The sequence below is a fragment of the Sphingomonas sp. SphC10 genome, from assembly GCF_057004845.1.
In genome coordinates, this window is the sequence record NZ_CM168044.1 from 3,748,790 (window position 1) to 3,790,247 (window position 41,458).

The 41,458-nt window shown below is 66.8% G+C and carries 39 protein-coding genes and 1 tRNA gene (1 of these 40 only partly in view); 15 read left to right on the top strand and 25 right to left on the bottom strand.

Features of this window, described 5'->3' with window-relative positions:
* The 4 genes from ACWKSV_RS17430 to ACWKSV_RS17445 all read right to left on the bottom strand — a co-directional run.
* Positions 1-970, bottom strand: the start of a protein-coding gene (locus ACWKSV_RS17430; RefSeq protein ID WP_172839627.1) for a BapA/Bap/LapF family large adhesin. The gene continues 10,496 nt to the left of window position 1, outside the view; 970 of the gene's 11,466 nt are visible here — the first part of the coding sequence; it begins with the start codon at positions 968-970; its stop codon lies off the left edge, out of view.
* Positions 971-1,153: 183 nt separating this feature from the next.
* Positions 1,154-2,131 carry a family 43 glycosylhydrolase gene (locus ACWKSV_RS17435; protein ID WP_076715221.1) on the bottom strand — a complete coding sequence of 326 codons (978 nt, stop codon included), beginning with the start codon at positions 2,129-2,131 and terminating at the stop codon, positions 1,154-1,156.
* A gap of 49 nt (positions 2,132-2,180) precedes the next feature.
* Positions 2,181-3,563 carry a glycoside hydrolase family 27 protein gene (locus ACWKSV_RS17440; RefSeq protein WP_443026377.1) on the bottom strand — a complete coding sequence of 461 codons (1,383 nt, stop codon included), beginning with the start codon at positions 3,561-3,563 and terminating at the stop codon, positions 2,181-2,183.
* 95 nt (positions 3,564-3,658) lie between these two features.
* Positions 3,659-5,944: a TonB-dependent receptor gene (locus ACWKSV_RS17445; protein WP_237243538.1), complete on the bottom strand. Its 2,286-nt coding sequence runs from the start codon at positions 5,942-5,944 to the stop codon at positions 3,659-3,661.
* 192 nt (positions 5,945-6,136) lie between these two features.
* Between ACWKSV_RS17445 and ACWKSV_RS17450 the strand changes: the two genes are divergently transcribed.
* On the top strand, positions 6,137-7,624 hold the full coding sequence (locus ACWKSV_RS17450; RefSeq protein ID WP_076715223.1) for a sensor histidine kinase: 1,488 nt from the start codon (positions 6,137-6,139) through the stop codon (positions 7,622-7,624).
* Between the two features lies 1 nt (position 7,625).
* Here the strand turns inward: ACWKSV_RS17450 and ACWKSV_RS17455 are convergent, their stop codons facing one another.
* Genes ACWKSV_RS17455 through ACWKSV_RS17465 form a run of 3 tightly spaced genes read right to left on the bottom strand, consistent with a single transcriptional unit; the run spans position 7,626 to position 10,498 of the window.
* Positions 7,626-8,414: a kinase gene (locus ACWKSV_RS17455; protein ID WP_076715224.1), complete on the bottom strand. Its 789-nt coding sequence runs from the start codon at positions 8,412-8,414 to the stop codon at positions 7,626-7,628.
* The gene (locus tag ACWKSV_RS17460) at positions 8,404-9,375 is read right to left on the bottom strand and encodes a 2-hydroxyacid dehydrogenase (protein ID WP_076715226.1); all 972 of its coding nucleotides are present in this window, start codon (positions 9,373-9,375) and stop codon (positions 8,404-8,406) included. Before ACWKSV_RS17460 ends, ACWKSV_RS17455 begins: the two co-directional genes overlap by 11 nt.
* 43 nt (positions 9,376-9,418) lie before the next feature.
* On the bottom strand, positions 9,419-10,498 hold the full coding sequence (locus ACWKSV_RS17465) for a PLP-dependent cysteine synthase family protein (protein ID WP_076715227.1): 1,080 nt from the start codon (positions 10,496-10,498) through the stop codon (positions 9,419-9,421).
* 115 nt (positions 10,499-10,613) lie between these two features.
* On the opposite strand from ACWKSV_RS17465, the gene ACWKSV_RS17470 reads away from it, so the two are divergent.
* Both ACWKSV_RS17470 and ACWKSV_RS17475 read left to right on the top strand, forming a co-directional pair.
* A complete protein-coding gene (locus ACWKSV_RS17470) occupies positions 10,614-11,627 on the top strand; it encodes an SMP-30/gluconolactonase/LRE family protein (protein WP_076717961.1) in 1,014 nt (337 codons plus the stop codon).
* A 181-nt stretch (positions 11,628-11,808) separates the two neighbouring features.
* A complete protein-coding gene (locus ACWKSV_RS17475) occupies positions 11,809-12,654 on the top strand; it encodes a fumarylacetoacetate hydrolase family protein (RefSeq protein ID WP_076715229.1) in 846 nt (281 codons plus the stop codon).
* Positions 12,655-12,859: 205 nt separating this feature from the next.
* Here the strand turns inward: ACWKSV_RS17475 and ACWKSV_RS17480 are convergent, their stop codons facing one another.
* Genes ACWKSV_RS17480 through ACWKSV_RS17490 form a run of 3 tightly spaced genes read right to left on the bottom strand, consistent with a single transcriptional unit; the run spans position 12,860 to position 14,570 of the window.
* On the bottom strand, positions 12,860-13,126 hold the full coding sequence (locus ACWKSV_RS17480) for a hypothetical protein (protein WP_076715231.1): 267 nt from the start codon (positions 13,124-13,126) through the stop codon (positions 12,860-12,862).
* Positions 13,127-13,163: 37 nt separating this feature from the next.
* Positions 13,164-13,952 (bottom strand): SDR family oxidoreductase, encoded by a 789-nt coding sequence (locus ACWKSV_RS17485; RefSeq protein ID WP_076715232.1) that lies wholly within the window; start codon positions 13,950-13,952, stop codon positions 13,164-13,166.
* Positions 13,953-14,012: 60 nt separating this feature from the next.
* The gene (locus ACWKSV_RS17490) at positions 14,013-14,570 is read right to left on the bottom strand and encodes a TetR/AcrR family transcriptional regulator (RefSeq protein WP_056429982.1); all 558 of its coding nucleotides are present in this window, start codon (positions 14,568-14,570) and stop codon (positions 14,013-14,015) included.
* 98 nt (positions 14,571-14,668) lie between these two features.
* Between ACWKSV_RS17490 and ACWKSV_RS17495 the strand changes: the two genes are divergently transcribed.
* The 4 genes from ACWKSV_RS17495 to ACWKSV_RS17510 all read left to right on the top strand — a co-directional run bounded on the left by ACWKSV_RS17495 (position 14,669) and on the right by ACWKSV_RS17510 (position 19,325).
* On the top strand, positions 14,669-15,355 hold the full coding sequence (locus ACWKSV_RS17495) for a DUF1349 domain-containing protein (RefSeq protein WP_076715234.1): 687 nt from the start codon (positions 14,669-14,671) through the stop codon (positions 15,353-15,355).
* Between the two features lie 2 nt (positions 15,356-15,357).
* Positions 15,358-15,909 carry a sugar O-acetyltransferase gene (locus tag ACWKSV_RS17500; protein WP_076715235.1) on the top strand — a complete coding sequence of 184 codons (552 nt, stop codon included), beginning with the start codon at positions 15,358-15,360 and terminating at the stop codon, positions 15,907-15,909.
* Positions 15,906-17,024, top strand: coding sequence for an acyltransferase family protein (locus tag ACWKSV_RS17505; RefSeq protein WP_076715237.1), 1,119 nt, complete (start codon positions 15,906-15,908; stop codon positions 17,022-17,024). The genes ACWKSV_RS17500 and ACWKSV_RS17505 overlap by 4 nt, the downstream gene beginning before the upstream one ends.
* 219 nt (positions 17,025-17,243) lie before the next feature.
* Positions 17,244-19,325 (top strand): TonB-dependent receptor domain-containing protein, encoded by a 2,082-nt coding sequence (locus ACWKSV_RS17510; RefSeq protein ID WP_237243539.1) that lies wholly within the window; start codon positions 17,244-17,246, stop codon positions 19,323-19,325.
* A 171-nt stretch (positions 19,326-19,496) separates the two neighbouring features.
* On the opposite strand, the gene ACWKSV_RS17515 is transcribed toward ACWKSV_RS17510, so the two are convergent.
* Positions 19,497-19,571 (bottom strand) — tRNA-Glu (locus ACWKSV_RS17515).
* A 123-nt stretch (positions 19,572-19,694) separates the two neighbouring features.
* On the bottom strand, positions 19,695-21,068 hold the full coding sequence (locus ACWKSV_RS17520) for a class II 3-deoxy-7-phosphoheptulonate synthase (RefSeq protein ID WP_056429965.1): 1,374 nt from the start codon (positions 21,066-21,068) through the stop codon (positions 19,695-19,697).
* A gap of 195 nt (positions 21,069-21,263) precedes the next feature.
* On the opposite strand from ACWKSV_RS17520, the gene ACWKSV_RS17525 reads away from it, so the two are divergent.
* The 3 genes from ACWKSV_RS17525 to ACWKSV_RS17535 all read left to right on the top strand — a co-directional run bounded on the left by ACWKSV_RS17525 (position 21,264) and on the right by ACWKSV_RS17535 (position 24,754).
* On the top strand, positions 21,264-22,295 hold the full coding sequence (locus ACWKSV_RS17525; protein WP_083706564.1) for a M48 family metallopeptidase: 1,032 nt from the start codon (positions 21,264-21,266) through the stop codon (positions 22,293-22,295).
* Between the two features lie 66 nt (positions 22,296-22,361).
* Positions 22,362-24,218: a methyl-accepting chemotaxis protein gene (locus ACWKSV_RS17530; RefSeq protein WP_083706565.1), complete on the top strand. Its 1,857-nt coding sequence runs from the start codon at positions 22,362-22,364 to the stop codon at positions 24,216-24,218.
* A 221-nt stretch (positions 24,219-24,439) separates the two neighbouring features.
* A complete protein-coding gene (locus tag ACWKSV_RS17535) occupies positions 24,440-24,754 on the top strand; it encodes a hypothetical protein (RefSeq protein WP_056429960.1) in 315 nt (104 codons plus the stop codon).
* Positions 24,755-24,801: 47 nt separating this feature from the next.
* Here ACWKSV_RS17535 and cysS read toward each other — a convergent pair whose 3' ends face one another.
* Positions 24,802-26,274, bottom strand: a complete 1,473-nt coding sequence (gene cysS / locus ACWKSV_RS17540) for a cysteine--tRNA ligase (RefSeq protein WP_338468999.1) — start codon at positions 26,272-26,274, stop codon at positions 24,802-24,804.
* A gap of 370 nt (positions 26,275-26,644) precedes the next feature.
* On the opposite strand from cysS, the gene rpsU reads away from it, so the two are divergent.
* Together rpsU and ACWKSV_RS17550 are read left to right on the top strand one after the other, a co-directional pair.
* Positions 26,645-26,851 carry a 30S ribosomal protein S21 gene (gene rpsU / locus ACWKSV_RS17545; protein WP_007404630.1) on the top strand — a complete coding sequence of 69 codons (207 nt, stop codon included), beginning with the start codon at positions 26,645-26,647 and terminating at the stop codon, positions 26,849-26,851.
* Positions 26,852-26,995: 144 nt separating this feature from the next.
* Entirely contained in the window at positions 26,996-27,571 is a 576-nt protein-coding gene (locus tag ACWKSV_RS17550) for an FKBP-type peptidyl-prolyl cis-trans isomerase (protein ID WP_056429956.1), read from the top strand.
* A gap of 742 nt (positions 27,572-28,313) precedes the next feature.
* Here ACWKSV_RS17550 and ACWKSV_RS17555 read toward each other — a convergent pair.
* The 4 genes from ACWKSV_RS17555 to wecB form a co-directional block, all read right to left on the bottom strand.
* Positions 28,314-28,586, bottom strand: a complete 273-nt coding sequence (locus tag ACWKSV_RS17555; protein ID WP_237243540.1) for a hypothetical protein — start codon at positions 28,584-28,586, stop codon at positions 28,314-28,316.
* 161 nt (positions 28,587-28,747) lie between these two features.
* Positions 28,748-29,452 carry a metallophosphoesterase family protein gene (locus ACWKSV_RS17560; RefSeq protein ID WP_237243541.1) on the bottom strand — a complete coding sequence of 235 codons (705 nt, stop codon included), beginning with the start codon at positions 29,450-29,452 and terminating at the stop codon, positions 28,748-28,750.
* A 126-nt stretch (positions 29,453-29,578) separates the two neighbouring features.
* Positions 29,579-30,841, bottom strand: a complete 1,263-nt coding sequence (gene wecC, locus ACWKSV_RS17565) for a UDP-N-acetyl-D-mannosamine dehydrogenase (RefSeq protein ID WP_076715243.1) — start codon at positions 30,839-30,841, stop codon at positions 29,579-29,581.
* Positions 30,825-31,955 carry a non-hydrolyzing UDP-N-acetylglucosamine 2-epimerase gene (wecB, locus tag ACWKSV_RS17570; RefSeq protein ID WP_076715244.1) on the bottom strand — a complete coding sequence of 377 codons (1,131 nt, stop codon included), beginning with the start codon at positions 31,953-31,955 and terminating at the stop codon, positions 30,825-30,827. Before wecB ends, wecC begins: the two co-directional genes overlap by 17 nt.
* 113 nt (positions 31,956-32,068) lie before the next feature.
* Here wecB and galU point away from each other — a divergent pair, with 113 nt between their 5' ends.
* Positions 32,069-32,929: a UTP--glucose-1-phosphate uridylyltransferase GalU gene (gene galU, locus ACWKSV_RS17575; RefSeq protein ID WP_058745066.1), complete on the top strand. Its 861-nt coding sequence runs from the start codon at positions 32,069-32,071 to the stop codon at positions 32,927-32,929.
* Between the two features lie 201 nt (positions 32,930-33,130).
* Here the strand turns inward: galU and ACWKSV_RS17580 are convergent, their stop codons facing one another.
* The 8 genes from ACWKSV_RS17580 to ACWKSV_RS17615 are packed head-to-tail and all read right to left on the bottom strand — an operon-like array spanning position 33,131 to position 39,735.
* Complete coding sequence (locus ACWKSV_RS17580; protein WP_076715246.1) at positions 33,131-33,487, bottom strand: hypothetical protein; 357 nt, start codon at positions 33,485-33,487, stop codon at positions 33,131-33,133.
* Positions 33,484-34,251: a HesA/MoeB/ThiF family protein gene (locus ACWKSV_RS17585; protein WP_076715247.1), complete on the bottom strand. Its 768-nt coding sequence runs from the start codon at positions 34,249-34,251 to the stop codon at positions 33,484-33,486. Before ACWKSV_RS17585 ends, ACWKSV_RS17580 begins: the two co-directional genes overlap by 4 nt.
* A complete protein-coding gene (locus ACWKSV_RS17590; protein WP_156884182.1) occupies positions 34,248-34,685 on the bottom strand; it encodes a hypothetical protein in 438 nt (145 codons plus the stop codon). Before ACWKSV_RS17590 ends, ACWKSV_RS17585 begins: the two co-directional genes overlap by 4 nt.
* 2 nt (positions 34,686-34,687) lie before the next feature.
* Positions 34,688-35,137, bottom strand: coding sequence for a dUTP diphosphatase (dut, locus tag ACWKSV_RS17595; RefSeq protein WP_056429933.1), 450 nt, complete (start codon positions 35,135-35,137; stop codon positions 34,688-34,690).
* On the bottom strand, positions 35,134-36,321 hold the full coding sequence (coaBC, locus tag ACWKSV_RS17600) for a bifunctional phosphopantothenoylcysteine decarboxylase/phosphopantothenate--cysteine ligase CoaBC (protein ID WP_076715250.1): 1,188 nt from the start codon (positions 36,319-36,321) through the stop codon (positions 35,134-35,136). The genes dut and coaBC overlap by 4 nt, the downstream gene beginning before the upstream one ends.
* Positions 36,318-37,424 (bottom strand): hypothetical protein, encoded by a 1,107-nt coding sequence (locus tag ACWKSV_RS17605; RefSeq protein ID WP_076715252.1) that lies wholly within the window; start codon positions 37,422-37,424, stop codon positions 36,318-36,320. Before ACWKSV_RS17605 ends, coaBC begins: the two co-directional genes overlap by 4 nt.
* A 15-nt stretch (positions 37,425-37,439) precedes the next feature.
* Positions 37,440-38,975 carry a 2-polyprenylphenol 6-hydroxylase gene (gene ubiB, locus ACWKSV_RS17610; protein WP_076715254.1) on the bottom strand — a complete coding sequence of 512 codons (1,536 nt, stop codon included), beginning with the start codon at positions 38,973-38,975 and terminating at the stop codon, positions 37,440-37,442.
* A 28-nt stretch (positions 38,976-39,003) separates the two neighbouring features.
* Positions 39,004-39,735 carry a class I SAM-dependent methyltransferase gene (locus tag ACWKSV_RS17615; RefSeq protein WP_076715255.1) on the bottom strand — a complete coding sequence of 244 codons (732 nt, stop codon included), beginning with the start codon at positions 39,733-39,735 and terminating at the stop codon, positions 39,004-39,006.
* 79 nt (positions 39,736-39,814) lie between these two features.
* On the opposite strand from ACWKSV_RS17615, the gene mutM reads away from it, so the two are divergent.
* Entirely contained in the window at positions 39,815-40,630 is an 816-nt protein-coding gene (gene mutM, locus ACWKSV_RS17620) for a bifunctional DNA-formamidopyrimidine glycosylase/DNA-(apurinic or apyrimidinic site) lyase (protein WP_076715257.1), read from the top strand.
* An 87-nt stretch (positions 40,631-40,717) separates the two neighbouring features.
* Positions 40,718-40,981: a 30S ribosomal protein S20 gene (gene rpsT, locus ACWKSV_RS17625; RefSeq protein WP_483666825.1), complete on the top strand. Its 264-nt coding sequence runs from the start codon at positions 40,718-40,720 to the stop codon at positions 40,979-40,981.
* The last annotated feature ends 477 nt before the right edge of the window (positions 40,982-41,458 follow it).

Genomic DNA, 41,458 nt, shown 5'->3' on the forward strand with positions numbered 1-41,458 from the left:
TGGTGTCGGGCGCCGTCAGGGTGGTGGCGGGGGAAACGTTGCCCGCCGGATCGGCCTGGCTGACGGTCAGCGTGCCGCCATTCGCCTGGGGCGTGGTCAGGGTCAGCGTATAGGCACCCTGCGCACCGACGACGGCGGTGCCCAGCACCTGTCCGGCGGCGTTGCGCACCGTCACGGTCGCGCCGGGCTCACCGGTGCCGCTGACCGTGCGGCCGTCGCCCGTGATCGTCGCGGTCGGGGTGGCGGGTGGCGTGATATCGGGCGCCGCCGTCGTGGCGGGGGGCGAGACATTGCCCGCCGCATCGCTCTGCACGACGGTGACGGGCTGGCCGTTGGTCTGGGGCGGGTTGACCGGGATGGTGAAGGTGCCGTCGGCGCCGACCGTGCCGGTGCCGATCACATTGCCCGCGCCGTCGGTCACGCGGACGGTCGCGCCCGCCTCGCCGGTGCCGCGGATGCTCGAGCCGTTGGCCGTGAAGCTGGCGGTGGGAGTCGCGGGCGGCTGGGTGTCGACGGTGGGGCCGCCGGGCTGGCTGCCGCCATTGCCGCCGCCGCCAGACACCGCCGCGACCAGACCGCCGACCCCGGCCACGCCCAAGATGGCGGGCAGGACGAAGGACGAGCCGCCGCCCTCGCCGGTCGCCGCCGCGCCCATCAGGTCGTCGAGATCGGTGATCGCCCGGAACCGCCCCGTACCGCTGGCGGAAGGATTGGCGAGCCACTGGCTGCCCTGATCGTCGCGCAGCACCAGGTCACTGATCTTGCCCTGCTGCTGGTCATAGAAATGGTCGATGCGAATGGTCTGGCCATCGGTCAGGCGGATGATCAGGTCGTTACCCTCACGCTCCATCGTCGCGACCTGCGACCGGTCGATATTGAGCCGAACGACGCTGGGCGCGCTCAATTCGATGACGTTGGCGCTGGTCGTGGTGGTGGTGCCGGTCGCCTTTGCGATGATCTCGGTCTGCATGGCCTGTTCCTCCCATTGCATGTCGTCATGCCCCGGCACGCGGTGCCGGGCAGGGGGGCGCGGTCATGGCTGTCCTTGCGCAGACACGCGGCCTCCCCTTGCGCAAATCCTAACCGCGAAGAGGAGGCAGTGATGCGAGCGGACCGTTTTCGGAATTAATTCAGATGGTTAACGGTTGTTAACTTATTTTGTGCGGAAAGGGCGTGCAGGCAGGACCGGCGCGTCGTCATCGGTCATCCGCACGGGCCGGATGCGGCCATCGGGGGCATAGGTGATGCGGTCGATCGCCACGACCCGCTCACCCTGGAACGGACCGGGGCTAGGTGTGCGGTCCCAGCGGTGATAGACGATCAACGAGCGGCCGTCGGGCAGCGTGACGAAGCTGTGATGCCCCGGCCCCTGATGCCGCGCATCGCCGGTCAGGATTGCACCACGATAGCGCCATGGCCCAGTGGGCGAGGGGGCGGTGGCGTAGTGGACCGAATAATCGGGACCATTGAACCGGCCATGGCTGTAGGACAGGTAATAGATACCGCCGCGCTCGTGCATGAAGGCGCCTTCGGTGAAGTTCGGCGGGGTCGCGACCTTCACCTCCCGCGCGATGGTGACCATGTCGGGTTGCAGTTCCCAGACGTGCAAGGTCCCGCCCGCGCTGCCGCCTGCATAGAGATAGGTCTTGCCCGACCTGCGATCGGTGAAGACCATCGGGTCGATCGCCTCGAACCTTTTGTCGCCGGTGATCAGCGGGCGGCCGCTGTCGCGATAGGGGCCTTCGGGCCGGTCGGCGACCGCGACGCCGATGCGGCTGGGCGTCGGGTTCTGCGGCCCGACCGAGTAATAGAGGTAATAGCGTCCATTCCGGGTCGCGACGCCGGGGGCCCAGAGGAAATGCTCGGGCGCGCCGTCATCCGTGATCCAACCGATCTGGTCGCGCCGGATCAACTCGCCACGTGGCCGCCATGTCTTCAGGTTCCGGCTGGAAAAGGCGCCGAAACGGTCGGCCGCCCAGCTTCCGCCCGGCCCTCCGGTCGGGAAGATCCAGAGTTCGTCGCCGATCATCATCGCATGGGGATCGGCTCCCTCGAACTGCGGATTGCGGGCGATCCCCGCCGCCGCGACGGTCAGTGCGAGCCCGGCGGCGAAGGCGCTCAGTGTCTTCATGGTCGTGGTCCTCCATGTTCGGGGCAGCCCATGCGGTAGCTTAATGGGCTCAGCGTGCCCGCAGGCGGTACAACCCGGCACCATGCGGCGGCAGCGTCTGCGCGAAGCGGTCTTTCGCCCGGTCGAGCGACGCACCGCTCCACAGATCGGTCACGCCGACTTCCCCCGACAGCCCCAGAGAGTGGAGCGCCAGCCCCACTTCCTTGGGCTTATCGCCGGTGTTGAACAGCGCCAGATAACGGTCCTGGGCTGCGCCCTCGGGTTTGGCGGACCAGATGCGCGCGCCGTCCTGAACGAAATGCGGCTGGTTGTCGGTCGAGGCCTGGTTGACCGCGATGACCGCGCGGTTGGTCAGCAGCGCCAGCGTGGGGGCGTCCAGATAGCGCAGGTCGCCGCCCATGATCAGCGGCGAGCGCGCGATCGACCACAAGGACATCAAGGTGCGCTGTTCGTCGGGCGTGAACTTGGTGTCGCGCTTGCCCAGTGCCAGCCGTCCAAGCGGCAGCATGTCGGCATCGGGCCATGACCCCGGCCCGCGATAGGGCGTCCAGTTCTCCAGCCGGGTGAACTGCGCCTCCAGCATCGACCATTCGTCCCAGAAATCGTCCGAGATGCGCCACATCTGCGCAAAACGCCGGACATGCGGGCCACGGATCACCGGCGTTTCGCCAGGCGACAGGCTGAGGATGATCGGGCGGCCGCTGTTCCGGATCGCCTCGTGCGCGGCCTCGATCTCGGGCGCGTGCGCGTCATAGGGGCGGCTCATATCGTCCATCTTGACGAAATCGACGCCCCAGGCGGCATACAGCGCGAACACGCTGTCATAATAGGCCTGCGCGCCGGGCCTGGTCATGTCGACGCCGTACATGTCCGGGTTCCAGGTGCAGATGCTGGACGTGTCGGCGATGTCGGCGGCGCGGTAGCGGGTGCCCAGGATCGGCAGGTTCTTCTTCACTGCCAGCCGGGGGATGCCGCGCATCAGGTGGATGCCGAACTTCATGCCCATCGCATGGACGTCCGCCGCCAGCCTGGTGAAGCCCGATCCGTCCGCGCTGGACGGAAAGCGGTTTGGCGCGGGGATCAGCCGGCCATGGCCGTCCATCGCAGGCACCGGCGCGGCGTTATAGGTGTAGCTGGACGCCTCGGGCTCATACCATTGGATGTCGACGGTGAAGACGTCATAGCCGAAGGGCAGCAGCTTGGCCCGCATGATCGCGGCGGTTTCGCGCGCCTGCGCCTCGGTGATGGTGGTCGCAAAGCTGTTCCAGCTGTTCCAGCCCATGGGCGGGCGCGGCGCCAGCGTGCCGGAGCGTTCCGCCGCCGTCGCGCCCTGCACGCCACCCAGGGCCAATCCGCCGGTGATCGCCGCGCCGCCGGCCCCCATGCCGACCAACGCCTGTCGACGGCTGATCCCGCCCCCGGTCTTGCTCATCCATCCACTCCCGTTTTCTTGTCGAACAGGTCTACGGGGTGTCACGCGGATGGCAAGGCGGCGGGAGCTTTATATGTCTGACAATCGAATGCGGCTCAGAAGCGCCCCTCGAAGCTCAGGCCCAGGATGCGCGGCGGCGACATGGTGCCGCGGACCCGCCCGTCGAAATCGGTGAAGAAGGAGGTCGGCTGCTGCCGGTCGAAGATATTGCTGGCGAGCAGATAGGCCCCGAAATGCCGCCCCTGCCAGCCCAGCTTGGCATTGACCAGCGTGATCGGGCGGATGTCGCGCACGGTCTGGTCGATGGTGCTCTGGAACACCGCATCGCGATAGGTGGCGTTGAGATTGGCGAACAGTCCGCCCGCGCTGCGCCAGGTGCCGCCCCATGACGCGGTCCAGCGCGGCGCGTTGGCGAACTCGTTGCCCGTGGCCGACCATTTCGCGGTGCCGATCGGCACGGTGAAGTCGAGGAACTCGGTCCGGCTGTGCCCAATGCCTGCGTAAAGATCGAGGTGACGCGTCGGCCGCCCGCGCAGCTCCGCCTCGAAGCCATAAAGGCGCGACTTGCCCGCATTGACGACCTGGCTGTCGAACACCGCGCCGGGGGTCAGCTGCACCGATACCTGCTGGTCGCGCCAGTCGATATAATAGGCATTGGCGTTGAAACTCAATCGGCGGTCGAACCAGTCGGAGCGCAACGCGATCTCGTAATTCCAGGTATATTCGGGCGCATAGGTGAAGCTCTGGCCGCGCTGCTGATTGATCCCGGCGCCCCCGGCGCGATAGCCGCGCTGCGCCGTCGCGCTCAGCGAGGCATCGGAGGTCACGTCCCAGGTCAGGCCCAGCTTCGGCAGCCAGGCGTCGTAGGTGATGGCGCGTGTCGGATCGACGCTGGTCGCCCCCGCCGCCGTCGCCATCAGCAGCGCATTCAGCCGGGTGACGATGGGGGCGAGGGCGGGGACGGGCAACCGGGCCGGATCGGGCAGCGTGCCGTTCAGCGCGACCGACTGGCTCGCCCCGCGCATTTGCCGTTCGTTGTCGTAGCGCAGCCCTGCGCGCAGTTTCAGGCGGGTGGTCAGCGGGAAGGTCAGGTCGGTGAAGCCCGCCAGATTGCGCGTCAGGCGCGGCTGGGTCAGCAGGTTCCTGATCGGAACCACGCCGCCATAAAGGCCCAGTACCATGTCCACCATCGGCTGCGACAGGCCCAGTGCCAGCAACTGGCGATCGACGCCCAGCCGCCTCAGGTTCATATTCTGCGTCGCCTCGAACCGATAGTCGCGATTGTCCTCGCGCAGGTAATAGGCGCCGATCAGGCCCTGCACCCAGGGCAGGTCGATACCCAGCCGCACTTCCTGCTGCACCGTCCTGGCGGGGTCGCTGGTGCGGCTCAACTGGCCGGGGGTGGGGTTGCGATCCGGGTCGGCGATGTAGAGTGCGCGGACATCGGAATAGTTGGTGATCGAACTCAGGTCGAAGCCGCCGCCCAGCGTATAATGCGCCTCCAGCGTGGCGATGTCGCTCAGCGCACGGGTGTTGGTCGCCACATCCTCGGTGACGATGCGATCCCGGCGCGCATAGGGCGGATCGAATTCGGAGGAATAGGCGCCGCGCACATGGCGGTCGTGCATATAGCTCGCGATGATCCGCAGCCCCGGCACCGCGTCGGGGGTGAAGAGCAGCTTGCCGCGCAGCGTCTCCGACTGGCGGGGATCGGCGTCGCGGTGCAGCGTGGTGTTGTAGAGCAGGCCGTCCGACCGCGCGATTTCACCGGCCACGCGAAACGCGAGCTGGTCGCCCAGGATCGGCCCGCCCAGCGCGGCGGCGGCGCGGCGCTGTCCGTCGGGGCCGGTGAGTATCACTCGGGCCTTGCCGTTCCATTCGTAGCCGGGGTCGGTCGTGCGGATGACCACCGCCCCGGCCAGCGCGTTGCGGCCCTGTACCGTGGATTGCGGACCGCGAAACACCTCGACCTGCGCAATGTCGTACAGGTCGAGCGGCCCGGTGTTCAGCGCCGCGCGCGGCAGGACCGCCCCGTCGAGATAGACGCTGGCCAGCGCCCCGTCGCCCGCGCCCGACACGTTGAAGGCATCGATGCCGCGAATGGTGAAGCTGGTCCGGTCGGCATTGATCGCGACATTGGGCGTGCGTTGCAGCACGTCGTACATGTCGATCAGATTTTGGTCGGCGATGGTCTGTCCGGTCGTCACCGCGACGCTGGCGGGCGTGTCGCGCAACGTCCGGTCGGCTTTCTCGCCCATGACCACGATGTCGTTGCCCGCCTCCGTCGACGCCGTGTCACGGCCCTGCGACGCCATGCTTTGCGCCAGACAGGGTGCCGCCACCGAAGACAGCATCATGGCCAGCGCCGCCCGAACCAACATGTCATACCCCCCAAATTCGTTGCGGGGGCGGACTAATATCTGTGATTATGCGAGTCAATTGCAATATAAGCAGTGTCGGCTCAGGAGCGGTGCCGGCGTCACGTCGCGCAGTGGCAAATTGACGCCATGATCGTTACGTTAGGCGCGGCGGCGGAGCGGCTGCCATCCCGGATCGGGAAGGATGAGCGAGCGATGCACGGACGACATGTCGAGTTCCAGCCCAGCCACGAATTGCTGCAGGCGACGATGGACGCGTCGACCGACATGATCCAGGTGTTCGAGGCGATCCGCGACGAGGCGGGCGGCATCGTCGATTTCCGCTGGGTGCTGAACAACCACACGTCCGAACGCAAATATGGGGAAGTGCGCGGCGAAAGCCTGTTGCAGCGCAATCCCGGCGTCATCGAAGAGGGTATTTTCGACACCTTTTGCCGGGTGACCGAAACCGGTCTGCCCGAACAGGCCGAGCGTCATTATGTCCATGAGCAGTTCGACGGCTGGTTCTTCCAGACGGTCGTGAAGCTGGGCGACGGTGTCGCCACCACCACGCGTGACATCACCGAATGGAAGGATTCGCAGGCCGAGGTCGTTCGACTTCGCGAAGAGGTGGTGAAGGTCAAGCTGGCCGAGACCGAGGGACAGCTTGCGGCGATCTTCGCCACCGCGCCGATCGGTCTGTCGGTCCTGTCGCTCGACGGGCGCTTCCTGCGCGTCAATGACGAGCTGTGCCGCATTCTGGGCCGTTCGCGCGAGGCGGTGCTGCACTTGCGCGTGCCCGATGTGACGCATCCCGACGACCTGCCGCCCAGCCTCGTGGCGATCGAGGAAGCGGTGTCCACCGGCCGTCCGGCGACCCTGGACAAGCGCTATTCGCGCCCAGACGGCTCGCTGGTCTGGGCGAGCAGTACGCTGTCGGTCCTGCCCAAGGGGGACGGCCAGCCCGACCGGCTGCTGGTCGTGACGGCCGACCTGTCCGAGCGGCGCAAGGCGGACGAGGCGCTGCGCCGAAGCGAGGCGTTGCAGCGCGTGCTGATCGCCGAGTTGCAGCATCGCACCAGCAATTTGCTGGGCGTGGTCCGTTCGATCGCGGAGAATACGGCGCGTGGCTCGACCAGCCTGCCCGATTTCCGGGCGCGGTTCGATGACCGGCTCGACGCGCTGTCGCGGGTGCAGGGGCTGTTGTCCCGACTGAACGAGCAGGACCGAGTGACGTTCGACGGACTGCTCCATGCCGAACTGATCGCGATGGACGGGAGGGCCGATGCGGTGACGCTGAGAGGCCCGACGGGTGTGCGGCTGCGCTCCTCGACCGTCAATACGCTGGCCATGGCGATCCACGAGCTGGCGACCAATGCGATGAAATATGGCGCGCTGGGGCAGGGCGGGGGACGGCTGGCGATCAGCTGGGCGCTCCAGGCGGAAGGGCCGAACGGCAAGCCCTGGCTGCACATCGACTGGCGCGAAAGCGGCGTGCGGATGCCCGAAGGGGCATGGCCCACGGGCACGGGACAGGGGCGCGAACTGATCGAGCGCGCGCTTCCCTATCAGCTGGGCGCGCGGACGACGTACCGCTTGGGCGAGGACGGCGTGCATTGCACCATCGCCATCCCTGTATCGACCACGGTCGGCGCGGACGAGCGCGGTTCGGCGAACGGCGACGAGGTTGCGACGGCGGCCTAGGTCACGCCGCCAGGGTGCGATCCTCGGCCAGCGTCAGGCACAGATCGGCACGACCGGGCATTTCGGCCCATATGTGGCGGGTCAGCCGCTCATAATGGCTGACGAAGCGGGCAAGCTGCGCATCGTCCATCACACCCGCGCCGGAGCCGCGCGTGCGGCGCAGCGCCTCTTCCTGCTGGGTGCGCCAGCGCAGGACGGTGGACCAGTCGGGCGGAATCATCAGCATCAGCGCATTGATGGGGGCGAACAGGCGCGGATAGTCGGTCGCCAGCGCGGTGTTCCCATGTCGCCGCCAGATCCCGTCGGCATCCTCCGATGCTTCCAGTGCGTTGAGCGGTGCGATCAGTGCGGCCTCCTCCTGCGCCCGCGCGCCGACGCACCAGCCCTCGAAGATCAGCAACTCGCATCCCTCCGGCGCGCGGGGCCAGGTCGATTGCGGCGCGCGGTCGTCGATCGCCTTGTCGAAACGCGGCAGGGGAACGGCCTCGCCCCGCGCGACCGCCGCGATCGTCTCGACCCCCAGCGCCACGTCATGCGTGCCCGGCACGCCGCGTGTCGCGAACAGCGGATGCACCGCGCGCGCCAGCTTCTGCCGTTCGGCACGGGTGAGGTAGAGATCGTCGAGTGACAGGATCGCGCTGCGCTCGACCTGCTTCGCCAGCCGCGCGGCGATGGTCGACTTGCCGCTTCCCTGCGCCCCGCACAGCCCCAGGATCAGCGGCGGATCGCCGGACCGCTGCCCCGCAAGCCGATCCGCGACCAGCGTCGCGATGGCCGTTTCAGGCGACACGATCGGCCGGTTCCTCGCCACGAGCAAAGGCGGCGAGATTGGCCGCCGAGCGCATGCCCATCGCGGTTCGCGCCTCGATGGTGGCGCTGCCCAGATGCGGCAGCAGGACGGCACGCGGATGCGCGAGCAGGCCGGGATGCACCTTCGGTTCGTGTTCGTAGACGTCCAGCCCGACGCCGCCGATCCGCCCCTGATCCAGCGCCTCGACCAGCGCGCCTTCGTCGATCACCGGCCCGCGCGCGGTGTTCACGACGATCGCATGTGGCTTCATCCGGGCCAACAGGGCGGCATCGATCATGTGCCGGGTCGCGTCGCCGCCGGGAACGTGCAGCGACAGAATATCGCATTCCGCTGCCAGGGCTTCGAGCGATTCCGCCCGCGTGGCGTCGAGCATGCGTTCCACCTCGGGCGCGGCGGCGGAGCGGCTGGCATAGCGCACCCGCATCCCCAGCCCGCGCGCCTTGACCGCCGTCGCCTGCGCGATGCGGCCGAAGCCGACCAGCCCCAGCGTCTTGCCCGACAGTCCCTGTCCGATCAGGTGCGAAGGGCGCCAGCCGGTCCATGCGCCGCTGCGCAACTCGCGTTCGCCTTCGCCCGCCCGGCGTGCGGTCATCAGCATCAGGAGGATTGCGATCTCCGCCGTCGCCTCGGTCAACACATCGGGCGTGTTGGTCACGACCAGCCCGGCGGCGCGCGCGGCGGCCAGATCGATATGATCGACCCCGGCTCCGTAATTGGCGAGGATGCGGACCCGGCGGCCCGGCGTCGCGATCAGATCGGCATCGATCCGGTCGGAGATCGTCGGCATCCAGGCGTCATATTCGGTCATCGCCCTGGCCAGCGCGTCGCGGTCCCGCGGCCGGTCGTCGGCGCTGAGCGTCGTGTCCCAGCTTTCGGACAGATGCCGTTCGACATCGTCCGGCAGGCGGCGGGTCACGAGCAATTTGAGCCTGTCCGTCATGATGATCGCTCCTCCTCCGCCTCGTTCGCCCGCGCCTGCCCGATCAGTTGCCGGCGAGCAGCGCCGCCATTTGCGCGGCATGGGGCCGCCAATCGATGCCGCGCGCGTCCAGCCACGCATCGTCATAATAGGTGCAGCCGTATCGCTCGCCCCCGTCGCAGAGCAAAGTGACGATCGAGCCGCGCTCCCCCGCCGCCGCCATTTCGGCGATCAGCGTGGCGCAGGCGATCAGGTTGGTGCCGGTCGACCCGCCGACCCGCCGTCCCAACCGGCGGGAAAGCGCCCGCATCGCGCCGATGCTGGCGGCATCCTCGACCGCGATCATCCGGTCGATCACCGAGGGGATGAAACTGGGCTCGACACGCGGCCGCCCGATCCCCTCGATGCAACTGCCGCACCCCTCGGGCAGCGACAGCGCCCGGCGGTCCGCAAAGTGCCGGTGGAAGACCGAATGGACCGGGTCCGCGACGCAGAGCCGGGTGCCGTGCCGCTGATAGGCGATGTACCGCCCGATCGTCGCGGAGGTGCCGCCCGTTCCCGCGCCGCAGACGATCCATTCGGGGACGGGATATTCCTCCGCCGACATCTGCGCAAAGATGCTCTCGGCGATGTTATTGTTGCCGCGCCAGTCGGTCGCCCGCTCGGCATAAGTGAACTGGTCGAGATAATGACCGCCCGTTTCCGCAGCCAGGGCGTTGGAGACGTCGTACACGGTGCGCGGATCGTCGACCGTGTGAATCTCGCCGCCGTGAAAGCGGATCGCATCCAGCTTGGGCGCAGCGGTCGAGGCGGGGACCACCGCGATGAAGCGAAGGCCCAGCATCTTGGCGAAATAGGCTTCGCTCACCGCCGTCGAGCCGGAGGACGATTCGATCACGCAGGTATCCGGCCCGATCCAGCCATTGCACAGCGCATAGAGGAAGAGCGAGCGCGCCAGCCGATGCTTCAGGCTGCCGGTCGGATGGCTGCTCTCGTCCTTCAGATAGAGCGTGATCCCCGGATAGCGCGGCAGGTCGACCCGGATCAGGTGCGTGTCGGCCGAACGGTTATAGTCCGCCTCGATCCGTCTTATCGCTTCCATACGCCACGCGCACAGATCGGCCTTGCTCCGCTCGACGGTCATGCTTGCCCCATTCGTCCCCATCGCGCGGCTCTTAGTCGCGAATGGCCGCTTTGGGAAAGATGGCATGCCCGCGCCGCCGCTTGCGGGCGCGGATGGCTTGGCCCATGCTGGCCCCATGATCGCCTCTCGCCGCTCCGTCCTTGCCGCCGGTCTCGCTCTGGTCGCGGCCCCCACCCTTGCCGACGCGGCGGAGACGACGCCGCGCCTGCGCCGCTTGTCGCCGGGGCTCGACCGGATGATCGCGCCGGGCACCGAACCGGAAGTGATCGCCACTGGCATACGCTGGGCGGAGGGGCCGGTCTGGGTGCCGGGCGGCGGCTATCTGCTGTTCGCCGATCCGCCCGCCAATATCGTTCGCCGCTGGCAGCGGGGGCGGGGCGTGTCGGTGGTGCTGAACCCCTCCGGCGCGGCGGGAACCGATCCGGCGCTGGTCCGCGAACCCGGCGCCAACGGGCTGGCGCTGGACGCCAAGGGCGCGCTGCTGATCGCCAATAGCGGCGGGCGGACCATCGACCGGGTGGACCTGAAGACCGGTCGCCGCACCGTGCTGGCCGATCGTTATGCGGGCAAGCGGTTCAGCAGCCCCAACGACCTGCACGTCGCGAAGGACGGTGCGATCTGGTTCACTGATCCGCCTTACGGTTTCAAGGATGGGGATACATCGCCGCTGAAGGAACAGGCGGTCAATGGCGTCTATCGGCGGCGGCCCGATGGCAGTGTCGACCTGATCGACGGCACGCTGACCCGCCCCAACGGCATCGCGCTGTCACCCGACGAACGACGGCTTTATGTGTCGGTGTCGGACGAGGCGGCACCCGCGATCATGGTCTATGACGTCGATGCGCGGGGGCAGGTCGGCAATCGCCGGACGCTGCTCGATGCGCGTGCGATGCTGGCGGCCGGAGGGGCTGGCCTGCCCGACGGGATGAAGGTCGCGCGCGACGGCACGCTGGTCTGTTCCGTCCCCGGCGGCATGATGCTGATGACCCCCGAGGCCGAGCCGCTGGGCCTGATCGAGCAAGGAGCGCCCATCGCCAATTGCGCGTTCGGCGAGGCGGGCCGCGCGTTGTTCATGGCCGCGAACGACCGGATCCTGCGCATCGCGCTCCGTCCCGGCTGGCAAGGCTGATCGGCGGATCGGTTATGGGGCGGGATGTCGGGGGCGCGACTCTGATAGCGCTAAAAAGGACGAGCCGGTAGGGAAGGGGGCATGGCGCAGTCCGCCTGGCCCGTTCGCGCCCGACCGGGTGCTGCGCAAGATTCATGGCCGTCACGGTGCGTGGCGGCGTCACGCATAAGGAGACGGATCGATGAAGTTGTTGCGTTATGGCGAAATGAACCGCGAGCGGGCCGGGCTGCTGGACGATCAGGGCCGCATCCGTGCGCTGCCCGAAGCGCTGGGTGATCTGGCGGGCGACCGGCTGACGCCGCAGGGTCTGGCGGAGATCGCCGCGCTCGACCCCGCCACGCTGCCCGTTGTCGAGGGCAATCCGCGCCTGGGCTCGTGCGTCGCACGTCCCGGCAAGTTCATTTGCATCGGCCTGAACTATCGCGCGCACGCTGCCGAAAGCAATCTTCCCATCCCGGCCGAGCCCGTCGTGTTCGGCAAGTGGAGCAGCGCCGTCGTCGGCCCGAACGACGATGTCGAAATCCCGCGCGGATCGGAAAAGGCCGACTGGGAAGTCGAACTGGGCGTCGTGATCGGCACGCGCGGCCGCTACCTGACGGAAGCCGAGGCGCTGTCGCATGTCGCGGGCTATTGCGTCGTGCATGACGTGTCGGAGCGTGCGTTCCAGATGGAACGCGGCGGCACCTGGGACAAGGGCAAGGGCTGCGACACGTTCGGTCCGACCGGCCCGTGGCTGGTCACGGCGGACGAAGTGGGCGATCCGCAGAATCTGCGCCTGTGGCTGGAGGTCGACGGCAAGCGTTATCAGGACAGCAGCACCGCCGACATGATCTTCACCGTGGCCGAACTGGTATCCTATGTCAGCCAGTTCTGCACGCTGGAGCCGGGCGACATCATCTCGACCGGCACGCCCGAGGGCGTCGGTCTGGGCCAGAAGCCGCCGGTCTATCTGCGCGCGGGCCAGACGGTGAAGCTGGGTGTCGATAAACTGGGCGAACAGACGCAGCGCATGGTCGCGGCGGGCTAAGTCTTCCCTCTCCCCTCATGGAGGGGAGAGGGTTGCGCAGACTTGGCCTTTGCGAAAGCAAAGGCTTAGTCGGAGCTGGGTGAGGGGTGGGCGCTCGCCTGGGCGAGCGCGCGAGCCGGAGGCTCGCTCAACCCCTTACCCAAGCTGCGCTAGCCAGCACGCTGGCAAGCTCCGCTAACCCTCTCCCCTATCCAGGGGAGAGGGATTATTCCTCGGCGTCGATCTCGCTATCGACGCTGTCCATGAAGTCGCGTGCGGCTTCGCGGTCTTCCTCGTCGTCAAAGGCTTCGTCGATGTCGGGCGCGACGCCGATCATATAGGCCAGGCACCACAGCGCGAAGCGGCGGCCGCTGTCGCGCTCCAGCCCGAACTGCACGCGTAGCCGGTCGATCCCCGCGCCGAGCTGTTCGGGGGCGAGGTCGGCAATCTCTTCGGTGCCGAAGAAGCGGACGAGCAACTGGTCGAAATCCATGGCCGTCCATAGCCGACCAGCCGCCCGTTCCCAAGCCTCAGTTGCCCGACTGGATCCGATCGCCCGCCGCCCGCTGCTCGGCGGCGCGCTTCGTCAGGGTCTTCAGCGTCTCGTCGAACTTGCCCTCGCGTTCGGCCATGCGGAACGGGCGCACCTCGTCGACCAGGATTTCCGAGGGCGTCGGGGTCTGCGCGAACTGCGCCGCGACCGCATCGGCGAAATCCTGGAGTGGCACATAGCCCGGACGATGCGCCTGGCCCGGAGTCAGGTCGGTCTGCACCCCCGGCGGGGCCAGCTCGATCACCTCGACCTTGCCCTCCAGCTGGGTGCGCAGCGAGACGGTATAGGAATGGATCGCCGCCTTGGTCGGCGAATAGGTCGGTGCGGCGACCAGCGGCACGAAGGCCAGGCCCGAGGTCACGTTGACGATCGCGGCATCAGGCTGCTGGATCAGATGGTCGATCAGCGCATTGGTCAGTCGGATCGGACCCAGGATGTTGGTGGTCAGCGTCGCCTCGGCATCAGCCAGGTCGCGGTGGCCGGTCAGATCCTCGAACTTCATGATGCCTGCGTTGTTGAACAGCACGTTCAGCGTGGGGAAGTCGGCAACGATCTGCCTGGCGAAGGCGTCGACCGCCGCCGCATCCTCGACATCCAGCGTGACGACATGGATGCGATCGCGCCCTTCCGCCGCCTTTTCCAGCGCCTCGCGGCGTCGCCCGGCGATGATGACGGTGTCGCCCCGGTCATGGAAACGATGGGCCAGCGCCTCGCCGATACCGCTGCCGCCGCCCGTCATCAGGATCGTATTGCCGCTGGTCTTCATCGATGCGTCTCCGGGTCGGGTGGAATGATCCTTCGCACAATGATCGCGACCGGCTTTCGTTCACGCCGCGTCGCCGGTGATCCGATGCACGATGTCGCTGATCGCATTTCGGTCCAGGGGGGCGGGGTCGATCGAGTTGTGGATGCCGATCCCCTCGACCAGCGCATCGAGCGCACGGGCGGTCAGCGGATCGAAGAACCGCTCCAGCGCGGCGCGGCTGTTGTTCATCCACCCCTGCATGACGGTCGAAACCGAAGGATGGCGCGCGGCAAAGGCATAGAGTTCGTAACTGAGCAGCAGCGTGCGCGGTTCGGCCCAGACCGACCCTGCGATGATGTCGATGATCGCCTCGCGCGCATCGTCGCGGCTCTGGGCCTGGGCCATGCGGGTGGCGAAGGCGTGCGACGATTCCTCCGCCAGTTGCGTGAAGGCGTCGGTCAGCAACGCCTCCAGCGAGGTGAAATAATAGGTGACCGAGCCGAGCGGCACCCCCGCCGCCGCCGCGATCCGGCGATGGGTGGTGGCGGGCACGCCATGTTCCGCGATCACCTCCAGCGCGGCGGCGATGATGCGTTGCCGACGCTCCGGGTCATTTCGTCGCGCGGATCGGTCGGCCATGCAAAAACTCCGTTGCATCGAATATGTACAAATGTACACATGCTGTCGAGAAAGTCAGCAAACGGCTCTGCCGTAGCGCGAAACGGGAAAGAAGAACCATGGACGAACCGCAATTGTCCCGCCGCACGATCCTGGGCAGCGCGGTCGTGTTGACCGTGCCACAGATGGCAACGGCGGCGGGGACTCCGGTCGGGACGGCCGTGCTGGGGCGAAAGGACGGCGTCTGGCTGAATGCGCCCAAGGTCTGGCGGGCGGAGGCAAATGGCGATCTGGTGATGACCACCGATCGCGGAACCGATTTCTGGCGCGAGACCCATTATGGCTTCACCCGCGACAGCGGCCATTTCCTGGGCTTCCCGACCGGTGACGCCTTCACCGCGCAGCTGCGTATACGGGGGCGCTACGACAAGCTGTACGACCAGGCGGGGATCATGGTCCGCGTCGACGAGCGGCGCTGGGTCAAGGCAGGAATCGAGCTGTCCGACGGCCGCGCGATGCTGAGCAGTGTGCTGACCGACGGCCGTTCGGACTGGGCGACCGGCCCCTATGAGGGCAATGCGGCCGATTTCTGGATGCGCGTGACGGTCGCCAAAGGCGTGCTGCGCCTGCAGGTGTCGGCGGACGGCAAGCACTGGCCGCTGGTTCGGCTGGCGCCGTTTCCGGTCGCGCCAGGCTATCGGGTCGGGCCGATGGCCTGCACGCCCGAGCGGGAAGGGCTGGAGGTGCGCTTCTCCGACCTGCGCATCACCGCGCCGCTCGGCAAAGACCTGCACGATCTGAGTTGAGCATGACCAGTCAGAAACAAAGGATGCTGGCGGGCGAATTGTACATCGCCGACGATCCCGAGCTGGCCGCCGATGCCGCGCGCGCGGCGGCGTGGATGGTCCGCTACAACGGTTCGCTTGGCCAGGATGCCGCCGATCGGCATGCGCTGCTGGCCGAAGGGCTGGGGCGGGTGGGGGCGGGGGCGGTGGTCCGGCCGCCCTTTCACTGCGATTATGGCTATAACATCATGCTGGGCGAGCGGGTCTTCCTGAACTTTGCCTGCGTGATCCTGGACGTGGCGCGGGTCGAGATCGGCGCGGGGACGCAGATCGGGCCGGGCGTCCAAATCCTGACCGCCGACCACCCGCGCGATCCGGCGCTTCGGGCGCAGGGGTGGGAGTGCGGACGGCCGATCCGCATCGGTGCCAATGTCTGGGTCGGCGGTGGCGCGCTGATCCTGCCGGGGGTGACGATCGGCGACGATGCCATCATCGGCGCGGGCAGCGTGGTGACGCGCGACGTGGCGCCGGGGCAGACGGTGGCCGGCAATCCGGCGCGCGGCCTCGCCCGATGACGACGCCCGACACCACCCGGCGGGGCAAACCGCATTTCGAGGTGCTGGACGGCCTGAGGGGCACGGCGGCGCTGCTGGTGGTGGCGTTCCATATCCAGGGCATCACCGTGTTGTTCGAGGCGGACCGGCTGTTGCTGCCCCATGCCTATCTGGCGGTGGATTTCTTCTTCGCGCTGTCGGGCTTCGTCGTCGGCTATGCCTATGACGATCGCTGGTCGCGGATGCGTGTCAGGGGCTTTCTGGCGCGGCGTCTCGTCCGGCTGCATCCGCTGGTCGTGCTGGGCGCGATATTGGGATTGGCGAGTTACCTGCTCGATCCCTTTGCCGGGGATCGGCAGGATGCGACGCCATGGCTGGTGGGACTGGCCTTTGTCGCGGCGCTGCTCGCCTTGCCATCCGCGCCGCTGCCCAATCGGCTGGGGGACAGCCATCCGCTGAATGCGCCCGCCTGGACGCTCTTGCAGGAATATATCGCCAATCTGGCCTATGCCCTGGTCCTGCGCCGCCTGGGTCTGGGAGCGCTGGTCGCGTTGGCAGGCCTGGCGGCGATTGCGTCGGCCGCGACCGCACTGACGCTGGGGTCTTATGATACCGGCTGGGGGCTGCACAATTTCTGGGGCGCGCCGGTGCGTCTGGCCTATCCGTTCCTGGCCGGGTTGATCCTCTACCGTCTGGGCGACCATTTGCCACGCCTGCGGCTGGGGTTCCTGCCGCTCAGCCTGATCCTGTTGCTGCTATTCGCCGCGCCAGTCCTGCCCGAAGTCGGCGGGGTGAAGTGGAACGGTGTGTATCAGGCAGTCTGCGTGCTGATGCTGTTTCCGCTGATCCTGATCGCCGGGCGGCATTCGGCGGGCAGCGCCACCACGCTGCGCTTGTGCAAGGCGGCGGGGCGATTGTCCTATCCGCTGTACATCACCCATTATCCGTTCGTGTATGTCTATATGAACTGGGTGGCGAACGGCCCGGAAACAGGCAGCAAGACGGCGCTGGTCGCGGTTTCGCTCTATCTGTTCACGCTGGCCTTCGCGGCGGCGGCGTGGCGCTTCTGGGACGTGCCGATCCGCGCACGCTGGGTCGCATGGCGTAATCCGCCTTTCGGCACGCAGGGTTGCTGAAGGCGGATCGGCGCAACTCCGCTTGGGGCGGTGGGCCACGTCCTACCGTGTCGCCGCCGTCATTACGTTTCCACACCATTACATTTCTTGTCTGCCTCCCCGTCCGGGTTGACCATGGACACCCCAATATCGCAGTCGGCCCGCGAATGCTAATCACTCGCAAGAGTAACAGGGGGCGTAATGGTGGTACGAATGGGGGCAGCGGTCTCGGGATTGGCCATGGCATGGGCCGTGGCGATCGCTCCGGCGGGCGCACAGACGCAGGCGGGGACCAGCGACACGGGCGATACGGCGGCAGGCCATGAGGTGGTCGTGACCGCAGCCGGTTACGAGCAGCGCATCGTCGAGGCCCCGGCGAGCATCACCGTGCTCGACCGCGCGAACCTGGAGGAAAAGCGGTTCGGCAGTCTGGCGGAGGCGTTGCAGGACGTGCAGGGCATCGATGTCGGCGGCGAAGCGGGCAAGACCGGCGGGTTGAACATCTCCATCCGTGGCATGCCCAGCGACTATACCCTGATCCTGCTCGACGGGCGTCGCCAGAATGCGCCGGGCGGGGTCACGCCCAACGGCTTCGGCGAAACCGCCACCAGCTTCCTGCCGCCCTTCTCGGCGATCGACCGGATCGAGGTCGTACGCGGGCCGATGTCGACGCTTTACGGGTCGGATGCGATGGGCGGGGTCATCAACATCATCACCCGCAAGGTCGGCAGCCACTGGGTCGGCACCGCCACCGCCGAAAGCACGGTGCAGGGGGATGATCGGTTCGGCAACATCCAGTCGGTGAACGGCTTTGCGCAGGGGCCGGTGATCCGCAACCTGCTAGGCCTGACGCTGCGGGGCAGCGTGTTCCACCGCGAAGGTTCGGACATCCCGATCCCCGGCGATCCGGCGCTGACGCTCGGCCGGAACCCGGTGCGCTCCGACATCTATAATTATGGCGGCCGCCTGTCGCTGACGCCGCATACCGATCACGATCTGTGGATCGAATATGATCGGAATACGCAAAGCTATGACAATAGCGAAGGGCGGCTCGGCACGCTGGGGTCGGGCGGCTATGCGCCGGAGCAGCGTTTCAACCGCTCCAACTATGTCGTCGCGCATAGCTGGCGGACCGGGCTGGGCACGCTCGACACGACGCTGACCCGCAACGAGACCGAGACGATCGGTCGCCTGATTCCCCGAGGCACGCCGGGCAAGGTACCGGGCAGCCCGCGCGAGTTGCAGGCGCGCAACGACATCGTCGACTCCCGGTTCGCAGGCAAGCAGGGGCCGGTCGCCTTCACCCTGGGTGGCCAATATTGGCGTGCGCGCATGGTCGAGGGGGTCGCACCCGAGCCCTTCGCCTTCACCCAATGGGCCGGGTTCGCCGAGGCGACCGTGACCCTGACCGAGGGTTTCAACCTGACCGGCGGCGTGCGCTATGACGATCACTCGACCTTCGGCAACAAATGGTCGCCGCGCGCCTATGCGGTGTGGAACATCAACGACGCGCTGACCGTGAAGGGCGGCGTGAGTCGTGGTTTCAAGACGCCGCGCGTCGAACAGATCGCCGAGGGGATTATCGGTTTCGGCAATCAGGGGCGCACGCCGCTGCTCGGCACGCCGAACCTCATTCCCGAAACCAGCACCAGCTATGAAGCCGGTGTCTATTATGACGACAAGGGCCTGTTCAGCGGCAACGTCACGCTGTTCAACAACGACTTCACCGACAAGATCGCCGCCGGGCCGGGCATTCCCAACTGTCGGTTTGCCGGCAATCCGAACCGGCCGAACTGCCTCGACGTCGGACCGTTCCCGGCGGTCGACCTGTTCAGCCAGTCGGTGAACATCGACAAGGCGCGGGCACGCGGCATCGAGGCGGCGGGCAAGATCGCGTTCAGCCGCGCCGTCTCGCTGACCGCCAACTACACCTATACCGAAACCGAGCAGCTGAGCGGCGCGGACCAGGGGCGACCGCTGATCGGTATTCCCAAGCACATGCTGAACGGCAATCTGCGGTGGAAGGTGACGGACAAGGCGAACCTGTGGACCCGCGCCGAAATCCGGTCGAGCCGGTATCGCGGCAATAACGACCAGCAGCGCGCGCTCGGCGATTTCCGCGGTTACGAGCTGTTCCACATCGGCGGCGCGTATCAGGTGACGGACGCATTCCGCCTGTCGGCGGCGATCTACAACATCTTCGACACCGATTATGCCGTGTACGAATCCTATCGCAGCGGCGCGAACACCATCTTCACGCCCGCCTATGCGATCAACCAGGAAGGCCGCCGCTTGTGGCTGTCCGCCAATGTCGATTTCTGACGGGCGGCAATCGACGTTCGTTGCGGCCCATTCTTTCCTCTCCCCTGGACAGGGGGGAGGAGAATAAGGGCATATCCGAAGGTCGGTACGACCCAAGTCGTAGACCGATCAGCTTACCGAAATTTCGTGATTTCCACCGCGTTCATCGAACTTCGCGACATATCGCCGAAGTGGTGACCCCTACGAGAATCGAACTCGTGTTTTCGCCGTGAGAGGGCGACGTCCTAACCGCTAGACGAAGGGGCCGTGCAGTGGAGGGGCGCTATTAGCGGGGGTGGGGTGAGGCGTCAAGCGCTTCCCTGCCGAAACCTTGATAAAAGTGAAAGGGGCGGAGCGACATGGTGTCGTCCCGCCCCTTTCCGGTATCGATCAGGCGGCGTCCTTGCGGCGCTCGGCCATTTCCTCGTTCAGCATTTCGGCGAGCAGGAAGGCCAGCTCCAGGCTCTGGCCCGCATTGAGGCGCGGGTCGCAATGCGTGTGGTAGCGGTCGGCCAGCGACTGCTCGGTCACGTCGATCGCACCGCCGGTGCACTCGGTGACGTTCTGGCCGGTCATCTCGGCATGGATGCCGCCCGCATGGGTGCCCTCGGCGCGGTGGACGGCGAAGAAGCCGCGCACTTCGGCCAGGATGCGGTCGAAGGGGCGGGTCTTGTAGCCGGTCGCCGCCTTGATCGTGTTGCCGTGCATCGGGTCGCAGGACCAGACTACCGGATGCCCCTCGCGTGTGACGGCGCGGACGAGCTTGGGCAGATGCGCCTCGATCTTGTCATGGCCGTAGCGGGTGATCAGCGTCATGCGGCCGGGCACGCGGCCCGGGTTCAGCGTGTCGAGCATGCGGAGCAGCGCCTCGGGCTCGAGGCTGGGGCCGCACTTCACGCCGATCGGGTTGCCGATGCCGCGCAGGAATTCGACATGCGACGAACCCTCGAACCGGGTGCGGTCGCCGATCCACAGGAAATGGGCCGAGGTGTCGTACCAGTCGCCGGTCAGCGAGTCCTGACGCGTCAGTGCCTGCTCATAGGGCAGCAACAGCGCTTCATGGCTGGTGTAGAAGCTGGTCTGCGCCAACTGGGGTACCGACGCCGGGTCGATGCCGCACGCCGCCATGAAGTCCAGCGCCTCGCCGATCCGGTCGGCCATCTCGCTATACTTCTGCGCCCAGGGGCTGCGGCCCATGAAGTCGTGCGTCCAGCGATGCACCTGGTGCAGATTGGCATAACCGCCCTGCGCAAAGGCGCGCAGCAGGTTCAGCGTCGCCGCCGACTGCGCATAGGAGCGCAGCATACGCTGGGGATCGGGCACGCGGGCTTCGGGGGTGAAGGCGATGTCGTTGACATTGTCGCCGCGATAGCTGGGCAGTTCCACGCCACCCACGACCTCGGTATCGGCCGAGCGCGGCTTGGCGAACTGGCCCGCCATGCGACCCAGCTTCACCACCGGTAGCTTCGAGGCGAAGGTCAGGACGACCGCCATCTGCAGGATGACGCGGAACGTGTCGCGGATGTTGTTCGCGCTATGCTCGGCAAAGCTCTCGGCGCAGTCGCCGCCCTGGAGCAGGAAACCCCGGCCCTCGGCCACCTCGGCCAGTTCGGCGGTCAGGCTGCGCGCCTCGCCCGCAAAGACCAGCGGCGGATAGGTCGCCAGCGTCTTGGTCGCGGCATCCAGCGCATTCTGGTCGGGATAGCGGGGAAGCTGGCGCGCTTCGGCGTTGGTCCAGCTGTCGGGGGCCCAGTTCGCGGCCATGATCGTCCTGCTCTTTCGTCTTCTTTGGTTTCGAGCATCGCCCATGCGCCGATTTAACCCCATACGCAATGAAGTTGGCGTTTGAGGCCCCCAAGTCGCGTGCTTTGTTGCGCCTGATACGAGTTTGCGCCGAACGGTGGCCGATTGCGGCGACCGGCTTTGCGGATTCGGGGCAGAGGCGGTAGCGGAGACGCGATGTCGCGTGCCTCTATCCTGTCGTCGGCGGTCGTCGCCCTGTCCGCCTTCCTGCTGTCGGTGCCGGACCAGGCGCCAGCGGCCCCCTTGGTGTCGGTCGAGAAGACCGACGACACCGCCTTGTTCGGGGCGATGCGGGACGCCGATCTGCGGCTGGCGACGATCGCGTGGAAGCTGGCGACGGCCAACGCCGCGATCTGTCCCGACCGGGCGCCGACCCCCGGCATCGTGATCCATGCGATCGACCAGTATGACCCGGGGGTGCGCAAGGACCTGCCCGCGATCTTCGGCTTCGAGGGGCCAGTCGCGGTCGAGGCGGTGGTGCCGGGCAGCGCGGCGGCCAATGCCGGGGTGCAGGCGAACGACACGATCGAGGCGGTCGACGGCAAGCCCTTCACGGTCAATCCGGCCGGTGCGTCGCAGGCGAACACCGCGACCCGCGATGCCGCGCAGCGCCAGATCGCCGCGGAGCCCGCCGACCGGCCGCTGCGCCTGACCCTGCTGCGCCATGGTCGGAAGCGGGACGTGACGGTCGCGGCCCAGCCCGGTTGCCGATCGCGTTTCGAGATGCTGATGGGGCCGGGGCTGACCGCATCGGCGGACGGCGATATCGTCCAGATCGGATCGCGCTTCTTCGAGCGGTTCGACGACCGGATGATCGCGGTCGTCGTCGCGCATGAATTCTCGCACAACATCCTGCACCATCGCGACCGGCTGGACGCAGCGGGCGTGAAGCGCGGCATCCTGTCGGAATTCGGGCGTAACGGGCGGCTGTTTCGTCAGACCGAAACGGAGGCGGACCTGCTGGGCGTCAACCTGATGCGCAACGCGGGTTACGATCCGCAGGATGCCGTGCGCTTCTGGCGCGAGCATGGCGGCGAGGTCGATGGCGGCATCTTCCGCAGCCGCACGCATCCGTCCTCCTCGGCGCGGGCCGATGCCGTCGCGGCCGAGATCGCGGCCATCCCGGCGGGTGCGCCGACACCCTATCGCCCGCCGCTGCTCGATCGAACAGGGACGGCATTACAATAGGTTGGAAGTGTAGGCATTTAACCAACCGTTTGCAGTTGGCGCCTATGCCCGATCGAAATCGCCGGCATGACAGCCCGCGACGTGTCGGGAATCGCCATGCTTTCATCCTTGCCCATACCGAAGAAGATCGGCCTGTCCTTCGCGCTCGTCATCATGACGGTGTTCGTCATGATCGGCGTGCTGTGGTGGGCGTTCGCCCGCATTCAGGCGACGACCACGGAAAGCAGCCATGCCCAGGACATCTATGGCTATACGCTGGAGATGGAGGGCGGGGTCCAGCGCGAAAACAGCCAGATGCGCGGCTTCCTGATCACCTCCGACGAAGCCTATCTGAAGCAGTATTTCGAGTCGCGCGCGACCGAGATACAGTCCGCGTCCAAGCTCGACGCGCTGCTGGACAATGATCCGAAGGCCCGCGCGGAGGTCGCCCGGTCGCACGAGCATATGCAGGAATGGCGCCGCACGATCGGTGATCCGCTGATCGAGCGCAGTCGCACCGACCGCGAGGGCGCACAGCAATGGCTTCGCGACAATAGCGAGCGGGTTCGGGTCACCTCGGTCCTTCAGGCGCTGCGCGATGTCCGGGCGCAGACCGTCGCGGAATTGAAGAGCGTGCGGGCCGCACGGAAGACGGCGCTGCTGACCGGGCAATGGAGCCTGGCCATCGGGGCGGTGGTGATGATCGGTGTCGCGGCGGCAATGGCGATGCTGTTGTCGCGTGCGCTGGGGCGGCCGATCGTCCGGCTGACCGGGATCATGGAAGCCTTGTCGCGCGGTCGCAACGATATCGCCGTCCCCGATGCCGACCGGGGCGACGAATTGGGCAGCATGTCGCGCGCCGTCGTCGTCTTCCGCGACGCGGCCGTCGCCAAGGCGCGAGCGGATGCCGAGCAGAATGAGGTGGTCGACCGGATCGGCTGCGCGCTGGGCCAGTTGGCCGATTCGGACCTGACGGCCCGGCTTTCGGGTTTCCCGCCTTCCTATGCGGCGATCGAGCGCGACTTCAACACGGCCGTCTCGCGTCTGTCGGGCTCGCTGGGCGCGGTACGGGTCAATGCCGCCGGGATCAGCAGCGGCGCGGTGGAGATGAACGAAGCCGCCGACGACCTGGCTCGCCGTGCCGAGCAGCAGGCGGCGAGCATCGAGGAAACCTCGGCCGCGATGAACGAGATCGCCCAGTCGGTGACGGCGGCAGCGACCAAGGCCCAGTCTGCCGAGGGCATCGTCCGCAAGGCGAGCAGCGACGTCGCCAATAGCGAGGCGATCGTCCGCCGCACCGTCTCCGCGATCGGCGATATCGAACGTTCGTCCAACGAGATTGCCGAGATCATCGCGGTAATCGACGGCCTGTCCTTCCAGACCAACCTGCTGGCGCTGAACGCGGGCGTCGAGGCGGCGCGGGCGGGCGATGCGGGCAAGGGCTTTGCCGTCGTCGCCTCCGAAGTGCGTGCGCTCGCGGAACGCTCGGCCGAAGCGGCGCGCGACATCAGCGCCCGCATCACGACCACGGTCGAGCGGGTGCGCAGCGGCGTGGAACTGGCCAACAAGACCGACGAGTCGCTGCGCCTGATCGCTACGGGCATGCATGACATCAGCGGGCTGGTCGAATCGATCGCGGGCGGGGCGTCCGAACAGGCGACGAGCATCCAGCAGGTCAATCTGGCGATCAATGACATGGACGGCGTGACCCAGGCCAATGCCGCGATGGTCGAGGAAGTGACCGCCGCCGTCCGCGCGCTGTCCGCCGAAGCCCGTGCGCTGGAGGAGCAGGTCAACCGCTTCCGCGTCGACGAGACGGTGATGGCACCGGCCGCGTCGGTCGCTCCCATGCGCCGCGCGCCCGCCCCGGTGCGGCGTGTACCGAGCCCGGTCCAGGGCAATCTTGCCGTGAAGCAGGATGACGACGATTGGAGCAGCTTCTGATCGCCCACTGACATCGCCGCATGGCTAGAGAACCGATTGGCATTCGACCGTGCCCTTCTTCCCTCGCCCCTCATAGAGGGGAGAGGGAAGAAAGCGGGGCAGCCTGATAGGTCCACGATCCCACTCGACAGGTCGCGGGCTTTCTTACATTTCAACGCGGAGCAGGGGCCCCATGCGGCGCGGGGATTGTAAGTCGCGTCCTGCCGGGGCAAGCGGCGGCCATGGATATTCCCCAACGCTATGCCGATTTCATCCAGTGGATCGGTGACGGCACCGGCATGGCCGACAGCCTGTTGCACGTTCATGCAGGCATGGCAGTACTGTTCTTGGCGCGCATCCTGACCCGAAAGTCGCTGGCCACGCCGATCCCGCTCGCCTGCGTCGCGCTGGCCGAGGCGGCGAACGAGATCCTCGACCGGCTGCATTACGGATCGTGGCGCTGGACCGACACGCTGGGCGACATCGCCAACACGATGTTCTGGCCGACCGTGCTGTTCATCGGCCTGAGGATGCGATCCCCGCGCGGACGGCGTTGAGCGATATTTTTACAATTCCTCCCCTGAAAGGGGAGGAATAGGTCTTATCAACCTTCCGGTAGCACCGGCTTCCAGTCCCAGCCCAGCGGGTCGCCGTCCATCACCTCGACCCCGGCGGCGAGCAGCGTGTCGCGAATCGCGTCGCTCCTGGCGAAATCCTTGTCCGCCCGCGCCGCGCGACGCTCGACCAGTTGCGCCTCGATCTCCGACTCGTCCAGGGTCGCGGTCCTGGGCCGGGTGCGCAGGTCGGCGCGGGTCAGCGTCGTCAGTTGCAGCCCCAATGTCGCATCGAAATCGGCCAGCGCGGCGAGTCGCACGCCCGGCGACAGCTTCTTGTCGCCCAGCATCTCGTCCAGCACCGGCAGCGCGCGGGGCGTCGCCAGATCGTCGGACAGCACACTGTCCAGCCGCTCGCGATAGGAGGCCGCATCGCCCTTCTCGGGCGCGTCGGCGCGGGCGCGAAGCCCCTCGACCGTCTGGACGAGGCGCTTGAGCCGCACCTGCGCGGCCGCCAGGCCATCCCAGCCGAACTCCATCTCCGACCGGTAATGCGCCTGGAGGCACATCAGGCGATAGGCGAGCGGGTGGAAACCGCGATCCATCAGCGCCTGGAGCGTCAGGAACTCGCCCGACGACTTGGACATCTTGCCGGTGCGGTCGACCAGGAAATTATTGTGCATCCAGATATTGGCGCCGCTGTTGGGGGTGCAGCTGTGCGCCTGGTTCTGGGCGATTTCGTTCGGGTGATGAATCTCGCGGTGGTCGATGCCGCCGGTATGGATGTCGAACTGCGCACCCAGATACTGCTTGCTCATCACCGAGCATTCCAGATGCCAGCCCGGCGCACCCGGACCCCAGGGGCTGTCCCATTCCATCTGACGATTTTCGCCCGGCGCGGAGGCGCGCCAGATGGCGAAGTCGGCCGGGTGGCGCTTGCCCGCGACCGGATCGATGCGGCTTTCGCCCTCGTCATCCTGATGCCGGGCGAGGCGGCCATAATCGGGCACGGTCGTCACGTCGAAATACAGGCCGTCGGGCAGGCGGTAGCAATGCTTCGCCTCGATCGCCTTGGCGAAGTCGATCATCTGCGGGACATGCTCGGTCGCCAGCGGGAAGCGGGTGGGCTCGGCAATGCCCAGATCCTTCAGGTTGCGCTTGAAGGCGTCGGTGTAATGCGCGGCGATCGCCCAGATGTCCTGGCCACTCTTCTTGGCGGCGGCCTCCATCTTGTCGTCGCCCGCATCAGCGTCCGAGGTCAGATGGCCGACATCGGTGATGTTGATGATGTGGGTGAGCGGCCAGCCCTTCCACCGCAGCACGCGCGACAGCGTATCGGTGAAGACATAGGCGCGCAGATTGCCGATATGCGCATAGTTGTAGACCGTCGGCCCGCAGGAATAGACGCGAACATTGGCCGGATCGATCGGCCGGAACGTCTCGGCCATGCGGGTCAGGCTGTTGTACAGGGTCAGCGGCGTGGCGGGGGAAGCGGGGACGGTCATGGCGCTTGCCTTAGCCATGTCGGCTCCGGCCTGAAAGAGGCCCCGGTCCGGCGGGTACCGGACCGGGGCTGACGCGGTGACAGGGGAGGCACCGTGCCGTTTCGTTCCTGAGCCTGAAAGGCCCATGAACATGTCAGGGTGCCCGGCATACGGGAGTTAGCCGGACAGCGACGCTTCTAGGGGGCGGGGGATCACCGCAGCATGGCCGCCACATGACAAGCGCGTTCATATCCGGCACTTCGGCGCCGAGCGGAGGATGCCGTGCGGCAGAGCGATTTGCGATCCGACGGGTTGTAATCGGACGACCGCGCTGCTAGGAGCGCCCGACGATGCGGCCACAGTTGTTCTGCGGCCGCTTTATCCTGTTTTGCCGGAGCAATTCGTTTTTATGCAGATCATCGTTCGCGACAACAATGTGGATCAGGCCCTTCGCGCGCTCAAGAAGAAGCTGCAGCGGGAAGGCGTGTATCGCGAAATGAAGCTCCGTCGCCATTACGAGAAGCCCTCGGAAAAGCGCGCTCGTGAGCGTGCCGCGGCGGTGCGTCGTGCCCGCAAGCTGGAGCGCAAGCGCGCCGAGCGCGACGGCGCACGGTAAGCGTCTCGCCGGGCGGCCGTGACCCTTTCGCATCTGGCGGAGGGCGCGGTGCGGCCCGGCACCGGCCGAATCGCATGAGGCGAATCGGCCCGCGCTTCGAGCGCCGCATTCCCTGAACGCCCACGCACAGAGCGAGAAACAGGCATGTCCGTAACCGCTGTTCCCCTTCGTCCCGTCCGGCGTTCCTATCTGGTCTGGATATGGGTTGCGGTGGTGGCGGCCGTGATCGCCGCTGCCTTGCTGGCGCGTCAGGGCGATGCCGCCCTGGTGCGTGAGGCGCGCGGCGCCGGCGTCACGACGACTGCGTCTGGTCTTCAGTATAAGGTGATCGAGCCTGGTCAGGGCGGGGCGCATCCGACCGCGACCGACGTGGCGCTGGTCAACTATACCGGCCGCCTGATCGACGGCACCGTCTTCGACGCCTCCAAGCAGCCGACCCCGATGCCGCTGTCGAGCGTGCTGCCCGGCTTTGCCGAAGCGCTGAAGCTGATGCCCAAGGGTTCGAAGTATCGTTTCTGGCTGCCTGCCAAGCTCGGCTATGGCGACCATGCGAACGGCCCGATCCCGGCCAATTCGGAACTGGTGTTCGATGTCGAGATGATCGACTTCATCCCCGAATCGGTCCTGCGCCAGATGCAGGCGCAGCAGTCGATGATGGGCGGCGCCGGTGGTCCTGGCGGGATGCCCGGCGGTGCTCCCGGCGCACCGTCGCCCCGCTAAGGGCGCAGACCGAACCCCAAGCGTTTCCAATCGGATCGAGATCGCCGGAGCCCCACAGGGTTCCGGCGATTTTGCGTTTCAGGCTTGACCTGGGACCACCGCATGCCAGGCGAGCGACGATGTCGCCCACAACTGGCGTGCATCTCCAAGGTTTGGCCTTAGAGGGCTTGCTGCAATAGCCGGATATTCGCCCCGTACGCTCGATTCGGTGGAGGTTGTGGTGGTTCCTACCGGGGTTGTTACCGCCGATCCCACTTATTCTGTGAGGGAGATGACAGTAATCGGGCTCGATCGTCTGCGTCGCGCGGGCAGGGGGGCATATGACCAGCGCTCATGGGGAGGTTCTACCCTGATCTATCCCTGAAAGGAGAGGCTTACTCCCATCAAGGCCAAGTCATCGCGCCTGTCAGAAGCCAACCGATGGCTTGTGTCTCATACAAGGCGTCAGTGAGGGAGCATGTTTGGCGGATAACCCTGATGCTTCGTCCGCCCCAGACAAGTCCTGCACCCAGCTATGCGCTGATACCCAACGCGCTTGATTGGCAGATCATCATATCCGTTCAGCGTTGAATGCGTAGGTCAAGGCCGACCGCGCGTCGGTGAGAGCCTCGGCGGTCCCGATATGCCGGTCATGCCTATCGGGCCGTATCTCACCGATGAAGCAAACGCACCCCATCCCCACCAGGCAAAAAAATAGCGGCCCGAAGGCCGCTATTCCTTTCAACCGTGAGGCTGAAGCAACTTAGTTGCTGTCGGCCGAGTCGTCCGAGTCGGCAACAACAACGATGCCGGCGACGACGGCAGCAGCCGCCAGAACGGCGACGAGGATGCCACCGCCGGCCAGGCCGTTCTTCTTGGCAGCCGGAGCCGACGCGCGGACCGACTTCGAAACCGAAAGGCTGGCAGCCGGGTTCGCAGCCATTGCCGGAGCAACGGTCATCGAAACGGCGGCAGCGGCGACGAGAAACTTCCCAAGACGCATGTCTAACTCCCTTAAAAATGTCAGCAGGCCCATGGCACGCAAGCCGTCCCAAGGCAACCCCACCAACGAGTATGGGGCAGTTATGCTCCCACACTGATGCGGCAATGCAACATTACTTTACCGCCCTGCGGCTATACGTTGCTTTACCGCTCAACGGAATGCCCCCGCAAACGTTTCGCCTCAGTAAAGAGACATCAGGTGGAAAAAATCTCTCGTGCCTGATCTTCCAGCATCAGCGCGGTCAGTCGGTCGCTCTGATAGGCACCAGTGTCAATTCCGATGCGATGCGGCAGGATTTCTGCCTCTTCGGCGACCGTATGGCCATGCACGACCATCTTCTCCAAAGGCGCGCGGTGATCCAGAAAAGGATCGCGAATCCAGCGCGTTTCGGTCAGCTTCTGTTCGGCGATCGGGATACCGGGACGGATTCCCGCATGAACGAAGGCATAGTCGCCCAGAACCATGATCTCCTTCAGGTTCGACAGGAACAACTGATGCTCATGCGGCACCACGGCCTTTAGCCGGTCCGCAACCTCGTTGTAATCGAGCCGCTCATAATCCTCGCTGGAGACGCCGTAACTGAGCATCGTCTCGCGCCCGCCGATTCGGCAGAAGAGGCGCAGCGCCTTGTCGTCGCCGTCGATCGCGCGGAGGAAAATCTCCTCATGATTGCCCATCAGGCAATGGACGCGGCGATCGCTGGCGCCAAGCTGGCGGATGCGCTCCACGACTCCGGCCGAATCGGGGCCGCGATCGACCAGGTCGCCGAGGAAGATGATGTGGCGTTCGGCGGGTGGACGCGCGCCGTGATCCGCCTCGATCCGGGTCAGGATGGCGTCGAGCAGGTCCAGCCGACCATGGATATCGCCGACGGCATAGACCCGAAGACCGGGCACCATGGCGGGTACGAAATCAGGAACGCGCTTTCGTAGATTCAACAGCTTGGCAAGCATGGATGGTCTGATATCCGCTATAGGCGGTTGTGCTTAGTCCCGACCATGCGCTCGCGCAATGCGACGTGGGCCTCAGCTCTGGTCAGGCCATAGCCCGCGCGTGTCCAGAACGGTCTTGCCCCGACGCTCGTCGAGCGGGACGGATCGGAAAATGTCGTGGTCGACTAGAACGATCATCGCCTCGCAAGTTTCCAGCGCGGTGTCGATATCGATCAGCCGTGCGCCCGTCCCGTCAAAGGCGCGGGGCAGGGTGGCGGCATAGGGCTCGACGATATGGACGCGCTCGCCGAACCGGGCGGCGAGGGCGGCGGCGACCTTCAGCGCGGGGCTTTCGCGGAAGTCGTCGATATTGGCCTTGAAGGCGAGGCCCAGACAGGCGACCGGCCCGTCCTGCGCCTCGATCATCGCGGCGGCGCGGGCGATGATATGGTCGGTCTTGCCGTCGTTCACTTCACGCGCGGTGCGGATCAGCGGCGTGTTGGCTGGGTCGGCCGCGACCAGGAACCAGGGATCGACCGCGATACAATGTCCGCCGACTCCGGGGCCGGGCGACAGGATGTTGACGCGCGGATGGCGATTGGCCAGCCGGATAACCTCCCACACATCGACCCCCAGCGTGTCCGCCACCAGGCTGAGTTCATTGGCGAAGGCGATGTTGACGTCGCGAAAGGCGTTCTCGGTCAGCTTGGTCATTTCGGCCGCGCGCGCGGTGGTGGTGACGCACGCGCCACGCACGAAGCGCCGGTAAAAGGCCAGCGCCTTGCGCGCGCAGCGCGGCGTGATGCCGCCGATAACGCGGTCGTTGTCGATCAGCTCGACCAGGATACGCCCCGGCAAAACGCGTTCCGGGCAATAGGCGATGGCGAGATCGGCCTGCTCGCCCGGCCGGGTGGCGCCCGGCAGCTTCAGGTCCGGGCGTTCGCGCGCGATCAGGTCGCGGACCTGCTCGGTCGTGCCGACGGGCGAGGTCGATTCGAGGATCACCGTGTCGCCGGTCTTCAGCACCGGCGCGATCGCCCGCGCGGCATCGAGGACGAAGGTGATGTCTGGCTGGCGATCCTCGGTGAAGGGCGTCGGCACCGCGATGACGAAGACATCGGCCGGGGCGACGGTCAGCGAGGCCTTCAGGCTGCCGCGCGCCACCACGCCCGATACCAGGCCGTCCAGATCGACCTCCTCGATATGGACGCGGCCCGAATTGATCGTCTCGACGACCGAGGGGGTGACGTCGACCCCGGTCACCATCGCGCCGGTCCGCGCGATGATCGCGGCGGTGGGCAGGCCGATATAGCCCAGCCCCATCACCGTGACCGAGAGTTCAGAGTCCAAGGGCATGGGTCATGATCCTGTTGATCTGCTCGGCGGTATTCCCTGCGCCGAATGGGTTATGCGCGCGCGCCATGGCGGCATAACGGTCTGTATCGTCGAGTAATGCGAAGACTTCCGCAGCGATCCGGTCCTCGTCGGTGCCGATCAGCCGGGCCGTGCCCGCCGCCACGCCTTCGGGGCGTTCGGTCGTCTCGCGCATGACGAGCACCGGCTTGCCGAGCGCAGGGGCTTCCTCCTGCACGCCGCCCGAGTCGGTCAGCACGATATGCGCGGCGTCCAGCGCATGGACGAATTGGGGATAATCGAGCGGCGCAATGCGCGCGATGGCGGGATGGTCGCCCAATATCTCGTCCATCACCGCCACGACATTGGGGTTGGGGTGCATCGGGAAGAGGATGCCGACATCCTCCCGCTCGGCGATCCGGCGCAGCGCACGGGCGATCGCGGCCATGCCGTCACCGAAATTCTCGCGCCGATGGGTCGTGACCAGCAGGATCCGCTTGCCCGCGAGCCGCGCCAGTACGGGATCGAGGCCCGACGCCAGCATCGGATCGGCGGCGATCCGTGCCTTGGTCCAGTGGAGGGCATCGATCACGCTGTTGCCCGTCACATGGACCCGGGCCGGATCGATCCCCTCGGCGCGCAGGGCGGCGGCGGCGGTTTCGGTCGGCGCGAAGTGCAGTTCGGCGATCGGCGCGATCATCCGCCGGTTCACCTCTTCGGGCCAGGGCTGATAGATATCGCCCGAGCGCAGCCCCGCCTCGACATGGGCGACCGGAATCTTGCGGTAATAGGCGGCCAGCGCCCCGGCCATGGCGGTCGCGGTATCGCCCTGCACGACGACCATGGCAGGACGCTCGCTATCCATCACCTCGCCCAGCCCGGTCAGCAGCCGCGCGGTCAGCCGGTCGAGCGACTGGCCCGGTTCCATCAGGTCCAGATCGTGATCGGGGACGAGCCCGGCGATATCCAGCACCTGGTCCAGCATCCTGCGATGCTGCGCGGTCACGCAGACCCGGACCGGCACCGCGCCCGAATCACGCAAGACCCTGACAACAGGGAACAGTTTGATCGCTTCCGGCCTTGTGCCGAAGATGATGAGGATCGGGGGGCGCGTCATCGTGCGATTCGTAACCTGTCGCTTTTAAGGACATCCTAACCGCATCCCGCTGGCGCGAGGCTATGTTGCGCTGCACGATGCGGCTAGAGGCAGATTGATTCAGGGAGTGTTTCATGACGATCAAGAAGGTTCGCAAGGCTGTTTTTCCGGTGGCCGGTCTGGGGACGCGCTTTCTGCCCGCGACCAAGTCGATGCCGAAAGAAATGCTGACCGTCGTCGACAAGCCGTTGATCCAGTATGCCGTCGAGGAAGCGCTGGAAGCGGGGATCGAGCAGATCATCTTCGTCACCGGTCGCGGCAAGGGCGCGCTGGAGGATCATTTCGATATCTCCTACGAACTCGAAGCCACGATGAAGGCGCGCGGCAAGAGCCTCGCCGTGATCGAGGGCATCCGCCAGAAGCCGGGCAGCCCCGTCTATGTCCGCCAGCAGGAACCGCTGGGCCTGGGCCATGCGGTGTGGTGCGCGCGTGAAATCGTCGGCGACGAGCCCTTCGCGGTGCTGCTGCCCGACGAACTGATGGTCGGCGGCTTCATGAAGCAGATGGTCGAGGCCTATGACCAGGTCGGTGGCAACGTCATCGGCGCCCTGGAAGTGCCCGACAGCGAAACGGACAAATACGGCATCATCTCGCCGGGCAAGCAGGACGGTCGTCTGACCGAAGTGACCGCGCTGGTCGAAAAGCCCAAGGGCAAGGCGCCGTCGAACCTGATGATCCCCGGCCGCTACATCCTGCAGCCCGAGGTCATGCAGATCCTCGACGCCCAGGAGCCGGGTGCGGGCGGCGAAATCCAGCTGACCGATGCGATGGCCAAGCTGATCGGCAACCAGCCCTTCCATGGCTTCACCTTCGACGGGCAGCGTTACGACTGCGGCGACAAGGCGGGCTGGCTGACGGCCAACCTGGCGCTGGGGCTGGCGCGCGAGGACATCGGTCCGGCGGTGCGCGAGTTCGCGACGAAGCTGCTCGGCTGATTTCAGTTTTTCGAGTTGACGAAGGGGGCGGGGCCGAAAGGCCACCGCCCCTTTTTCATTCCTCCCCTGCAAGGGGAGGGGGACCAGCGAAGCTGGTGGAGGGGTGTAGCCGGTTGCGAGTGAGACCCGCTCTTGCCGAGCGGGACACCCCTCCGTCAGGCCTTCGGCCTGCCACCTCCCCTGCAAGGGGAGGAATGAGCATTAACGCTCCCGCCGGTCCGCCCGCCGCGACAGCCAGCCGAAGGTCAGCAGGATTACCGTCGGACACAGCATCGTGTTCCAGATGTCGAACCAGCTGGCGGGCAGATTGCCTTCATCCGTGGCATAGAAGGGTTGAAGCAGGTCATAGGCTTCGTTGACCGTCTCGATCACCAGCACGGTCAGCCAGCAGCGCCAGTCCCAGGGCTTGCGCCGTAGGACCAAGGCCGAAAGAGTGAGGATCGCCATCCCTGCATAGGCGTGGAGCGTACTGTCGGGCAGGCCGGTGACCTGCCCGATCCAGCCCTTGTCTCCCGTCCAGTCGAGCCAGCCGGACGGCGGCGTCGGCCGCGCGCTCATGCCGCCACCGCGACCATGTGAGCGCAACGACAGCCGGGGTCCTTGGGCAAGGCGAGCGTACGGAAACGCATGGTCAGCATGTCGGCGATCAGGATGCTGCCCGCACTGTCGCGCCCGAACGGTGCGGCGGCGCGTAGAGCCTCCAGCGCGGCGAGGCTTCCCATTACCCCCGTCACCGGCCCCAGCACGCCGTCATCGGCGCAGGTCAGCCCGGCCTGGTCGGCCGCCTCGCCGACGAAGCAGCGATAACAGGGCTTGTCCGCTTCCCAGCCGCGATAGACCGCCAGCTGCCCCTCGAACTGCCCAACCGCCGCCGAGACGAGCGGGATGCGCAGGGCCAGCGCGGCATCGGCCACCGCCAGCCGGGTCGCGAAATTGTCGCAGCCGTCCAGGACGACGTCGGCCCCCTCGATCAGGGCGGCGGCATTGTCCGGCGTCACCCGCGTGCGGTGCACGGCCACGGCGACATGCGGGTTCAGCCGCGCGACATGGGCGGCGGCGGCCTCGACCTTGGGTGTGCCGCGATCCTGGGTGGTGAAGATGGTCTGGCGTTGCAGGTTGGACGGCTCGACCACATCGTCATCGATCAGCACCAGCGATCCGATGCCCGCGGCGGCCAGATACTGGATAGCGGGAGAGCCGATGCCGCCCGCGCCGATCACCGCGACCTTGGCCTGTTTCAGTTTCAGCTGCCCGCCGCCGCCGAACTCGCGGAGGACTATGTGGCGGGCATAACGGGCGAGTTCGTCGTCGCTCAGGATCATCCCGGCCCCGTACCCAGCCAAGTATAGGTGATGACCGTCCGATACCAGCGATCGCCCGGGATCATGGTCCGGTGCGCCAGGTGGCGCACCATGCGCTGTGCCGCGCCTGCGCTGAACTGTTCGACCGTGGGGCAGCCGATAGCGAGCGGCACCACGCTGTCGGCGTTGCCGTCAGCGCTGATCCGGATGGCGAGGGGCACGACCAGCACCATCTGCGCGTCGTCCTGCCGGGCGCGGGTGCAACGCCCCGCCGCCACTTCGTCACGGACGAAACGGACCATATCCGGTCCGGCAGGCGGCAGGGTGAGCACGCCGAGCGTCGACCAGTCATGCGGCGGCTCGGCCGGGCCGGGGGCGGCCAGCCGGGGTATGGGCGTCACCGGCGACGCGGGCGCGATCGCCTGGGTCGTCGCGGCGGCGAGGATCAGCGCCACGATCACCGCCCGGTCGATCCGAAGCCGCCATCTCCCCGCTCGGTCGAGTCGAGTTCGTCGACCCGGGCCAGGGTCGCGCGCTGGACGGGGGCGGGGACAAGCTGGGCGATGCGCTCGCCGCGCACCACCTCGAACGGCTGATCGCCCAGATTGGCGAGGATTACTTTCACCTCGCCGCGATAATCCTCGTCGATCGTGCCGGGCGTGTTGAGGCAGGTGATGCCGTGTTTCAGCGCCAGACCGGAACGCGGGCGCACCTGCACCTCATAACCCGGCGGGATCGCGATGGCGAAGCCGGTGGCGATAGCGGCGCGTTTGCCGGGCTCCAGCGTCAGCGTCTCGGCGGCGACCACGTCCATGCCCGCCGCGCCGGGGGTGGCATAGGCGGGCAGGGGAAGACCCTCGCCATGGGGCAAATATTTGATGGCAATGGAGATTGGTGCGGTCGTCATGACCGTGCTTGTAGCGCATCCGCGATACGTTGCGCGAGCCCCCTGGCCACCGCGTCCTTGCCCATCCGTTCCCAGCTCTCGACGCCGTCGGCGGTGACGAGGTGGACGCGGTTCGCATCGCCGCCGAACACGTCGCCCGATACGTCGTTGGCGACGATCCAGTCGGCGCGCTTGCGCAGGCGCTTGGCGACGGCATGGTCGATCACATGCTCGGTCTCGGCCGCGAAGCCGACGACCAGCGCGGGGCGGTCGGGCGCGGCGGCGACGGTGGCGAGGATGTCGGGATTCTCGACCAGCGTCAGCGCAGGGGCGGCGCCGCCGTCCTTCTTCACCTTCTGCCCTGCCGCCTCGACCCGCCAGTCGGCGACGGCGGCGACCATGACGGCGGCATCGGCGGGCAGCGCCTGGGCGACGGCCTGTGCCATGTCGCGTGCCGTCTCGACATTCACACGGGTAACGCCCGGCGGGGTGGGCAACGTCACCGGCCCGGCGATCAGGGTGACCCGCGCGCCCAGGGCCGCCAGCGCGCCCGCCACCGCAAAACCCTGTCGCCCCGAGGAGCGATTGGCGATGTAGCGGACGGGATCGATCGGTTCGTGAGTCGGGCCCGCCGTCACCAGCACATGCCGCCCCGCCAGCGGGTGATAGGCGGGCGTCAGCTTCGCCTCTATCGCGGTGAGGATCGCAGGCGGCTCGGGCAGGCGGCCGGGGCCGAACTCGCCACATGCCATTACGCCTTCGTCGGGTGCCATCACCTCGACCCCATCGGCACGCAGCTGCGCCACGTTGCGCTGGGTCGCGGGGTGCAGCCACATGCGCACATTCATGGCGGGGGCGACCAGCACCGGCGTATCGGTGGCGAGCAGCAGGGTCGTCGCCAGATCATCGGCATGGCCGTTCGCCATGCGCGCCATCAGATCGGCGGTGCCCGGCGCGACGACGACCAGATCGGCCTCGCGGCTGAGCTGGATATGGCCCATCTCCGCCTCGTCCTTCAGGTCCCAAAGCGTGGTGAAGACCTGGTTCTCCGACAGCGCGGCCAGGGTCATCGGCGTGACGAAATGGCTGCCCCCCTCGGTCAGGACGCAGCGCACGCTGTGCCCGGCCTTGCGCAGCAGGCGGATCAGCTCGCAGCTTTTATAGGCGGCGATCCCGCCCCCGACGATCAACAGGATATGGCTCATCGCACGACTCGCGTCACGGTAATGCGTCGCCGGTCGCGCGCGGCGGCGATCAGCTCGCGGACCGCATCGGGGGCGAAGACGACGCCGAGGAAGATAAGCGGCGCGACCGCCAGCGCAAAGGCAGGCGCGCCGGTCAGAAGGCCGAGCAGGACATAGGCGGCAAGCGTGATCCCCGCCCGCCGGGCCACCGGCTGCCTCCAATGCGCCCAGCCCAGCGCGGCGAGCACCGCCAACGGCAGCGTGATTGCCATGGGCAGCACCCCGACTCCGCTCGCCGAGGCGATCGCCGCCAGCCACGCCCCCGGCGACTGTAACGCGATGGGCGAGGCGATGGCGGGGTCGATCGGGCCGACCATCGCATTCAGCCTATGGGCATGGGCGGCGTAGAGGATCATCGCGACGGCGGTCGCTCCGATCCACCCCGTTGCCTCGCGCTCGGCCCCTGCGCGCCAGGCGAGAAACCCCATCAGCAACGCATGGAGAAGCGCCACGGGGCTGAGGATCATCGCGGTCAGCCCGAGCGCGACGGCGGTGGGCATGGCGTCGGGCCGCCGCTGCACCAATGACAGTGCGATGAGCAGCGCAGTCCAGACCTCGGGCACCGACACCATTGTCCGGTCGAGCGCCGGATAAAGCCCGGCGACGAGCAGGATGATCGCCAATGCGCGGGGGCCGCGCCCCTCGAACAGCGGCCAGCAGCGCCGCGCCCAGCCCGCGACGACGGCCAGGCCCAGCAGGATGAGCAGCAACTGACCGACCAACGGCGGCATCAGCGCCAGCGTCACGGGTAGCGCGGGCAGCGGCACCGCCAGCAGCACGGGGCGCAATGGCCGCCCATTCTCGCGAAGGGCGTCGATCGCGGCCGCGTAAAAATCCTGCCCGTGCCGCACATGGTCGAGGATCGCCGCCGAAACCGGCGTCAGGCGGTCGGCTACCGGATCGGCATCGCCACCGGTCCAGAGCAGCCCCGCGATCAGCACGAACAGCAGCGCGAGCATCCCGATCGCGACCGGTGGCGTCATGCCCGACAACCGCCCCGGCTGGCTCAGCCAGAGCGGCCGCGAGATGCGGCGCGGGGAAACGGGGGGCGCGCTGCCCGGCATGCCTATCCCAGCATCCTATCGAAGCACGGCGATGGTGGCCGCGACCCCGGCAGCGGCCGACAGCATCGAGATCAGCGCATAACGCCAGCCGCCGCCGATCCGCACGACCTCGATCTGCTTGAGGGGCGGCGCAGGCGGCTCGCCACCCGGCGCAGGGTAACGCGCCTCGATCCGGCGGACCAGTTCGGGCAGGCGGGCGAGCGTCTGCACATCCTCGATCAGCCGGTCGGCGATCTTGGCCTCTGGCCCCAGCTCGGTGCGAATCCATTCGCGCACGAAGGGCGCGGCCGAGTCCCACAGGTTGATGTCGGGATCGAGGCTGGTCGCCACGCCCTCGACCATCACCATGGTCTTTTGCAGCAGCAGCAAATGTGGCTGCGTCACCATGTCGAAATCGCGGGTGATCGAGAACAGGCCGTCCAGCATCATGCCGATCGACATGTCCTTGACCGGAAGCCCCCGCATCGGCTCGCCGACCGCCCGCAGCGCGGTGGCGAACTCGGCGACATTATGGTGGGCGGGGACATAGCCCGCCTCGAAATGAATCTCGGCGACGCGCTTATAATTGCCGGTGATCAGGCCGTATAGGATCTCGGCCAGCCATACCCGCGCGCGCCGGTCGATCCGGCCCATGATGCCGAAGTCGATCGCGGCGATCTTGTTGCCGGGCAGGGCGAACAGATTACCCTGGTGCATGTCGGCGTGGAAGAAACCTTCCGCGATCGCCTGGCGCAGGAACGCGCGCACAAGGGTCTGCGCCAGATGCGGCAGGTCGTACCCCGCCTCGACTAGCGCCTGTCGGTTGGACAGCTTGATCCCGTCGATCCACTCGACCGTCAGCACCTTGGCGGTGGACCGTGCCCAGTCGATCTGCGGTACCATGAAGTCCGGCTCGGCGGTCATCGCCTCGGCCAGTTCGGAGGCCGAGGCTGCTTCGCGCCGGAAGTTCAGCTCGCGCAGCGTCCAGCGGCGGAAATTCTCGACGGTCAGGCGCGGGCGCAGGCGCGCGGCCTCGCCGCTCATCCCCTCGACCTGCGCGGCAGCCCATTGATAGGTGTCGATGGCGCGGGCAAAGTCTTCCTCGACGCCGGGGCGCAGCACCTTGACCGCGACCGTGCGGCCATCGGTCGTCACCGCACGGTGCACCTGCGCGATCGAGGCGGCACCGACCGGCACCTCCTCGATCGAGGAGAAGAAGTGCGAGGGCGGGCGACCCATGCTCGCCTCCATCGCGGCGCAGATCGTCGCGAAGGGGACGGGGGGCAACTGATCCTGAAGCCGCAACAGGTCGTGCGCGGCATCGTCGCCGACCAGATCGGGCCGAGTCGCCAGCGTCTGGCCCAGCTTGATCGCCGCCGGGCCGATCGCCTGGAACGCGTCGGCATAGGCAGGCTTGGCGGGCACGCGCGCGCCGAAGCGGGCGACACGCGCCAGCCGCCGCACGGGCGCGGGCGTGTTGGGATCGCGCTCGATACCCTGCAACGCGCCATGCCGTGCCAGCGTCCGCCCCCATTTGAGCAGACGCCAGAGATGCACCACCGGCTGGGTCACAGGGCGTTTCCGCCCATGCCTGCCAGCATCAAATCTTCCAGCCCGAATGGATCGCGACCAGGCCGCCCATGATCGGTTCGACCTTGGTTTCGACGAAACCGGCTTCGCGGATCATGGCTTCAAAGGTCGGCATGTCGGGGAAACGACGGATCGATTCGATCAGATAGCGATAGCTGTCCGCATCGCCCGCCAGCATCTGGCCCAGCTTGGGCACCAGCTTGTGCGAATAGGCGTCATACACTTCCGAGAAGCCCGGCCAGACGGTGGTCGAGAATTCCAGACAGAAGAACCGCCCGCCGCGCCGCAGGACGCGGTGCGCTTCCTTCAGCGCGGCCGGGATGTCGGTGACGTTCCGGATGCCGAACGCGATCGTATAGGCATCGAAGAATTTGTCGGGGAAGGTCAGCTGCTCGGCATTGGCCTCGGTCCAGACCAGCCCGTCCAGCCCGCGCTCGGCCGCGCGCTTCATGCCGACCTCCAGCATCGCCGGATTGATGTCGGCCACCGTGATGCTGGCACCCGACTCGGCCAGGCGGAAGGCGATGTCGCCGGTGCCGCCCGCCATGTCGAGGATCTGGTCGCTGGCGCGCGGCTTCACCCGGCGCACGAAGCGGTCCTTCCACAGGCGGTGCATGCCGCCCGACATGGCATCGTTCATCAGGTCATATTTGGCGGCGACATTCGTAAACACGCTGCCGACACGGGCGACCTTTTCGTCGCGGGGCACATCTTCATAGCCGAAGGAGACGGTATCGCTCATGGGGATGCCCTAGCCCGGCCTTGCTGGCGGGGCAAACGCTACCTAGCTGTTTGCCTAAGGAAACCCAGACAGAGAACCGATGCCCGAACTTCCCGAGGTCGAAACCACGGTCCGCGGCCTGACCCCGGTGCTGGCGGACGCGCGGCTGACCCTGGTCGAGCCGCGCCGCCCCGACCTGCGCCATCCCTTTCCGGCCGATTTGCGTCAGCGGATGACGGGGGCGACCGTCACGTCGCTCGGTCGTCGTGCGAAATACGGGCTGATCGATACCGATCGCGGCGATACCATGGTCTTCCACCTCGGCATGTCGGGGCGCTGGCGGATCGATCCCGGCGAGCCGCAGACGCATGACCATCTGCTCTTGGAGACGGCAGCGGGGCGGCGGCTGGCGCTGAACGATCCCCGGCGATTCGGTTTCGTCGATCTGTGGTCGACCGCCGACCTGGCGAGCTACCCGCCGTTCCTCGCCATGGGGCCGGAGCCGCTGGGGCCGGACTTCACCGCCGCCTATCTGGCCGAGGCGCTGGAAGGGCGGGCGGCGCCGGTCAAGGCAATGCTGCTCGACCAGCGGATCGTGGCGGGCCTTGGCAATATCTATGTCTGCGAGGCGCTGCACATGGCGAGAATCACGCCGGGCCGGGCGGGAGGGCAGATATCGAAAGCGCGACTCGCGCGGCTGGTCGAGTCGATCCGCGCCGTACTGGAGGCCGCGATCCTGGCGGGCGGTTCGTCGCTTCGCGATTATGTGCGGCCGGACGGCGAACTGGGCTATTTCTCCAAGGAGTGGCGCGTCTATGGTCGCGAGGGCGAGCCGTGCGAATGCGGCACCATTGTGCGGCGGCGAACCGATTCGGGGCGCTCGACTTTCTGGTGTGCGACCTGCCAGCGTGGTTGACGCCAAGGCCGTCAGCCGGTAAGGGCGGCGGCTTCAAAGCTGGTGCGTCGCGCCGCTATCCCTTTTGATCGAGATTTAGAGGTTTTCATGGCGAACACGCCGCAGGCCAAAAAGCGTATCCGTCGCAACGAGCGTCGCGCCGTCATCAACGGCAACCGCGTCAGCCGCATCCGTACCTTCGTGAAGAAGATCGAAGCCGCCCTGGCCGCCGGTGACAAGGAAACCGCGACGGTCGCTCTGGCCGCGGCGCAGCCGGAAATGGCCCGTGGCGTCGCCAAGGGCGTGCTGCACAAGAACACCGTCTCGCGCAAGTTCTCGCGCCTGACCAAGCGTATCGCCGCACTGGCCTAAGCCTCTCGGTTTCGCGACGAATGAAACCCGCCGGGGGCGGTCCCCCGGCGGGTTTTTTCGTGCGCTCGCCATCCATTCATTAACGCTTCGCGGAACGTGATCCGTGGGAACAATCCCGCGTTTCGTGCAACGCCAGCTTTGCCCGCGATTCGAGAGATTCGACTTTCGGGACGATGGCGCTCGCCTTGGTTAATATCCAACGATTTCAAGTGTTTGTGAGATAGTTGGACGGGTTTCTGCGGGCTTTTGGCTGTCAATCCGGTTTATTTCAGATTTATGGCCGGACATGGTCTTGATCAGACCCCGTCATCGCTCATAATCGGTTTCCCAGCGGCGGTGCTTCGTGCCCCGCGTCATGGACATCGCGAAGTGACAGACCGGGTCGAATCCGTTTGATTCGCCGATGGGCTACGTGTCGCCAAGTGGAATAGGGGCTCGACCGCCCATCATGGGGGTCGGCAGAAGTGGAGTGCGCGG

What these genes read in the sequence shown, in the direction of transcription:
- galU (WP_058745066.1), top strand. Translation starts at nt 32,069, where the DNA reads ATGACGATCAAGAAGGTTCGCAAGGCTGTTTTTCCGGTGGCCGGTCTG.
- cysS (WP_338468999.1), bottom strand. Translation starts at nt 26,274, where the DNA reads ATGGCTAAGGCAAGCGCCATGACCGTCCCCGCTTCCCCCGCCACGCCG.
- wecC (WP_076715243.1), bottom strand. Translation starts at nt 30,841, where the DNA reads ATGCCCTTGGACTCTGAACTCTCGGTCACGGTGATGGGGCTGGGCTAT.
- ACWKSV_RS17485 (WP_076715232.1), bottom strand. Translation starts at nt 13,952, where the DNA reads ATGAAGACCAGCGGCAATACGATCCTGATGACGGGCGGCGGCAGCGGT.
- ACWKSV_RS17525 (WP_083706564.1), top strand. Translation starts at nt 21,264, where the DNA reads ATGTCGCGTGCCTCTATCCTGTCGTCGGCGGTCGTCGCCCTGTCCGCC.
- ACWKSV_RS17480 (WP_076715231.1), bottom strand. Translation starts at nt 13,126, where the DNA reads ATGGATTTCGACCAGTTGCTCGTCCGCTTCTTCGGCACCGAAGAGATT.
- ACWKSV_RS17435 (WP_076715221.1), bottom strand. Translation starts at nt 2,131, where the DNA reads ATGAAGACACTGAGCGCCTTCGCCGCCGGGCTCGCACTGACCGTCGCG.
- ACWKSV_RS17475 (WP_076715229.1), top strand. Translation starts at nt 11,809, where the DNA reads ATGAAGTTGTTGCGTTATGGCGAAATGAACCGCGAGCGGGCCGGGCTG.
- ACWKSV_RS17460 (WP_076715226.1), bottom strand. Translation starts at nt 9,375, where the DNA reads ATGACGGACAGGCTCAAATTGCTCGTGACCCGCCGCCTGCCGGACGAT.
- ACWKSV_RS17580 (WP_076715246.1), bottom strand. Translation starts at nt 33,487, where the DNA reads ATGAGCGCGCGGCCGACGCCGCCGTCCGGCTGGCTCGACTGGACGGGA.
- ACWKSV_RS17440 (WP_443026377.1), bottom strand. Translation starts at nt 3,563, where the DNA reads ATGAGCAAGACCGGGGGCGGGATCAGCCGTCGACAGGCGTTGGTCGGC.
- ACWKSV_RS17520 (WP_056429965.1), bottom strand. Translation starts at nt 21,068, where the DNA reads ATGGCCGCGAACTGGGCCCCCGACAGCTGGACCAACGCCGAAGCGCGC.
- ACWKSV_RS17560 (WP_237243541.1), bottom strand. Translation starts at nt 29,452, where the DNA reads ATGGTGCCCGGTCTTCGGGTCTATGCCGTCGGCGATATCCATGGTCGG.
- ACWKSV_RS17585 (WP_076715247.1), bottom strand. Translation starts at nt 34,251, where the DNA reads ATGATCCTGAGCGACGACGAACTCGCCCGTTATGCCCGCCACATAGTC.
- ACWKSV_RS17555 (WP_237243540.1), bottom strand. Translation starts at nt 28,586, where the DNA reads ATGGGCCTGCTGACATTTTTAAGGGAGTTAGACATGCGTCTTGGGAAG.
- ACWKSV_RS17495 (WP_076715234.1), top strand. Translation starts at nt 14,669, where the DNA reads ATGGACGAACCGCAATTGTCCCGCCGCACGATCCTGGGCAGCGCGGTC.
- ACWKSV_RS17615 (WP_076715255.1), bottom strand. Translation starts at nt 39,735, where the DNA reads ATGAGCGATACCGTCTCCTTCGGCTATGAAGATGTGCCCCGCGACGAA.
- ACWKSV_RS17490 (WP_056429982.1), bottom strand. Translation starts at nt 14,570, where the DNA reads ATGGCCGACCGATCCGCGCGACGAAATGACCCGGAGCGTCGGCAACGC.
- ACWKSV_RS17550 (WP_056429956.1), top strand. Translation starts at nt 26,996, where the DNA reads ATGTCCGTAACCGCTGTTCCCCTTCGTCCCGTCCGGCGTTCCTATCTG.
- coaBC (WP_076715250.1), bottom strand. Translation starts at nt 36,321, where the DNA reads ATGAGCCATATCCTGTTGATCGTCGGGGGCGGGATCGCCGCCTATAAA.
- ACWKSV_RS17530 (WP_083706565.1), top strand. Translation starts at nt 22,362, where the DNA reads ATGACAGCCCGCGACGTGTCGGGAATCGCCATGCTTTCATCCTTGCCC.
- dut (WP_056429933.1), bottom strand. Translation starts at nt 35,137, where the DNA reads ATGACGACCGCACCAATCTCCATTGCCATCAAATATTTGCCCCATGGC.
- wecB (WP_076715244.1), bottom strand. Translation starts at nt 31,955, where the DNA reads ATGACGCGCCCCCCGATCCTCATCATCTTCGGCACAAGGCCGGAAGCG.
- ACWKSV_RS17450 (WP_076715223.1), top strand. Translation starts at nt 6,137, where the DNA reads ATGCACGGACGACATGTCGAGTTCCAGCCCAGCCACGAATTGCTGCAG.
- ACWKSV_RS17510 (WP_237243539.1), top strand. Translation starts at nt 17,244, where the DNA reads ATGGCATGGGCCGTGGCGATCGCTCCGGCGGGCGCACAGACGCAGGCG.
- ACWKSV_RS17445 (WP_237243538.1), bottom strand. Translation starts at nt 5,944, where the DNA reads ATGTTGGTTCGGGCGGCGCTGGCCATGATGCTGTCTTCGGTGGCGGCA.
- rpsT (WP_483666825.1), top strand. Translation starts at nt 40,718, where the DNA reads ATGGCGAACACGCCGCAGGCCAAAAAGCGTATCCGTCGCAACGAGCGT.
- ACWKSV_RS17505 (WP_076715237.1), top strand. Translation starts at nt 15,906, where the DNA reads ATGACGACGCCCGACACCACCCGGCGGGGCAAACCGCATTTCGAGGTG.
- ACWKSV_RS17500 (WP_076715235.1), top strand. Translation starts at nt 15,358, where the DNA reads ATGACCAGTCAGAAACAAAGGATGCTGGCGGGCGAATTGTACATCGCC.
- ACWKSV_RS17535 (WP_056429960.1), top strand. Translation starts at nt 24,440, where the DNA reads ATGGATATTCCCCAACGCTATGCCGATTTCATCCAGTGGATCGGTGAC.
- ACWKSV_RS17605 (WP_076715252.1), bottom strand. Translation starts at nt 37,424, where the DNA reads ATGCCGGGCAGCGCGCCCCCCGTTTCCCCGCGCCGCATCTCGCGGCCG.
- rpsU (WP_007404630.1), top strand. Translation starts at nt 26,645, where the DNA reads ATGCAGATCATCGTTCGCGACAACAATGTGGATCAGGCCCTTCGCGCG.
- ACWKSV_RS17470 (WP_076717961.1), top strand. Translation starts at nt 10,614, where the DNA reads ATGATCGCCTCTCGCCGCTCCGTCCTTGCCGCCGGTCTCGCTCTGGTC.
- mutM (WP_076715257.1), top strand. Translation starts at nt 39,815, where the DNA reads ATGCCCGAACTTCCCGAGGTCGAAACCACGGTCCGCGGCCTGACCCCG.
- ACWKSV_RS17465 (WP_076715227.1), bottom strand. Translation starts at nt 10,498, where the DNA reads ATGACCGTCGAGCGGAGCAAGGCCGATCTGTGCGCGTGGCGTATGGAA.